The organism is Aquimarina litoralis, from assembly GCF_039523995.1.
Taxonomy (GTDB): Bacteria; Bacteroidota; Bacteroidia; order Flavobacteriales; family Flavobacteriaceae; genus Aquimarina; species Aquimarina litoralis.
The window spans coordinates 173,015-230,685 of sequence record NZ_BAAAGE010000005.1 but is presented as its reverse complement, the minus strand read 5'-3'; the positions used below and the strand labels follow the sequence as shown (position 1 = coordinate 230,685).

Genomic DNA, 57,671 nt, shown 5'->3' with positions numbered 1-57,671 from the left:
AACGTTTCATACTGTAATTCCATTTTTGGTTATCCCAGCTGATACCTGAGCATTGTCATAGTTTTTCGTTTCTATAGGAATTAGATTTACTCATAATTAATAAATAGTTTAACGATGAAACGAATACTAGTTCCTACCGATTTTTCGAACAATGCATATAATGCTCTTTTTTATGCTACTCGATTGCTTCAGAATCAACCTTGTCATTTTTATATACTCAATACTTTTGAGGTTAACACCCCAATATTAACTAGTCGTTTGGATACGAGTAAAGGAGATGCACTCTTTCAGAAATTGAGAAAAGAATCTGAAGAAAAGTTACTCGAAACAAAACATAGAATAACTCTTGATACCGAAGAGCTGCAACATCATTTTGAAACGATTTCTATTTCCAAAGAATTAATAGACACTATTAATAAGACTGTTAAAAGTAAAAAGATTGACTTGGTAGTTATGGGAACAAAAGGAGCTACTGGCGCTAAAGAAATCTTTATGGGAAGTAACACGGTGAAGGTGATCCAATCGATAAAATCCTGTCCTATCTTGATGATTCCAGATGCATTTGAGTTTGTAAAACCTATGGAAATTGCATTTCCTACTGATTTTAAAAGATTCTATTTAGAAGAGGAGTTGAAACCTCTTATAGATATGACCAAACTTTTTGATGCTAACATTAGGCTTTTTCATATTCACGAAGAAGAACAATTAGATGAACTTCAAGAGTATAATTTTACAGCTTTGAAAAAATACCTGAAGGACATAAATCCGACTGTACATTGGATTTCAAAATTCTCAAAAAAATCAAAATTGATCAATGATTTTATTGCAGATATGGATGTTGATATGCTGGCTATGGTGAATTATAAGCATAGTCTGATGGAAAATATCACTCATGAACCAGTAATAAAAAGTATAGGTTTCCATCCTGTAGTTCCCTTTTTAATTATTCCTGACGCAAGCTGATAATTATCATAGTTTACGATAAATAACAGAGGTACATTTACTACACTAATCTTAAAAATCAATACTGATGAAGAAGAAGATTTTATTACCAACAGATTTTTCTAAAAATGCATGGACAGCTATTTGTTATGCTATAGAATTGTATAAAAGTGATGAGTGCGAATTTTATTTGCTAAATACGTTTGATGTGTCTGGTTATGCGCTGGAAAGTATGATGGTTCCAGAACCAGGAGAGAAGCTATATGATGCAGCTAAAGAAAAATCAGAAAAAGGACTTGGAAAAACCTTGGAAAGATTAGCATTTAGAGATGAATATCCAGGACATACATTCTTTGCAATCTCGCAGATGAATAGTTTGTTAGAGGCCATTAAAGATATCGTGGATAAAAAAGATATCGAAATGATTATCATGGGAACCAAGGGAACTGGTAATCAGAGAGATGTCATATTTGGAAGCAACGCTATATCTGTTATGGAAAAGGTAAGAAACTGTCCTGTAATGATGGTTCCAGAAGAAACACTATACCGAAAACCAAGAGAAATAGTATTTCCAACGGATTATAAAACACATTTTAAGAGAAGAGAATTACAATATTTGGTAGAGATCGCTCAACGAAATAATGCAGCAATTCGTGTGCTATATATCACACAAGACGATACACTTTCTGAAGAACAAAAGAATAATCAGGATTTATTAAAAGAATATTTCGAAGAAGTCCCTTATACACTTCATACGCTGCATAATGTAGATGTAGCTGGAGGCTTGAGCTGTTTTGTAGAAAGTAGAGATAGTGATATGATCACTTTTGTAAATCATAAGCATAGCTTTTTTGGTAGTGTATTCTCTAGACCCTTAGTTAAAAACTTAGGACATCATGCTACAGTTCCTGTACTGGCACTTCACGATTTAAAAAACTAAAACCATATACAATGAAAAACATAGGCATCTGGATGGATAAAGAAAAGGCGTTTATTATTAACCCTAATAAAAACGAAAAAGAGATGATCACCATCCCATCTCAAATAGAAACATATCGCATTCATGGAGGTTCCGGAACCAGAGTAAAAGGAGGTCCACAAGATGTGGTACAAGACAGTAAATATTTGGAACGAGAGAAACATCAGTTCAAAGCTTATTTTAAAGAAATAGCTTCTCATGTAAAAGACGTTGATAAACTGGTTGTTTTTGGACCTGCAGAGGCTGGAGAAAAGTTCAAAAAAGAATTAGGATACTACTATAAAGATCTACATGACAAACTAGAAGGTGTTTTTAAAACTGATAGTATGACCGCAAATCAAACCAAAGCATTGGTAAGAGATTATTTTAATCTGTAAAAGAAGTATTGATAGTACTCTTAATATGAATCCTACTTTTTTTACGCATACTAGAAAAACGGTAATTATAAAATTTTGAAGAAATGAAAACAATACACGAAACAGAAACAAGGTTAAAAGATTTTCATTTTGAAATGTTAACATGGAAATCCTCACTTCAATTTATTGAAGGTGAAGTACAATTCATTAATCAACTCCTTAATTCCTATGTTTTTGAACCCAATACACCAAACCTTTTTGAAAGACTTCAGGAATTTAAAACACAAATAAAAACTGTACAGACAGAATTAGAGAATATTTATTTAGAGATAAGCAAGCAAGAAAGTGAATTAGGTGGAATGATGGAGTGCGATACCATGTCTTGCGATATTTTTTATAGTGATAAACATTTTTCATTAAAGGAGAAATTTGATCTGTTTTATAAAAACTATCAATTTTTCAAAACAAAGGTGTTTAGCTATGCTGGAGGAGTGCTTAAAAAGAAGAAGAAATAAATCTTAAAGCTGAGAAATATCATTTTTTTCCTCATTCAACTGATTTAATTTTATTACAGATAATAACTATAAAACCTAAATATTATGTCACTAATTAAATTTAAAAGAAACAGACTTCCTTGGATTAATGATAGTATTGGTAATTGGTTAGATACAGATAGTTTTTCTCTGATGATTTTTTCATCAGAGATAAGGATTTACCAGCCATGAATATTAAGGAAAATAAAGATGATTTTGAAGTAGAACTGGCAGTTCCAGGTTTTTCTAAAGAGGATATAGCTGTAACTATAGAAAATGATATGCTTCATATCTCTGCAGAAAATAGTAATAATGCTGTTCAGGAAGAAGAAAACTATACCCGAAAAGAATTTAGTTATAATTCTTTTCAAAGAAGACTACAGTTACCCAATAGTATTGACCAAAATAAGAAGGTCAAAGCGGCATACAAAGATGGTGTGTTAACCTTGAATTTACTCAAAAAAGAAGATTCCAAGGAACCGCCAAAAAGAGTAATAGAAATTGCTTAGAAAAAGAGGTAGGCAGAAAATGATGTGGGGTTAATTTTCTGCCTTTTCTATTTTAAAACTATCATCAATAAGAGCAGAAATATGAAAACCGATGAGCAACATATAAAATATGCTGAGTGGAAAAGCGCTGATGAATTACATGAAATTACCGTAGGCTGGATTTCTGAATTAAAATTTAGTAAAGATGAACAGTTATTTCTTCAAAATCTTATCAGGAACTATCCGATAACGCCAATTTCAGAAATTGAAGTAAAAGAAAGCAAAGAAACTGCGGATCGTCTTGCTAAATTATATGAACAAATAGATCCTCTGCTTAAGAAAATTACGAATCACAACAATGAACTTCTTGTATTAGTAGACAGTGAAGATCAATTGGAGGAGGAAAAGGAGTATAAGCAAACACATCGATTATTATCGGAAGAAGTAAATAGCTATTTAGAAACATATAAAGCTCACAAGAGAATAATTTTCGAACTAATTAAAAGCTTTATCAAAAAGGAAAAAGTAAAACGAATATCAAAATAATAGCATTGAAATTATTCAAGAACATATCAATAGTCATAGTTCTTTTGTTTATAGGATTTTGGATTTGGTATGAGTATACATATTCCATGGATACCGTAATACCATTTCAGGTAAATGATCCAAATCTAGAAACAAAAGTGCTTATCGCCTCTCAGGGAAGCAGGTTTAAAGATTCATTGGTACAAAGAGTATTAAAACATTATAAAGAGGATGCTATTTATTTTAAAGTAATTGATGTGTATACACTGTTTACAGTACCAATAGATAAATGGGATGCAATTGTGATTATCAATTCTTGGGAATACGGAAGCCCGCCATCTAATGTAAAGAGATATATCAAAAATCATCCTGAAGATCTTGATAGATTGATTATTCTTTCTACCGTTGGAAGCAGTCATATCACATTACAAGATGTAGATGTAATATCTGGCGAATCCATTGTTGAAAAACTGCCAGAATATACAAATGAGATAGTCCATAGACTAGATAAAATATTATCAAATACAAAAACTAACCATAATGAATAAAGTGTTTATATATAACTTACTGATCATAGGATTGCTTTGGAGTTGTTCTTCGAGTGAATTAGTAGAAAATTGGAAACATCCAGATATCGAAGTATTTGAATCTGAAAAGGTACTGGTGGTCGGAATTACTGCAGATAGTAAGAATCGAAAAAGTTTTGAAGAAAGGCTCTCTAAAACGTTACAAAAAAATGGAGTAAATGCTATTACTAGTCTCGACCTTTTTGAACAATTCTATGACGATTCGCCAAAAACTGAAGAAGAATTATATGAACTTGAGAAAGAATTGATTCAAGAAGGTTTTGATGCTATATTGCTCTCCAAAGTTCTTGGTGTAGAAGACAAGGTTACGGTAGTTTCTTCCATGAGAAACCTTGATCGCACTTTTAATAATTTTAGAGAAGATTATTACCAGAATCAGGAAATTTATCATGATCAGGATTATTATGAAGAGTATCAAATATTTCATGCTCAGTCCACACTGTATTGTATCTGTCCCGAAAAAGAAAAGGAAGTGATCTGGCAAGGATCTATCGACGTTACCATGCCTGATAATATAAAAAAGGCTATAAAAGATTATGTGAATATGTTAGTCTGGGCATTAAAAGAACAAAAACTATTAATTGTAAAGCATGAACTCTATTATGAAGGTGTTGATATATAGTGCAAAGGATTTTGAAATACCATTTTTGGAGCAGTCTAATAAAGATCAATTTCATATCAAATATAGTAAGGAACGTCTTACCGAAGATACAGCAGTTTTAGCTCTTGGATTTGACGTGGTTTCTATTTTTTCGGCTGATGATTGTTCCTCTTCGGTTTTAGAAAGGCTTAGAGATTTTGGGATACGTTATATTACTTTGCGTTCTTCTGGATATGATAATATAAATCTAAAAACAGCTAGCAGGTTGGGAATTCGAGTGGCCAATGCTGCGGGATATTCGCCACACGCTATTGCAGAACATGCCATTACATTATTATTATCACTAAATCGTAAAATAATAATGGCAAATCAACAGGTTCATAATTATAATTTTTTGCTGGATGATCTTATTGGTTTTGATCTTAATCAAAAAACTGTTGGGATAATTGGTACCGGAAGAATAGGGAAGGTAATTGCCAAAATCATGAATGGTTTTGGGTGCCAAATTATCGCTAATGATTTGATAGAAGATCCTGATTTAGTAGAAAATGATAAAGTAACATATTACAAATTAGAGGAACTATTACAACAATCAGATATCCTATTTTTAAGTACGCCTTTGACTTCAGAGACACATCACTTAATTCGTACAGAGACTATTGAGTATATGAAACGAAACCTAATTCTTATTAATGTAGCCAGAGGAGGTATCGTAAGAACTGAGGATATCATTAAAGCTTTGGAATTAAAAAAGATTGCAGCGTATGGCTCGGATGTTTACGAGTATGAAAATAGAGTTTTTTTCTATGATAGATCTCAAAATCATCCAAATGATCCACTTTTACAGGAACTAATAGATTTACCCAATTCTTTGATTACACCGCATCAGGCATTTGCGACTAAAGAAGCATTACATAATATTGCGAAAACTACTTTTGATAATATACAGAGTTGGCAAAATGGAGGAATACCGCAGAATGAGCTAACACCCGTATTAAAGGATATCGATGGTTAGGGTTTGACTAAAGAACTGGACTGAAAATTTTAGCGATGCCTTCTTTTATTTTGTGTGACCAGGGTCTTGTTACGAAAGTATCATACGCTAAAAGAGTACTCTTATGACAATCCTCTAAAAAATCTTCTCTAAGTTGAATTGCAAAATAATTATCATAAATTACAGCATTCACTTCATAATTTTGTTCGAAGCTCCTTATGTCTAAATTGGTAGTGCCTACTGATGATATTGTATCGTCCGAAACAATCGTTTTACTATGTAAAAAACCATCTTCAAAAAGATAAATCTTTACACCAGCTTGTAACAAATTTTCAAAATAAGAACGAACACACCACTTTACAATTAGGTTATCCGATTTTTGAGATAATAGTAGTCTTACATCCACTCCGCTCAATGCAGCAACCTTCAAAGCATCTAAAATCGATTCTCCCGGAATGATATAAGGATTAGCAATATATACGTAATCTTTTGCCTCATTAATGATAGAAAAATACATCTGTTTTGTAGCTGGAAAATTATCATCTGGACCACTATGAACTATCTGTACAGTAGAGTTTCCGTTAACAAGGTTTTTAGAAAAATAGGATGTGTTTAATATAGATTCGTCATTACTGACCAAATACCAATCAAGAGCAAATATTGCTTTTAAGTTATTTACAGAAGGACCTTTTAGTTGTAAATGTGTATCATACCAAATTCCTAAATTGGGATCTCCTTTTATATATTTATCCGCAGTATTAATTCCTCCTGTAAATCCTATTTCTCCATCGATCACTATGATTTTTCTGTGATTTCTATAATTGATAGAAGAAAGAAATTTGCCAAATTGGATCGGTAAGAATTTATGAATTTTTACTCCAATATTCTGTAATTTTTTGATGTATGCTTTACTCAGAGACAAGCTACCTATTCCATCATAAAGGATATAAATATCTACTCCATCATTAATTTTAGTATTGAATAGATTAAAAAGCTCTGTAGTAAGTCCTCCTTCTTCAAAAATATAATATTCGAGATAGATAAATTTGTTGGCATTCTTTATAGCTTCAAAAATGGCTTCAAACGTAGTTCTTCCATTTTTGAGTAGTTTTACTTCATTTCCTGTACTAGGTCTAAAAAGTGAGTTCTGAGTAATCATCGAAATTATTTTATGATGCTCATTAAATTCTTTTGCCGAAATAGGAGCGCATTCTGCTACGGCTCTTTCCATGAAAGCTGCAACCCTAGGTGTTTTTTTTAATCGAAAGAGTTTATTTTTTCTTCGATTTCTGCCCAACATAAAATACAGAAATATACCACCTATTGGAATTGTGAAAATAGCAAAAAGCCATCCTAATATTTTGGTAGGTCTCATACCATTAAGCAATAATCTAATGGTAATTATTGCACTAATGATTATGTATATAATAATACCTATTGTATAAATCACAAATTAAAGATAAACTTAATAATGCATTATCAATAAAGGAATTTGAGTTCCGTAACTAATTTTAGAAGTTTCAGATCCTTTAAAAAAGCGCTCTAAAAATGTTTCTCTTTTTACGAATATTGCAGTAAGATCTACTTCCATCACCTGCACAAAACTATGAATCGCTAAAGCAAATGGTATATTACTAATAGTATGAAAAGTATGGTTGTAGTCTTTAAAAAATGATTCTAGATTCTTTTTATCATCAAATTCTGCTACGGTTACCAATTCATCTTCTTTGGTTTTTAAAATTCTTAGAGAAGCATTGTGTTTTGATAAAATATCGGTGAGAGGATCAATTCCTTCTGTTGTAAAATGATCATCTATATTCAAAGCATATAACACTGTCTTTGGAACTCTGAATTTGATATTATTTGGTATTGCCAAAACTGGACAATCAATTTTACGGATAACTTTTAGTGTATTGCTTCCAAAAACTACCTCAGCAGCTCCAGTAGCTCCGTTTGTACCCATAACAATTAAATCAATTTCCTTAGTCACGACAGCTTGCCTAATGGCATCCGTGAAAATATCATAATCAGTTATTTTCTCAAAAGCATAGTTTTCATTAGAATATTTAATTTCTAGATCGTCGACAAGCTGATTTAATTTTGTTTTTGATTCATTAGTTATCGAATGATAAAGAGAAGTGTTTGTCGGAGCGCTCATCAAATCATCGGTGGTATAATGAGATGCTTTTTGTACATGTAAAATATAAAAAGTACATAGTTCTTTTTTAAAAAAATCCATAGCATAGTCAATAGCATTTAAAGAATTTTTTGAAAAATCTGTGGGTAAAAGAATATTCTTCATGATGTTTGAATTATACCATAAAATTACTTTTTAAACCTCAGATCAAATATGATCTTTATCATATAAAACAGGATTACTAGAGGGTAGATCACATTACTATATTTTGATGTATTAATACAGATTTGATTTTGGATATCCTCTTTGGATAATTTGGTTTTAAGATATTAATGTTTGAACAAGAATTATTCATAAAGTCTTCCTCTACATTTAGACCAAAACTTAGGGTTACATTCATCAAAAAATAAAAATTTTTAAATGTTGTGGGTAACATTTTAATCTAGTTGAACTCCTTCTATCAAATGGACATTTATTATCTGGTCTGATCAACCTAAATAATTTTTGCAAAGCAAAACGCGTAAGCCGAAAAGCGAAAGAGTAAGCATTTCTTTTAAAACTTAATACAATGAAGCTTAAAAATATTTTATCGCTATTTTTTATGATAGCAAGCATATATCTGGGGATAAGTCAAAACTTGGTATTAAACGGAGATTTCTCGCAATACGATGTTAACTGTAATGATTTTAGTTTTGGTTTTACTGGATCAGCAAATACCAATTGTGTAGATGATTGGAACTCCTATTCCGGAAGTCCTTCCCTACATGGAGTATCATCAAATCCACATGCTTGGATGTGGTCAGGAGGGACGAATGATCATTATGAAAGTATCCAAACTCCAGTAGCATTTGAACAAGGGAAGTGTTACACTGTTTCTTTTAAAGTAAAAACGAACGATAGAGGCAATCAGGATATCAGTGATCACGGTACCGTAAACTTAAGAGCTGTAAATTTTCAAAATGGAAGTATTGATACAGAACAAACGATATTTTCTAATACTATCGGAACCTATTTAGGGAATAACTGGCATACCGTAACAACTACGTTTACACCTAATGCTAATTATTCTAGATTATTAATAAATCCATTATACACAGGAGGTGTAAAACAGGCTGAGATGGCGATTGATGATATTGTGATTCAGGAAAGTCAAAACCTTAGTGTGGATTTTCATTTTGAAGATACAGCTGGTACTCATAAGAATACTTTTTGCGAGGGAGAGACTATTCTACTGAATGGAAGCGCTTCTAAAGGCGAGATTCATTATTTTATTGATGCCTGGAGAAGACCTAGCGGTAGTTTAGGAAGTTTTCAGTATGTATCTGGATTAGGATGGACAGCAGGACAATTACAAACGGTGAATTTAACCAATCTATTTGCTGGTAATAATGTGAATTTTGAAGCAGGATATGAATATGAAATCAAAGTAGCGTTAGGGAATGATTGTATAGGGTGGCTGCCTTTAACTAAGAGATTTACTGTATTACCTAATGCAGCCTTAGATCCTAATTTTACAATGAATGCTAGTTGCGCAGGTAATGGAACTATTACGATTCAGGCAACGGCTGCAACAACCAATGCTAATCAATGGTGGGGATTATTCGAAACAGCTACCTCAACTACTACAGGAGGTACACAAGTAGGACCAATTCAGGGAGGAACATCGGTTACTTTTAGTGGACTAAGCAGAACCAAAAATTATTACATAAAGCATGGTGTTTGGAAAGATTCTGATAAGAATTGCTATCCATGGCAAGAAGCCAGAAAAATTGTACCCAATTCTGTTAGTTGGGTAGGATATACTACAGATTTTACACTGAGCCTTAGTGCTAATGGAGGTTTGGTAAATGTAAATTTACAGGCGGATCCAAATCCCGTATCTGTTTATCATGGATGGCAAGTGTATGATGTAAATCATAATGTAATCAGTGGTTTTTGCTGTAACTCTGATATCGCTTCTTTTTCTGGACTTTCTATAAACACTTGGTATTATATAAAACATGGAATTTGGAATGATTGTAAAGAATGGCAGGAGACCAGAAGATATTTTAGAGTTCAGATACAGGAAAGTGAGAATAATATCGGAGGTTTTGTGTTAGAAACCAAAGAGTATCCTTTTGAACCAGATAGTGCCTACACAAAAGAGATCAATGAATTGATTAACTCTGGTGCAATCTTCGAACTTTTTGAAGAGTATGAGGGAAGCAGCTTTGTGGAGGATGATAAAGAAATTTCAAAAGTAGAAATGTACCCTAATCCAGTTCCAGCAGGAAGAGTACTTACCATTACCACCTCAACTACTACGGATATCCAGCATATTGAATTGGTAGCATTTACTGGGAAAAGCGTATCCGTATCCTTTAAAAAAGAAGAAGATTCTATCCTTTTAGATATAGATGCGAAAACACCTAAAGGGATGTATTTCGTAAGAATCATTAAAGGTTCTGGAGAAGTAATCACAAAACAATTAGCAATACAGTAATATTTATAATCAATTTAATATATAGAATAGATGAAGCATATTTTAAGAATGGCAATGTGTAGTTTACTATTTGTTGCCTGTACACAAGATGATATTACCATAGAAAATGAAGTTACGAATACAAATACGGAACAAAAAATAAATGAATCCATGCTCGTTTTTGAGTCGCAAGATCAACTCAAGGAATTTATAGCATACAGACTAGAATCAAAAACGGATCTTTTGGAGGAAGCACGAACTGATTTTGAAGAAAAAGAAAGGTTGTCATTACTAGTAGTATACAATAGTTTAGAAAAAGAAGAAGCCGAACAACTTAAACTTAATAGAGAGGAGATTGCAAAAGTGGATTCACCTGATAGCATGTTATTATATCTACTAAATGCAAATGGAGAGATACAGATAGAAGACAAGATTTTTAGAATAGATGGTGATTTTGTTTACACATACACACCTGGTTATGGTAAAAAGATAGATGAGTTTAAAGAAGCTTATATGAGAGGAGATATTAGGATAGAAGATGGGAAAACAATTTCTTATGGTGAAAATCTAACAGTGTATAAACATATGAATAGAAAGCAACAAGAAATAGCTGCGAAGTCTACTACAGAAGAAATTCATGAGTTTAATGGAAGAAGAGCAAGAATGATAGCTAGGCAATGGAATGGTCATTGGGCTTTCTATAGCTCCATTGGTTCTGTTACGAAGACTCAAGAATGGTCTCAGGTTTTATGGTGGAGTCAATGGAAAGATGTTAAAACAGATAATAGATTAGAGTTCACTGCATCGTGGTATGCAAAAGACTTTTTTGAAGTATCGCCTCGTATCAAATCAAAATCAAGTCATAACTATTGTAATTGTTATGAGGCAATAGATGTGTATGATTGGAGTGCTGGTTTAATTGCGGCAGAATTTACACCTAGATCTGGAGTGACAAAACATTGGTCGCATTGGTATCAAGCTACTCCAAATACCGTTGGGACCTGGATATACTACTAATTTTATTTTGGATAAATTAGTAGTAATTAAAAAGGAAGGCTATCTGTGTTTAATTCCATTTAGCCTTTCTGCTTTTTTAAAATAATAAAAACATATAACAGCTAGTATTAAAAGAACTAACAGTAAGAATCCATACAACTGAAAAGAGTAAGTTCTGTTAAAATCAATGACGTTGTTATTACCGATAAGTATCAAAGAACCCCAATAAAAAGGTGACAATTCACTTCCGTCATGAGAATTGATGTATTGTAATTTGGCGTTTCTTAAGGCAGAAGATTTAGAAAGTCCTTGATCAATGTTTTTATAAAAATTAATCATAAGTTCTTGATTAGCTTTATCATTTACAGACCATAATGAAGATACAACACTATTAGTTCCCGAATGAAAAAAACCTCTGGCTAAACTCATAACGCCTTCTCCTTTATTAAGCTCTCCCAAAGAAGTTTTACAAGCACTTAACACTACCATTTCCGATTGGTTCTTGGTAGCATAAATTTCTGGCAATGTAATTTTTTGATTCCTAAAGGCAATCCATGGACTTGTATGATGATCAATATCAGCATGTGTTGATAAATGTATGATACGATATTGGTGTATACTATCCAGTACATTGGTTTTTGTGCCTTGTTCCTCTAACAATACGTCACCAGATAATATGTCTGTGATTGTGGTTACTTCCTTTTTACTATGAACCAAAGACCCCAAGTTTTCTATCTTAAAATCTACTGGTGCTACTCCCAAGAAATCTAACGGAGCATTTCTTTCTTTTTGACCATTTTGGTCCAGATAACTCATAGAGTATGCATATCGTATCTCAACATCTTTAATTAAATAACTATGATCCTTATCAGAAGTAATAAGCGTTTCAAAAGAGAGTTGTTGTAACGCGTAATCCGGTATAATAGTAATATTTTTTCCTTTTATAGAAGAGTAAACAGGTGCAGGGATAAGTTGTTGAAAAATCTGATAGGCTGTTTTGTGATATGCTTTTAATTCCTCTTCATCCCTAAACCAGTTTGTAATTTGTCTGTTTAAAAGACCAATATCTTGTATTAATTCGTTTACACTTGGGATTTTAAAAAATAACTGTTGATCTCTGCTATGAAAAATTCCATACCCTTCATCTTCACTTAAAATATATTGTAGTACAACTTCCTGATCAGAAATGAATTGAGATGTAAACCTATTATATGGTAGTACTTTTATTTTCTGTTTGTTAATAGCATAATCAGGATACAGGAGATGAAGGGAATCTACAAATACTTCATAATTCTTTTTATGGTTATAAATTTCTTTTTTAGTCTTTTTCAGAGCATCTTCGGATGTATCGGTAAGAGTATTCAATCTATTTTCGGATAAATAGATGTTTTGTTTTAATAAAAACTCTCTATTGGCTAAGTCTTCAGGTAGTTTGGTGTTTTCTTTAGCTTGTTCGTTCGTAATATCTTCGAGCAGTAAGATTGCTTTATTTTTTTCCATAAAATAATAGGCGTCTTCATAATTATTGAGTAGAAAAGAAGCTGCTACAGCATTCAGATATAAAGCCGAAGCGCGTTCTCTCCAATATAATTTTGATTTGTACTCCGAACTTTCAAAACGAATAATATCTACCAATTGATCAGCTATTTTAAAAGTTTGAATAGCTTGGTATAAGTGATCTTCATTTTGATCGTGGTGATAAAATTGAATCCAACCATTGGCCTTTTGGATAAGATGACTTAAAGTATAGTACTTGTTAGATAATTTTGCTAAATCTTCGATTTCAATGCTATGCTTATAATTATATGTGTTGTTAGGATCAATATTATATTGAATTGCTTTTTGATAAGATTCTAAAGCTTTTTTAAACTCTTTTCTGGCGATGTGCAGATCTCCCATATTTTCCATCGCAGGAGTATAGTTAGATTTATATTGATTAGATAGTTTTAAGTGAAATTTGGAGCTGTCTAATTGTTTTAGTTTTAGAAATGCCAGTCCCAAACTATTATGTGTGGACGCTCTATTTATGGAGTCAGATAGGGTTAAATGATCCAAAGTTTGATAGAAATGAAGGGTTGCTTTATCATATTCTCTAATTTTTAAAAACAAATTTCCTTGGAGAAGGTTTTTCCTCATCTGGTAATTTTGCCGTCTGTTTTTCGGAAGCCCAATATTTTTCAATAGAAGATCAATCTCATGGATATCTCGTAAAATTTCTTTTGATTTTACTTTATAACCAATTTTAGAATTAATATCAGCTCTGGTTAAATACCCTTGAATTAATGCGTTTGTATTATTGTTATCTTTTTTAAGCAGTTGAATCATATGATCAATATGATCCAGTGCTTTATGAAAATCTCCTAGTTTCGGATATATATTTGCAAGCGCTCTAAACGAAGCTATCGTTTTTGTACTCACAGAAGGGATTGCTATTATTTCTTGGTAGTGTTCAATAGCAGAAGCAAAATCGTTATTCTTGCCATGAAAAAAACCCAAATTGTATAAAGTTTTTTTGAGTGATTTAGGGTTTAGGGTTTCAATCTTCCTTTTAAGATCGGCTGCTTTATTGGTATATATGATGGCACTTTTAATACCTTCTTTATTTTTTTGTTTTCGGTAAAACCAGGTGCCATAGGCATGATAACATTCTGCTAAATCTTCTTTTGATAAGCTTTCTTTGTTTTTTTGTAGAAAAGAATTTACATGCTTTTGAGTACTGTCAATAGCTATGTCTTGAGATAAAATGTCTTTGAATTTTGTAAACGATTGAGAGTAGATTCCAATGGATGCACAAAAATAAATGCACATAAAAATAAACGATCGGTATTTCATAAAATAAATATATGGATTACCGATCGTTTATTCCCGCAAAATATAAAAGTGTTATCTAATCACTATACATTGCTTATAAGAATTTAGCTATACTACATGTCAGCAGGTTGAGTTATTTTTTTATATGCTTTATTTTAATTGTGAACAGGTCCCGAGTTTTGCGAATTGATTAAGTTTCTTATGATTACTCTTCCTCCACCAATGACCCCATTAAGACTATACTGTTTAAAACCAGAGTCTAGAGTATTTCTTTTAAGAAGAAACGGATTTCCATGGAGATCACTTTGCAATTTTGCTGCTCTAGCAGTAACTTCCGCATTTGCGAAAGAGGTTCCTCTAACATCAACAGGGATGACTTCGCTAGGATTAGATGCATTTATTAATTTGAAACGATGTTCATCAAAAATAGCAAGTGCATCGATGGTAGAAACTCCATAATTAGAATTAGGTGCTTTTAATAAGCCACTTACATAAGGATTTCCATGTATAGGATACGTAAAATATTCTCCTTTGGTATATCCACCTACGGTTAAGATATTGGGGCTGTCATACCCGGATGGAAAATGTTCATTCCCAGGAATATCAGTATCAATTCCAAGATTACCTGCTGAAGAAATTAAAAGTAATCGATCACTAGCATCTTCAACAATGTCTTTAAAAATATCTTGATTGCTTAGTTTGTAAAACCCAAAACTCGTATTTACAATAAAAGGCTTGTTTTTAGCAGCAACATGATTCAGTCCACAAACATTTGCCCAATAGGATCCTCTCCCATTGTTGTCAAAGGTTTTTATAGCCATAATTGTGTAAGGTACTTGATAATGATCTAGTTGATCTGTAATGATTTTCGTAACGATAGTTCCATGACCATTATCATCTCTCGGATCGTTATCGCCGTTTACAAAATCCCATCCAGATATTTCATCTGTACAAGAACTGGAATCACTACTGTTATATAAGAATGGTTCTGGGAAAAAATCATAATCGATTCCTGTATCGATAATAGCAATGTTTATAGCATCTTCTGTAGTATTATGAACCACTTTTTCTTCAATTTTAGCATAATGACTTCCAAAAACTGGATCATTTTTTATTTGAAAGAAAAAGTTCAAATCTATTTCTACATCACCTTCGTCATCATTATGTTCCGCATTGGTTACTAAATTCTCAATCTTTAGGAAATCAGAATTACTCAGGTTTATCGTCCATAGTTCAATAGCATCATTGTCACAGTCACAAGTTTCTTTATGTTCGATATCAATTTTATATTTATTCTTGAAATTATTCCGGATGTTAAACTTTTCTTCTTCGGTAAGATTGTCCTGTTTGAATTTAACAACCAGTTGATTTGGTATAATTTCGGGATGCATACTTTCTACCCGAGAGTTCTTTGTAAATAACTCATTACTGTCCTTTAAAGGCTCTTCCATTCCATCCTCATCAACAGAACATCCCCATATTCCTAGTAATGAAAAACAGATTAATTTTAAGGTTACAATACTTTTTTTCATGATAATTGATTAGTTTTTTAGGTGAGCAGTACTAATAAAAATACCTGTAGCACTGCACTTTTGAATTGGTATTCATACATCCGATTCAAAAATCGTTGAAATGTTACCCAAAAAATTGAAAAAATTAAATTTTTATATCAAAATTTATTTTCTATTGTGATTTTGATATGATGGTTTTGTGTTTAATTATATGGTAATTAGCAGGTTGTTATTTTGTAATGATAAATTGTTCTTGGAGTGATAATTGAAACTGTATATGAAATCAAAAGAAGTTAACCCTAAAAAAAAATAGGTATATCCCCCTGATGAAGTTTTACGAATTATCTTATGTTTGTGATCTTCATAATCTGAAGTAATTAAATAGCACCTATAATTACGCAAGAAATCGCATGGCTAATCAGAAACAAGATGACTATTTATTGCAAAGCCTTATTGATGGTGATGACAAGGGTATAAAAGAGATCTACAAAAAAGTGTATCCTAAGGTTAGGAAATATATCCTCAGTCATGACGGATCAGAAGACGATGCTAAGGATATTATGCAAAAGTCATTACTGCAATTACTGGCCAGAGCGCAGGCTACAGATTTTAAAATTACATCGAGTTTTGATGGTTATTTTGTAACCATTGCCAAGAACTTATGGAGAAGGGCAGCAAAAATGGCGAAATCTAGGGTAACAAATGAAGGTGTTTTGGATCTTGTACATGAAGAACGAGAAATAGCTTTAGCAGCTTATGAACAAGAAAAATGGGAGCTATTTCAGGAAAAACTATCAGAAATATCACAGAACTGTAGAGAAGTTTTAACTTTTTTCTTTAATAAAGTGCCTTATGTCGATATTGCTAAGAAACTAGGGTATGCAACAGAGAATACAGTAAGACAGCGTATTTTTAAGTGTAAGTCAAAATTAAAAGAAGCGATATATTCTGATAAACGTTATAATGAATTAAAAGAGTTGTAAAAGATTATGGAACAGGATATAGAGAGATATCTTAATAATGAAATGACCCAAGAAGAGGTAGCTGCTTTTCTAAATAAAATAGATACGGATCCAGAGGCAAAAAAGTTGCTCAGTCTTTATAAAGAAATGAACGTTGTTTATGATCAGAATGATTGGGAGTTATTAGATAAAAAAACTACAAATCAAAAGGTTCAACAATACGAACAATTTTTAAGAAGTGATAAAGGAAAAGAAATAGCAAATAGTATTAAAGCAGCAGAACAATCATATTTTAATGAGAAACCTTTTAGACTAACAAAAATTTTAAAATATGTAGCGGTTGCAGCAATATTTATAGCGGGATTGTTTTTGGTTGTTGAATACAATCAAGGGACTAATACCGAACAATTATATGCGACTTATAAGAATTGGGATGAGCTGCCATCATTAACGCTAAGAGATCAAAATTCGGATTTAACGGAAATAGAACAGCAATTTAGAACAGAAAATTATGAAGAGTCATTGCTGTTACTAAATACTTATGTTTTGAATAATGATCAAAATGTAAATCCACAATTACTTATGTATAAGGGAATATCTCAATTAGAGTTACATAAAAATACAGCTGCAATTGATACTTTTACTGAATTATTAGAGAGTAAAACTTTAGATGCCGATAAAGCCCATTGGTATTTAGCACTCAGTTACCTGAAGAATCAAGATGTGGAAAAAGCAAAAACCGAGTTAGAACTTCTATTAGAGAAACCTACTAATTTTAAGAATAAAGAAGCAAAAGAATTATTGTCTTCGCTACATTGATATAGCTTTCATAAGTTCTGCTTTTCGTCGTTTTTATAAGCGTTTAAACGATGTTTTTTATCTGATTTAATGGGAAATTCATTTTTTTAGACATCGATCTTTAATTTTCTTTAAAATTAATTAGATCAATGAAAGGGATAGTCAATAGTGTGCTTCTTGTTAATAGTGATAAATCTCATAATTTTTTGAATCAGTACCGTTTACTGAAATATTGTGCGCTTGGAAATATCATTAAAGTTTCCAATGGCAATGAAGCAATTGATTATTTGACTAAAATTAAAAAAGACCCTTCCTTAAAACCAGATTTAATTATCCTGAATTGTGATTTGGCAATGATGAATAAATCAGAGTTTTTCTCACACTTTTCTAATTTAGGACCTAGGATTACAAGAGGAATTAAAATAATAATTCTACATGAGACGATACCTCAAGAAGACTTAAAGAATATATGTTTGCATAGGAATGTAGTAGGCGCCATTAAAAAACCCTTAAGTCCATCTAAAATCGATGAACTCTTTCATAAGTACTTTTTAATCGATATCAATAATCAAGATGAATCTTAATTTTTCTCCGCTACATCTAAAAAGATTATGATTGTTTTGATAGTGAATTATTCATAATGACGATATCGCCTAAAACGAATAATTTTTTGTCCTAAAAGGAATACTGTCTGTAAATCTTATAGATATTATCATTTTCAATCTAGATTTTTCCAAAATTGGATGAAGCAGTTATAAAAATTACATTTGTTATATATCTTAACTCATAAACTATGCAAACTGCAAAGACTATTTCCTTTATTAAAATTATTAAATGGACAGGATTCCATATACTTTGGTTACTTATTTTTTCTGGAGGAGTAGCAGCTTTGTATTATTTTAAGGTTATTGAAGTGAGTATGCCTTGGTTGCCTATTTCTGTAATTGGTACTGCGGTAGCTTTTTATGTAGGTTTTAAAAACAATCAATCATATGATCGAATGTGGGAAGCACGGAAGATTTGGGGCGGTATTGTAAATGATAGCAGAACTTGGGGGATGTACGTAGATGGTTTTGTTACCAATTTATTCTCTAATACAGAGGTATCCGAAAAGAAAATTCATCAGATTAAAAAACGCTTAATTTATAGGCATATAGCATGGTTATATGCACATAGGAGTCAATTATTAGTTCCTACACCTTGGGAACACGTTAGTCAAGGAGGTCCTGTTGCCCGAAAAGCAAGATATTACCAGAAAAAATTTGGAATAGGCTTAGTAGATGATGAATATACACGAACAGAGTTAAAGAACTTTTTGCCAGAAGACGAGCATGATCGATTAGTAGCCAATGTAAATACAGCTACACAAATTATTAATGAGCAGTCTCGAGATTTACAGGAGCTTAGAACGAAAGGATTGATCGAAGATTTTCGTCATATGAGGATGGCAGAGTTATTGAGAAGCTTTTATGCTTTACAAGGCAAGAATGAGCGTATTAAAAAATTTCCACTTCCCAGGCAGTATGCGAATATGAGTAGAATTTTTGTGTGGATTTTTATTTTCCTACTACCATTTAGTATGATACCAGAGTTAATGAAATTAGGAGAAACAGGATTTTGGCTATCTGTACCGATTACAACATTGATCGGATGGGTATATGTGATGATGGAGTTAGTGGGTGATTACTCTGAAAATCCTTTTCAGGGAATGGCGAATGATATTCCTATGTTATCGCTTTGTCGAGTAATAGAAATTGACCTAAGAGAAATGTTAGGAGAGAAAGATTTACCGCCTGGTGTTAAAATCAAGAACAATATTTTAATGTAACAAGAAGATAATCTATAAAAAAAAGCGATCTATTTTTAGATCGCTTTTTTTGTAATTACTGTCTGCTTATCTTATATCGGATAGCGGCAGGAAGGTTTGCTAACAATCTCTTCAATCTTTCTATAGGAATAAATTTGAAATTTTACTTCTTGGTATTTCAACAGCGTAACTCCCAGAGTAGAATGGACAAATAACACAATCATCAAAATAAAACTTTACTGTATTCTCATTGATTACAAAATTATTCTTGTACTGTTGAAAAGTATCTAGGTCTAATTGCCAGCATTCTTCATATTGTGGTTCTGATTTTTTATACTTGGTCAATGTTTTATTTACTGCATTTAACATGTCTATTTCAGACCCATTCTTGAAAATATTGTTGTAATTGATGAATTCTGCTTTTTTAGGATCAAAATTTAATGCTTTAAACATATAAGATGATTGGTTGTCATCGATATAATGATTAGCTTTATATAATAGAATACTAAAAATATTCTCCTGAGAATAAATTTTATAATTAATTAGTCTTTTGTGTCGTTCAGAAGGGGTATAACCAAGATTACATTGCAGCTTTGTTTCATTCAAAGTGTTTTTTACAGAAACATTAGTGGATAAATAATTATTGGATATAAAATCATTAAATTTTTTGAAAGATGGATTGGATGAAATGTCTAAATAAGGATACTTATAATCTATAATGTAATTTTTTTCTTTTTTGTAATAGGATTTTGTCATTATTATTTCTTCAGTAGTTTTTTTCTCCTTTTCTAAGCTTCCTAAAATACTTGCAGTATTGATTTGCTCATTTGTTTGATTACTTGTCAAGTCTTGTCCTGAGAAAGTAGATTTTTCCCTTTTGCAAGACCCTACAAAAAGTAACAATACTAATGATAATGATAAAGTAAAATAAGATCTTGTTGTCATAATATTAGCTTTAATAAAGTTTCTAAATGATAATTATTTAGCACAAAATTCTATATTATTTTACATTTACTATTATTTATATTAATTATAATACTCATAATTAAAAATTATGATTAATAGAACTCTTATTTGTTCATGTTTTTTTATTAACAATTTTCCATATATACAGTAAAGGTTTTCGGACTTAAGTATTTGTTTTTTAGATGGTTATTATTTTTTTAAAAGTTCTGTGAGTTTAACATTTTCAATAGGTACTTTGTTAAACAAAGCATAATGGAATTTTATATAAAAATTATTTATTAATTAGATAATAAATATAAATAATAATTAATGAATAAAAATTAATAATTTAGAGGGAAAATGGTTGGTTTATTAAAAGAAAGTAATATGAAAATTAGAGTTTTAATTTATGTCGGGCTTATAGTTTTTTTGTCTAATTGTGCAGTAATAAGACCCGGAGAAGCAGGTGTTAAACAAACACTTGGAAAATTGTCAAATAAGGTTTCTACTCAAGGAACGATGTTCTATAATCCTTTAGTTAGTAGAGTAATAAAGGAATCTACTCAAACAAATAATATCAAGTTGATTTTAAATCTCCCTAGTAAGGAAGGATTGAGTGTGAATTCTGAAATTTCTATTCTTTATAGGTTAGAGCAGAATAAAATACCGAGTGTTTTAGAAAATTTAGGAAGAGATTATGAATCTATTATAACTAGTGTGTTTAGATCAGCTTCTTCTGATGTGTGCGCAAAGTTTTTTGCTAAGGATATGCACTCCGGAATGCGAGCAAATATTGAGGAAGAGATCAAAGTGAAAATGAAAGAAAACTTAGAAAAGCAGGCGGATGGTATTGAGCTTATTGCAGTACTTATGAAAAGCATTCAGTTACCACGAGGTTTGGCAAATTCTATAGAAAGAAAATTACAAGCTGAGCAGGATGCAATGCGAATGAAATTTGTAATCGACCAAGCAAAACTAGAAGCTGATAGAAAAATCATTGATGCAAAAGGAGAAAGAGATGCTCAAAAAATACTAGCAGAAGGTCTTACAAAGGAAATTATACGTATCCGTAGTATTGAAGCTTTTAACAAACTTTCAGAATCTCCGAATAGCAAAGTGATTATCACAGATGGTAAAGCACCTTTTTTAATAGCAGGAGATGATTAATCAAGAGTTTAATTTAAAAACAAATGATCATGGAATTATTAAATAAAGCATCAGAATTTATAAAAAGAAGTATGGCTAATATGAGCACAAGTGATAGGGTAGTAGCATCCAGAGAAGCCAAGGCGATTGTATTATCAATTAATGAAGTGTATAAAAAAACAAAAGATCCAGAGTTAATGGATATTATGAAGTCGGTAACTAACAAAAAACGTAAAATCGATAGAAGATTACGAGGTATGTTAGGCTAGTTGTTTGATCAATTTATAGAATAGGAAACTTTAAAAGGAAAAAATATGGAAGTAATTTTTGAATATCATAACGCAAGAAGTAGTGGTTACTTGTCATCCATGGCAACTAAAAAACTTAAAAGATTAATTAAAAAATATCCTTTTGTGGTAAAAAGCTATGTGTTTTTTAAGGAAGAGCTTAGTCTTAAAGAAAAAGGACAAGGATATATATGTGGAATTCGTCTTAGTGGTCCTGGTCCATTATTATACGCTTCTTCGCATAATAGTGATCTCTTAAGTGCTTTGAATGATACGATAAAAAGTTTAAAAACTCAACTCAATAAGCGTAAAGCGCTCTTATATAATAATTAACGATAGTAATGTTGTTTTCATTGATTGTTTAGTTGTTGCCCATTCTAAAGGCTGTTCTTTTCCCGTATGAACAGCCTTTTTTACAAAAGATCTCTAAGAAGATACTAACAGATAGATTAGTAATCGGTGTATATAATGGAAAACAAAAAGGCGATCTATTTTTAGATCACCTTTTTAAACTAAATGTATAATATATTACTTGTCTAATGCCATTTCTGGTTCTTTCACAGTACTAGCTTCAAATTGATTACTAGTATTTTTAGCTCCTCCTGCTTTTAATGCATTGTCACCAGCAAAGAATGTTTTGTGATCATCACCAAGATCTGAACCTGCCATACGTTGGTGTTTTACACAAGAAACTCCTTTTCTGATTTCCTGACGCTGAACAGAACCTACATATGCTAACATTCCTTTATCACCAAAATAACCTTCTACTAAGTCATTCATGTGTAATGCAGTAGTATGATATGTTGGCAATGTGATCAAGTGGTGAAATACTCCTGCTTCTCTAGATGCATCTGCCTGGAAATTTCTGATCATTTCATCTGCCCTATTAGATAATTCTGTACCGTCATATTTAGCATCCATAAGCTCTTCACGATTGTATGCTGAGGTATCTTCTCCAGCTTCTACCATAAGATCATAAGCCTGCTGACGGAAATTGATTGTCCAGTTAAATGATGGAGAATTGTTATATACTAATTTAGCATTTGGTACTTGCTCTTTTACACGGTTTACCATATGAGCAATTTGTTTTACATTAGGCGTAGGTGTTTCGATCCATAATAAATCAGCACCATTTTCTAAACTAGTTACACAGTCTAATACAACACGATCGATATTAGATCCTTCTTTAAACTTGTATAATCCATTAGGTAATCTCACAGGTCTAACTAATTTTCCATCGCGTTTGAAAAGAACATCGTTTTCATTTACCTCATCAATACGAACTTCCTCAGCTTCTACAAAATCCATATACTGAGAAGCTAAATCACCTTCTTCTTTAGAAACGGGTAATTTTTGAGTTAAACCAGCACCTTCAGAATCTGTTCTTGCTACGATGATACCATCATCAACTCCTAATTCTAAGAATGCATACCTAAGAGCATTCAACTTTGCAATAAAATCTTCGTGTGGTACAGTTACTTTACCATCTTGATGTCCACATTGTTTTGCATCAGAAACCTGATTTTCTATCTGAAGCGCGCAAGCACCAGCTTCTATCATTCTTTTTGCTAAAAGATAAGTAGCTTCTTCGTTTCCAAAACCGGCATCAATATCAGCAATAATTGGTACTACATGTGTTTCGAAATTATCAATTTGATCTTGTACATCCTCACCAGCATCCAAACGACGGAAAAGATCATTAAGCTCTACCGCATCAGCCTGGCGTAAAAATGTATAAATCTCTTCGATTAGATTTGGTACAGCTGTTTTTTCATGCATTGACTGATCTGGTAAAGGTCCTAATTCAGAACGTAAAGCCGCAACCATCCAACCAGAAAGGTATAGGTACGTTTTGTCGGTAGTTCCTTTGTGCTTTTTTACAGCAATCATTTTTTGCTGTGCTACAAAACCATGCCAGCAACCTAGTGATTGAGTATAATTAACACTATTTGCATCGTATGCTGCCATATCCTTACGCATGATGGAAGCCGTATATTTTGCAATGTCTAATCCAGTTTTAAATCTATTTTGTACCGCAATTCTCGCAGCATTTTCTGGTTTAATGGTTGCCCAAGTGTTTCCGTATTTTGCTTTTAATGCTCGTACTGTATCAAGTGCCGAATTATAAGTAGTCATAATTTTGTATTTAAATTTTATTTCAAGGATTTACTTTTTATGCTTTAGTGGTTTTTTCTGAATTGTAATCAATCGTATTGTTGACCGCCCAGTTAGTGACCAGAGTCTTAGTTTTTGCTTTTGATTTCATCTTTATAATCTTTAATGTTCATTAATAATCCGAATTCCAATTGCTACTTACAGGCCTCAACCAGATTCATTTTGCTGTAATATTATTTTCTAAGTGTTTTAGTAAATTAATTACAGGACAATATTAGAAAAAAGTTTTTGATTAAAAAAGCGAACGTTCGCTAAAATGATTAAAAAGTGTAAAAATAAAATTTTCGCAAATTGGTTTGCGTATAAATTTAAAGTCTAAGTGTTAGTACTGTTTTTTGTTATTAAGTGTCTGATAATTAAATATTTGAAATATGATCAACTGCTCTTGGAGTAGTGCGGAAAGTTCGTTATTAGTAACTGAATTATTTTTAGAAAAAAATAAATTAAAATAGAATTATTTTTCTGTTTCGAGTAGTTTTGAACTGTTTTTGGAAAATGAAAACACCTAAAAAAGTGAATTATACATCTCTATAAGTGGTGGAATTTGGTCAAAAGTAGAGCGTAAAAGGAGGAAATGGTAACAGTTTTTCGATTGGATTTGGTTATAATTTAAGAAAGTTTTAAAATAAAGTAGTCGAAAATTATATGGACTTTATGTAATCTTCTAGATTTTCATGCTCCTGAAGTTGTATTCTTTTTCTTAGGCGACTTCTCGATTTTTTTACAGCCTCTGTAGACGTAAATCGCAGACGCGCAATTTCTTTTCTTCCTAACGACATCCTTAAATAAGAACATATTTCTAAATCTGTTTTGGTAAGATTTGGATGTTTTGCACTTAATCTTTCGAAGAATTCATAATTAATTTCTTCCAAATTATTTTTTATGATCGTTATTTTAGAATCCTCCAGAACTTCAGATTTAAGATCCGCAATGATGCTTTGAAGAGAGACCTCATTAGTATTTGAGGCTATTTTTTTGAGATCACCAACTAACTTTTCTTTGGATTGTAAATGCTGAATTGATTTAGTCATCAGCGTTGTTATTTCTTCTTTTTTTGATTTGATTTCATTTTCAAGAACTTCAATTTCAGCACGAACTTGTTTCATCCGTTGTTCGTTTTTCTGAGTTGACAAGGTGAGTAACTGATCTAATTCTTCTTGGGCTAGTCTAGCCTTTTTCCAGCGTGTTTTAAAATATCGTATTCCATAATATCCTATGATACTGGATACAACGAGTGTTATGATCAATAGAACGAGATACAATTTCTTTTTTACGGATTGTGTTTCTGCTTGAGCTAAAATGACTTTCTTTTCTTGCACAAATTGAATACTATCTTTTAATTGTTGTTGGCTAAATTCGTATTGTAATTCAATTTGTCTTAGCTCTTTTGCTTTAGCCAAATTAAAAACACTGTCGTTAGCTTTTGCATATTTTCTATAGTAATCTAAAGCAGGTTCAAATTCTTTCATCATATAATAAGAGCGACTTTTTCTTTTATATGCTGCAGCCAATAGCTGACCCATTTGTTCTTCTTTAACTATTTGTATGCATGAATCTACATGAGATAATGCCTTAGAAAATTGTTCTAAATTATTGTATGTACCTGCAATATTAAAATGGATATTTCCGATACTAGCTTTCTTGGTATTTTTTTTACAGTAGTCTAAATATTCTAATTGTAGGGAAAGTGCTTGTGAGTATTTTTTTTGTTTCCTCAGAAGTATTGCTTTGGTTGATTTTAAGCGATATATTCCTTCTATGTAACCTGCCTGTTCAAATTTTTTGTTTGCTTTACTATAATAATATGAAGTAGAATCTATGAGACCTAATCTTTGATAGGATAATCCAATTCCTTCATAATTATCTCCAATTTTTTTAGGAATATCTAGCTGTTCATTAATTTCAATTGCCTTAATAAAATTTTCTACGGATTTTCTATATTCCTTTTGATATCTAAATACGGTAGCGATATTGTGATAATTAGAGGAGAGATTGAGTGAATCATTTAATGCTAAGAATATTGTCTGAGCGTCTAAATAATACTGTAATGCTTTAGAGTAGTTTCCTCGTTTGCGATTAATGATTCCTAATTGTTGAAAAACTTCAGCTCTATGTTGCCTTATATCATAAGAAACTTTGGGTGCATTCAGAATTGAAGTAACTTCATCCATATAGGATGCTACTTCATTAAAATCTCTGCGAAGCTGATACACTCCTAGTTGTAATAAAGCGTGGACTTTTAGAGAATCGGTAGTGGCTTTGGCTACTTCTTGTTGTAGCGCCACTAGTGTAGTGTCTTTTTCCTGAGCAAAGGAAATACATGTGCTAAAAGTTATAATAATAAAAAAGTATCTGTGCAAAGTCACTCTTATATTGGTTTTAAGATAAAGATATTGGTTTTTCAAGGAATATATAAAGATTTACTTTTGAATTCTATGATAGATAGAGTTCTTTCAATAGACATAAAATATAAATTATAAAAACTGCCTAACATCCAAGATGTAGGCAGTTTTTGATTACCAATATTGCTAATTTAAGTATAACAAAGCCCCTTATCTTTATACAAATTATTAGCAACCTTAAGTTATCTAACTACGCAGAAGATAACGCTACAATGGTATAAAACATAGTAGAGTAAAACAGTATTAAAATAATAGATAGTCTATGTTTTATTATAAATTCCTTTAACCGCATATATTAATTTTTAACTATTCTTTTTATAATACTTCCTTGCTCAGAAGTAATATTTACAAGATAAACTCCCGACTCTAGATGTGAGATATCTATCTTATTACTTGTAGAAACCATTACTTTTTGACCGATAGTATTGTAGAATACTACTTCATCAATATCCATCGTAATAAACAACTTATCTGAAGTTGGATTTGGGTAAATCTCTATCAGCTCAATATTGTTATCTTCTATACCTAAAGAAGGAATCACATTTACTGTTCTGGTAACTTCAACTGCATTGTTTCCTGAAGCATCACTTACATTATAGGTTACCGTATATGTTCCTTGTACAGAAGTGTCCACAGGATTGGTTACGGTAATATTTGCACTAATATCGCCGTCTAAGGAGTCTGAAGCTGTGGCGCCAGCATCTATATAAGTTTCTCCTTGCGCAATTTCAACTGGATTGTCTCCTAACAGGTTAATGACTGGAATTGTTGTATCAGAGACTGTAACTTGTCTGGTAACTTCTAAGGCATTATTTCCTGCTGTATCACTTACATTATATGTAATAGTATATATTCCAGCTACAGCCATATCCACTGGGTTTACGGTAACAATATTTGCGGTAATATCACTACCTGAAGAGTCAGTAGCAGTAGCTCCAGCATCCGTATAGGTAGTTCCAGCTTCTACAGTTACAGTTGCAGAACCGATTAATGTGATTACTGGAAGGGTTGTATCCAACACGGTCACTTGTCTTGTAACTTCTAATGCGTCGTTTCCTGATGCATCACTTACATTATAGGTAATCGTGTATACTCCAGCTACATTGATGTTCACTGGATTTACAACAACAATATCTGAGGTAATATCACCATCAAATGAATCAGCAGCAGTGGCTCCAGAATCTGTATAGGTAGTTCCTATTTCTACGGTTACTGTTGGAGAACCGATTAATGTGATTACAGGTATGGTAGTATCTGAAACTGTTACTTCTCTAGTTACTTCTATCGCATTATTTCCATTAGCATCACTTACATTATAGGTAATCGTATATACTCCAGGAACATTAGTGTTTACTGGATTTACGACAACCATTTCTGCAGTAATATCTCCATCTAATGAATCAGTAGCAGTGGCTCCAGCATCAGAATAAGTTGTTCCAGCTTCTACAATTACAGTATTAGAACCTAACAATGTAATTACAGGTATGGTAGTATCGGAAACTGTTACTTCTCTAGTTACTTCTGTAGCATTATTTCCAGCAGCATCGCTTACATTATAGGTAATCGTGTATACTCCTGGAACATTTGTATTAACTGGGTTTACAACAACCATTTCTGCGGTAATATCACCATCTAATGAATCAGAAACAGTGGCTCCAGCATCTGTATAAGTGGTTCCTGCTTCTACAGTTACCGATGCAGTACCTAATAATGTAATTACAGGTACGGTAGTATCAGAAACTGTTACTTCTCTAGTTACTTCCGTAGCATTATTTCCAGCAGCATCACTTACATTATAGGTAATCGTGTATACTCCCGGAACATTTGTGTTTACTGGATTTACAGTAACAATATCAGCGGTAATATCACCATCTAATGAATCAGAAGCAGTAGCTCCAGCATCAGAATAGGTTGTTCCAGCTTCTATGGTTGTAGTTGCAGCTCCTATTAATGTAATTACAGGAATTGTTGTATCGGAGACAGTAACTTCTCTGGTAACTTCTGTAGCATCATTTCCAGCAGCATCACTTACATTATAGGTGATCGTATATACTCCAGGGACATTAATATTTACTGGGTTTACAGTAACAATATCTGTGGTAATATCACCATCTAATGAATCAGAAGCAGTTGCTCCAGCATCAGAATAAGTTGTTCCAGCTTCTATGGTTGTAGTTGCAGCTCCTATTAATGTAATTACAGGAATTGTTGTATCGGAGACAGTAACTTCTCTGGTCACTTCTGTAGCATCATTTCCAGCAGCATCACTTACATTATAAGTAATGGTGTATATTCCAGGAATATTAGTGTTTACTGGGTTTACAGTAACAATGTTGGTGGTAATATCTCCATCAAACGAATCAGAAGCAGTAGCTCCAGCATCTGTATAGGTTGTTCCTGCCTCTACGGTTACGGTTGCATTGCCTGCTAATGAAATTACAGGTGCTGTTGTATCCGAAACAGTTACTTCTCTAGTAACTTCTACGGCCTTATTACCCGAAGAATCACTAACATTATAAGTAATTGTATACATTCCTGGTATAGAGGTGTCTACTGGATTTACAGTAACGATATTTGCAGTGATATCTCCATCGAAGTTATCCATGGCAGTAGCTCCTGCATCTGTGTATGTAGTTCCTGCTTCTACAGTTAATGTTGCGCTGCCATTTAGAGTAATTACAGGTGCAATAGTTTCGCAATTTACTTCATTAAAGGAAGCAGTTACATCAATATTCGTCCAATTCGTGGAACTATAGGCTGCATCATCCACTAAAATACATGTAAGATTGTCATTATTAGTTGCGTTAAAATTGGTGATACTCGTATTATTTCCATTTTGAACATTTAAACTAGTAAGCTGATTATTGTCTGCTAAAAAGGTTGTTAGCGCTGTAAGACTGCTTACGTCAAGAGCAGTAAGTTCGTTGCGTCCTGCATCCAGAGTTTTCAATTGTGTATTGTTACCAAATGTCAGTGTTGCCAGATTACAATTTTCAACATCAAGAGTTTCCAAAGCTATGTTATTAGAGACATCCAATGATATAAGGTCGTTTGAATCAATTTGTAAAGTCTCCAATGCCGTGTTATTAGATAGATCTATAGTTGTTAAGCTCATTTGCTGCACATTCATGTATTCCAGTAATGGATTATTAGTTACATCTAATGCAGATACATTATTATTGCCTCTCATATGCAAGTTTACCAACAACGGATTGTTTGATATATCAAGAGCAGTAAGTTGGTTATTAAAGATATTTAAGGTAACCAGTTTTGAGAGTGCACTGACATCTATGGATGTAATGGTGGTATACTGAACTTCTAGTGTTTCTAAGTTGATGTTTTGGCTTACATCTATGGACCCTAAGGTATTTCCTTGGCAATTAAAGGTAGTCAAATTAACCAAGGCAGAAATGTCTATGGATGTTAGGTCGTTATCTCTAAGGTTTAGAATCTGTAAATTGGTATTGTTTGATAAATCTACAGACGATAATGAATTAAGACGTGCCTGTAGTTCGGTAAGTGCTATGAAGTCTTCTATACCAGAAAGATCTGCAACATCTTTGCCTTGTATGCTAAGGTAAGTAATTCCTTCGATCAAGGCAGTAGGCACTCTTCCATCAGTAGTAGTATCATCGTAACCCAAAGCTTCTAACGCTGCTTCAAAGTTAGTATCGGGTATATCAGTATATCTACAATACGTATCACTAAAACTTGTGGTGTTATCGATTCTTGTCCAATTCGTGTTACTATACGTTACATCATCAACGAGAATACAAGTAAGATTTGGATTATCTCTTGCGTAAAAATCGCTTCCACCTAGATTCGTATTGTTTCCGTTTTGAACATTTAGATATGTTAACCCGGTTTCTTCGATTTCTAAATAAGTTAGATTTTCATTTTTAGACAGATCAAGATTTGTAAGGGAAGGAGCTGTAGCAAATTCTAATTCTTCCAACGCGATATTATTACTAAAGTCTACATTCCCTAAATCAACATTCTCACCACACTCAATACCTGTTAATTTCGTGTTGTTAGAAACATCAAAGCTAGTCATAGCGTTATCCCTTACGGTGATATATTCTAAGTTAGTATTGGTTGATATATCTATACTAGTTAGTTGATTTTCATTAAGCTGTAATCTTGTTAATGAAGTTAACCCAGATACGTTGATGGTGATGAGATTACAGTTGTTAAAACGTACTTCTTCTAATTGTGAATTATTACTAAGGTCTATAGTAGTCATTAAATTCCATCCCGCTTCCAAATTGGTAAGACTTGTAAAATCTTCTATTCCTGTAAAGTCACTAATATCTTCCTGGTCTACATCTAATGCAGTAACAACATCGATAAATGAAGTTGGCACTTGTCCGTCATTTTGGATATTATCTAAACCAAGACTAAACAATGCAGCTTCGAAATTGGTGTCGGGAATGCTAGTATATTCAAATGCTCGTACCAAAACAGAGGAAGAATTAGTACTATCTCCACAAGGATTTGTTAGTACTACTCTTAAAGATAATCCAGTAGTATCTTCGGTATCAATGATAACGGATAGGTCAGCCGTAGTTACTCCAGAAAAAGTGGCACTTTCAGTAGCATCGGACCAGTTCATACCGCCATCCGTAGAAAACTGCCATGTATAGCTATCTACATTATTGGCTGTGATGGATAGGTTTGCAGTTCCTCCAACTTCAATATCAGCTCCAGTAGGTTGTTCCGTAATACTTATGGCATCACAACAATTTATTTGTGTGCTCATGGGTTCAATTCCGCATCCAACCGTTTCTGTAAATAATCCCATGGTGTACACAGCCCCATTGATATCTCTTTGATCTAAAGCATATCTAGAATCACCAGCTCCAATATTATAGTGCATGATCAGGTTATCATCGATTACATGTCCTAATTGATGTGCATGACCTAATTCGTGTAAGGCTACACTTTTAAAGTCATACTGAGTAGCACTCGGTGTACCACTTCCATAAAACCAATTAGTTCCATCATTCCAGGTAACATCTAATTCCTTTACAATAGCTCTATTTGTAGTTGGGCAAGTTCCAAGATAACGGCTTGTTACTCTTCCTAGTACCCCAGTGGGAAGTTCTGATCCATTATCAAAGCGTACAATATTAATTCCATCATCTACAGATTCATCTGTAGTCGTAGTTCCGCCGAATACAAAATTAATATCTGATTCACAGTTCCAAAGCTCGAAAGCAGCTTCGAAGTCTGCTTTTGCAGAACTTGAATCAAAATCTGTGTGATATACAAATGTGTAAGCTCCGTTGCCGTCGTTATCTTGTAAGGTTGAAGGGAAAGCATCGTCGCCAGAAGTAGCATTAATATGGCTAAAATTCACGGTAAGACTACCACTACTGGTGCCTGTTTCTGAAGTACTATTAGTAACCTGAATAGTACCTGTACCAGCTAACCAAGGTACTTGAACTTGGATTTCTGTATCTGACCAACTAATGATTTCGGAGCTTAAAGCATCGGTATAGGAAACACCACCCGCATTTGCATTTGGAAAACTTACTGTTCCAGTAGTATTTCCAAAATTACTTCCGTTTATAGTTAATACCGTTTGTGTACCTGCGCTGGCTGATGTAGGAGAGAAACTGGAAATAACTGGAGTAGCTAGTAATGCTTTTGAGTTAAATTTTGATGTAGCTGCAACCGTAGGACGTTTTAATAATGTTCTAAATGTTTTAGAAGTAACCCTTTGAATTTTTGGATACAACTCTTTTGTAATCGAATTGTATTTGTGGAATACATCAGAAGCTTCTTCGTTAAATTTGTTATATTTTATAACACCTTGAGCAGCACCTACAAGTTCATATAACGTGTTTTTGGTATTAAGCTTTACAGCACTTTCTTTCAAGAAAAAAGTAGCAGTATTTCCTAATTCTAGTGATGCTGCACTTGAAGTAACTTGCATGGCTTCACCTACTTGTCCGCCCATTGTTGCAAATTGTACAGTTGCCGTGCTGTTACCAAGCATATCATTGTAAACTTGTATGGTATGTAAAGTGTAAATATTATGTTTAGGAGTATCCCAATAACTCTGACTACTCGTAATAATACCTTCGACAATTATAGTAGATTCTTGTATTCGATCTTTTATGGATAACGGGATCATCATTCCACCGCAAGATTGACCGAAAGACCAAAAGGTAAGTAAATGGATGATAATAAGGTTTAGTAATTTTGATTTCATAAATAGGGATAGTTTTAAAGTTCTGTTTCTGTTTTCATGTTTTATTCTAAAATCTCTTTAGGTTTAGGACAAATAGTCCCAGGATCATCCTTTTTATAAGGAGATCTAATTGATTTTGATTCTTGATTAATGGGGATTAATTCAGCGTGTAAATAAGTTGGTAAGAAGCTTCGGAATTTAGTTTATGAAGTGAAGTTTCTTGTCATTTCTTTCTAGGGGTATGGATTTTTATTATTCATAGTTTTAGGGTTTTAAAGTTTCGATATAATATCGAATATGGCTATTAGATTTGGATATGTCTTACTATTTATTTTATACAGGTCAAAATTAATGTTGGTTTTGTTTAAAATAAATTAATACGGGAGACTTATGGGAGACAATAGTTCGTTATTAATTGTTAGACTTCTATAGTATATATAAACTGGCGCAATGACGATGCGGGATCTAATCCTAGTTTTTTACGCAATCGCTGAATCGCTTTTTTAACACCGGATATCGATATTCCCATAAAGAATGAGATTTCGGTATTGTTAAATCCCATTTTTAATAGAGCTGCTAGTTTAAGATCATTGTTTGATAAGCTAGATTCTTTTAATAATAATTTTTTGTAAAATTGAGGATGTACTTCTTCAAAATGCGCTTTAAATAACTCATAATGGTTTCCATTTTTTAAGTTTTGAATAATATTATTATTTATCTTGATTAGTTCAGTTTTAACTTCGCTGTTGGATATTGGATATATGGCTTCTATCTGATTTTTTGATTTTTCAAGGCACTCGGTCTTGGCATCCAATGATAGATAGTTGGTAGATAAAATTCTATTTAATTGATTGGTTTTGATCAACGATTCATTGAGTTTCCTCCAATATTTTACTGTTCCAAAAATCGCCCTAATGATACTAATTGTTTCATTACGATGAAGTAACAAAAACTCTTTATCCTTAAGAGACAGAACATCTTCTAAGCTTACTTCTTTTTCATTGAGTACAATCACAGGGATTTCTTTATAGATACTCTCTTCTTTTATTTTATTAATCTGCTGTTCCCATTGACTGTATGAGATGCTATCTATAACAATGGTGTCTGGTGTTATTCCCCACGATTCTATCGTGTTGGGTATAACATTCATGATATTTACTGTTGTCTTATATTGATGCAAAAGTTGTATGAACTCTTGTGTAGAATCCCTTGTAATTACTGTGATTATTGTTCTTTCGAAATTACTTACTGTTGTCATGTTCATATCTATAGCTGAGTCACATAGTCTAAAGCGGCATCTTTACTACTAAAAATTTTTACGGGACTCCCTGAGTAACGTATGTAAATTTTAAGCATTATTGTTTTAAACCCAACAGTACCTATGATAGCTGATGATTTAATTCCGCGTTGAGCTTTTCTACCAATATCCTTGCAAAATCGAATTGCATCTAAACTTGGGTTGATATCTGTTATATCCGTAAATATCCTGACACTTTTATCTGGTCTTTGTAAAATCATATCACAAGCTTCCGCGTAATGTTTGATCATTAAATCTTCCGAGATAAACTGTGCAAGATTAATTTCTATATATTCGACACCTTTATGATGCTTCCATAGTGGCTTTTTATAGGCCTCTTTTGAAACTTCATTTACCATCTTAATTGTATCGTTTCGCTTTATTATTTATAAATCCTTAGTCACTGATTAAATACCTAATGGCTGCGTCTTTGTCGGTAAAGAATTTTATTTTACTACCGGTATAACTGATATATATTTTCATTAATAGAGATACAATACCTACTGAGCCTACAAGTGCTGATTTTTTGAGCTTAGGTTGTACCATTTTACCTAGTTTTTTTATAGATCTGATAGCGTTTGGGCTGGTAGTAGAATCTTTTAAATAGACCAATGCTCTTACTGATTTATCTTCTCGCTGTAATCCCATTTCTACCGCATCTGCTACACATTGAATGATATCCTCATCTTTGCGTAATCCAGTGAAATTAATTTCGATATACTCTATGTTCATATAATGTTTCCAAGTAGGAGGTGTATATATGGGGGTAGTATGATCTGGCATCGTATATACATTTAAAGAACTCATTTCTTATCATTTTTTTTTATTGATCTTAACTCGTCTTCTAAATCTTTTAGGCGGTTTAGAGTTGCTTGCAGTTCCTTTTTTTTCATTTCCATATCTTGAATTTTCTCGAACTGCGAATTTGATTTTTTAACGGTAAACATCTTTCGTATAAAAGGTATCATAGCTAATTGTTAAGCACACTGCTAAATAACTAACAAAATCTCATTTATCTAAAAAAGGTGGGGGTACACATGGGGGTACATGTTTTTAAACACCTGATAATAAGAGTTTTATTTAAGCGGAGAGAATTGAGGTAATCTAGTTTTAGATAGACTTTATATATTCTTCTAAGTTGATTTCCGAAGATAGTTCCATTTTTTTTCGTAGTCTACTTCTTGATTTTTTTACAGCTTCTAGAGACGTAAAACGCAGTCTGGCAATTTCCTTTCTTCCCAGAGACATGCGTAAATAGGCGCATATTTCTAGGTCGGTTTTGGTGAGCGTTGGATGTACCTTTTTGATCCGTTTTGCAAATTCATAATTATAAGCTTCTAAATCATCTTTGATGAGCTTCAATTGAGAGTCTTCTAACAGTTCTGACTTTAGATCAGCAATTAAGTTTTGGATGGAGATAGTTGCGTCATTTGAGGCAACTTTTTTAAGGTTTTCAACAAGTTTTTCTTTGGATTTTAATTGTTGAAAGGTCTCGGTACGTAAATCAGTAATCTCTTCTTCTTTTTCTAGAATTCGATTAGATAATTCAGTCACGTCCGTTGATAGTTTGATCAGTTGTTTTTCGGATTGTAGTTGTATTCTGTTATTCAAAATAATCTGAAACCCAACATAAAATAAAAAGCCATAGGTAATAATGTATGTAGTTTGGATGATAAGAACAGCATTTAAGAGGTCATTGATAAGCATAACTGAAACAATACTCATACTAACAAGCATTCCTCTAGCATAAGGTTTTTTATCTCTTACGGCATTTATCATTTGGTAAAAACCTAATGAGATGGTGAATAAACCAAATAACTGAAAAAATGGAGCACTATAGGTAGTATAGAATACTGGGGTAATCATTACATATAAAACACCTAAAACCGTAATGAACGCACAAATACGAGCAAACTTTTTAGAGTAATAGCCAGGGAAAAGATAAAAGTGATACATAATTACAGAACCCAACCCTCCATAGTATCCTATGTATCGCATTTTTTGAACAATATCGAATGGTATGTCTGGAATGAAGTAATAGATCAGTGCTTCTCCAACAAATAATTGTCTAGAGACACCTAAAAGGCAAAACAATCCAAAATAAAGAAAGTAAGGGTATCTAGAGAAACTAAAAAAATGAAATACCTGGTATGCGCCAAAAAGAAGTATTAAGAAGGTTATGATTCCTTCGATTAAGGGTTTTGTTTTGTTTTTATTAGTAAAGTGAGTTTTTTCAGTGAGACTATTTTTCAGAGCAAACCCTCCTCCAAGCCGATGTTTATAATTAGAAATTAGTAACATGATATCCAAATCATGTTCTTGCGGTAATTCGAAGCGAAGAGGACGACCGTCTATCTCCTCTTCATCAGCCGTTTTGGATATTTTTCCATGAGAAGCTAATTTTTTTCCATTCACCCATACTTCTGTAGCTGCCAAACATCTAGGCATATCTACTATAATGTGATTACTCAGATCTTTTCTTTTGACAAAAAATCTAAATGTACCAAAGCCTCTATTTTGATCAATTTTTTGAGTCCATAATCCTGTTGGCCATGAGATGGTTTCAGGGTTTTTTAATAATGAATCATCATAAGAATTACTAGTATCTAAAGGCCATTGTTTCCAATAAAAATAACTATCTCCTTGTAATAAGAATTCTGGATTTTTTTCAAAATTCCAGTCAGCAATTTTTATGGTTCCATTTTCTATTTTTGGAGGTGTTGGCTGGTTTGTATTACAGCTCATTAGAAAAAGAAATAGAAATGCCAAACCACAAACTTTGGGTATGTTCATCATATAAAATAGAGATGAAATTATGGTTTTTTCTATGTTCTTTGGATTCGTCATATTATCAAAGATACTTCAAAAATCTGGTAAGATTTTAGTAGCTTTCTTTGCTTTTCTCTTTAATGTCAAAACTGATGATGTCAATCAAATATTGTACTCCTTATATTTTTGGTAACTATATTTATATGTATAGTTTTGCGATCCTAATGACTAATGTTTTTAGATTGAATAAACTAAGCAATATTTTTAGTTTTAGGAATTGTATTGGGTCAAATATGTAATTAATGTTCAAAAGGTATTTACTTTTTATTTTTAGTTGTGTTTGTATAACTGCTAGTGCTCAGATCGTTAATGTGGAGTCATTAAGAAAAGTGTCGGATACTTCTCGTTGGTATGGGTTTGTAAGTTTGGATGTAGCATTGATAAAAAACAAGCGTGATATATTTAAGATCGCTAATAGAACTCATATTCAATATAAAACAGATAAGAATTTAGTGCTTTTTATTAATGATCTTAATCTACAGCAATTGGACTCCGAAAGATTTGTAAACAGAGGTATTCAGCACCTTCGGTATAATTATAGATTTCATCCTAGGGTAACTTGGGAAGCCTTTGTGCAAACTCAATATGACCCTGTTTCTAATATAAAGTTTAGAGGGTTGTTAGGTTCTGGACCAAGATTTAAAATATTACCTTCCGAAAAACATAAGTTTTATATCGGTACTTTGGTAATGTATGAATATGAAGAAACAGAAGAGTTAGATCAGATAATTACTAATTCGGATGTTAGAGGAAGTACTTATATTTCTGTAAACCTCTATCCATCCAATCAGGTTTCGATCATAAGTACTACCTATTACCAGCCCAAAATAGATCTGCTAAAAGATTACCGTATTTCTACTGAGACTTCATTGGTGTTTAGTATTTTTAAAAATTTCGCTTTTAAATCCACTTTTACCTTGTTGTTTGATTCTTTCCCAGCAATGGGTATACCAGATACACAATATGAATGGACCAATGGCTTAGCCTATTCTTTTTAAATAAAAATTATTTTGATTTCCTATTTTTATCGGTGCATTCTATCTAATATTTCCATTACTTCTACTTTTTTTCGAACAGAAACTGGAACGTTTTCTCCATTTTTTAGCATCAGGTAACCTCCGTCAGCTTTTATAAAAGCGCTAATGCATTGTAGGTTGATCAAATGACTTTGATGAACGCGTAAGAATTGATAATTCTTAAGCATATCAGCAAAATATTTTAGTGTTTTGGTTACAAAAACTTTCTGACCATCTTGTAGATAGAAAATAGTGTTATTACTATCAGATTCACAACGCACAATATCATCTAGACTGACAATGATAATCTTGTCTAAAGTATGAAGAGATATTTTATCAGGTTTTTGTTCTGGAGCGGATAAAGTGTCCTTCAGTATATTTAGACGTTCTTTATTAGGCTGAATCTGTTGTTTAGCTTTGCTAATAGCTTGGGCAAGTTCTTCATTAGAATATGGCTTTAATACGTAATCTATAGCGGCAAACTTGAAAGCTCGTATTGCATATTCATCGCTAGCAGTAACAAAGATGATTTTGGATTTTAATTCAGGAAATATTTCCAGTACGTCAAAACCAGTACCATCACCAAGCATAATATCTAAGAATAAAATATCGGGTTCCTGAGTTCTTAATGCCTTTGCGGCTTCTACTACACTTCTAGCAGTATCAATAATTTTTATTTCGGGGTGGTTAGTTTCCAGGTCACTTTTTAATAATTGAAGTGCGTCTGGCATATCTTCTACAATAATTGCTGTAAGCATAGTTAACTTAATAATCAGTTAGTAATGGTATTTTAAACGAAATTTCAGTTCCTTCAATGGAAGAGTCTTCGTGTATAATTTCTTTTATCTGTAAGGCATCTTTTCCCGAAATAGATTCTAATCTTTCTCTGGTAACCGTCAATGCCATGGATTGATGATCCGTTTTTGCCTTCGCTTTTTGGGATTGAAAAATACCCATCCCATTGTCTAATATTTTACAATGTAAGAATTCTTCATTAGTATCAAAAAAGACTTTTAATTTTCCATCTTTATTTCCTTTTAGGATTCCATGTCGTATGGCATTTTCTACAAAAGGTTGTATTAGCATGGGTGGAATAAGTACTTCTTCTGGATCAAATTCTGAATCAATAGAAATAGTATAGTCAAATGGTTTTGTGGCCATTAATTTTTCTACTTCTATATAATGTTTCAAGGTTTTCATTTCCTGATCCAAGGTAATATGATCCTTTCTAGAATTGTATAAAGTTTCTCTTAATAACGTAGCAAAAGTATTAATGGTACTATTCATTTTTGATGGATTACTAGTTCCCATCGCTTTAATCCCATTTAATACATTAAAGATAAAATGAGGATTCATTTGAAGACGTAAAGCCTTTTGTTCTAAAGAAAGTAGGTGGTTTTGCATCTGCAGCTTTTCCCGTTCTTCATTGTTTTTAAGTTTTACTTTTCTAATGTAGAATAACGCAATAAGGGTCACTATTAAAAGAAGAATACCTAACATGGTCAGTTGAAACCAAAGTTTTTCATAAATAGGGCTATCTATAAAGATGTTGAAGGTTATGGGTTGACTTTCTTCCCATCTATAATTTCTAGATTGTGCGGAAAAAGAATGTGCGCCATATGCCAATCCAGCTAAGTTTTGTTTTTTTTCTGATGACCAAGGGCTCCAGGCAGTACTGTTTAACCGATATCGATATTCTATATCATTTGGATGGTCTAAATCTACTGTTTTATAACTAAAAGATAACTCTGTTTGTTCTGGAGTTAATTGTAAAACATAATTGTTTTTAGCCCAATCATCTGGATTAATAGAATCTAGCGTTTGGTAAGCGATTTCAATATTTTCGAAATGAATTTCGGGTTTTATGGGTTCTTTATCTGTTTCTCCCGGTTCATATTTTGTTAGGCCATAGATGGCTCCAAACCATAAATTCCCATCATTGTCTTTGGTAATCGCATTAAGACAAGTTTCGATCCCTAAAAAACCATCATTACGACCATAGTGAAAAATATCTTGGATTTGATTGAGTAAATTAATTTCTACCCGATCCACACCACGCTCGGTCCCAATCCATAAGTTTTCTTCATTATCAAATATCATTTGATAGATATTGTTGGAGTAAAGATTTTTTTCGCCTTTTAATTTTTTAAAAGAAAGCTCTTTTTCACTCAGATCAGCCCACCAAATTCCTTGTCCAGCAGTACCTAAATACATTTTCTTATCTTTAAAAACAAAGCTGTTAATGGCTACTTTTTGATTTAAGACATTGCCAAGGTGAGTGACTTTGTTTCTTTTTATAAATCCAAGACTTCCATTTTCTGTAGCATACCAAATCTTGCCTTTTTTATCTGCGGACATATACTTAATTTCTAAGTCCTTTATTCCTCTTCTTTTAGCAAATTTCCGAACAGATTTTACCTTATGCCTTCTATAATCGTAAATAAATCTGGTAATACCCGAAGAGTAGGTGGCAGCCCAAACAGTATCATTACTAATATGTATGGATCTTACCCAGTTAGAGGAAAGTCCTCTTTTTTTATTAATTACATAGTTTTTAATAACTTCTTTTGTAATGGTATCTTTCTTAGCCCTTTTAGATCTTCTTTTGGTAGTAAAAATGCTGTCTTTAAGTTTTATCTCTTTAAGAATAATACCTTTTCCTTCAGTACCAGCCCATATGTTTCCACGGCTATCACTAGTTAATGTTTTAATTTTTAACTCAGATAATTTTTTGTCTTGTTTTATTTGATGAATTCCAGCGCTATCAATTTTTATGAGTCCAGCTTCTGAGTTAGAAGCCCAAATTTCATCATCCTTATGATGGACAGCGTATACGCGATTCCCTTTTAAACCAGTATCTTGATTATAATGCGCAAAGTTATTTTGAGAATATTTATAAAACCCTCCTCCAGAAGTAGCGATCCAAATATTCGACTGGCGATCGGTAATGCTCTTTCTAATAGTAGATACAGCTAGTCCGTTTTTACGATTTATTTTTTTCTTTAATCTATAATTAGAAGCATCTAAAATGGTAACCCCATCATTGCTGGTAGAAAACCATAGTTCATTGTTAATTATGGAAATGTCATTAACATTTAGTGTTTCCTGTATCCATTTATTTCCATAGCTTTTGGCATTGGTGTTTAAAACTAGAGTTCCTTGGTTTAAAGCGGATGCAAATACTTTGGTTTTATGGTAAAGAGCTGCGCTAAAATTGTATGCACTATGTCGAACCATAATAGTCGCATCTTTATGAATTTTATTTAGCTTCCAAAGCCCCTTATTCGTGGCAATCCAAAATAGTTTTCCGTCAAATACAATATCATTTACAATACTTGTATTGATTCTAGGATCTAATTGTACTTTTTTCAAGCCATTGCGAGCTGTGTATATGTAAATTCCAACATTTGATGCTAGATAGGTTTTATTATGAATTCTAAAAATCTTATTGATCTGAAGTCCTTCAAAATTGTGGAATTGTTTTTTTGTTTTTATCGAAAGTCCTAATCGTGTACCTACGAATAAACTGTCATTAACGAAAAGTAATGAATGAATATAATTCGATAAAAGCCCATCATCCTCAGTCCAGGTTTCAAACTCCTCTCCATTAAATCTACTAAGTCCACCGCCGCGGGTTCCTAACCACAGATATCCAATATCATCTTGTATAATATCATGAACTTGTGATTGAGGTAGTCCATCTTCTAGGGTGTAGGCTCTTAAGCCATTGTTCTGGGCTGTGATTTTATTGAAGCTTCCAATTCCGATATATAATAATAAAAGGAATAGTAGGTATGAAAAGCGATTGGGGCTCATAACTTTTGGTTTGATAACAAATATAATCAAACTTGATTTCTTGTTAAGGGTACCCATAAAATACTTACGATAAAAAGGAAAATAAAGTAAAACCGTATACAAGCAGGCAGTTTTTTTGGGAAAAAACAAATTGGAAATAATTGGACGCGCCTGCCGTATACAATGGTTTTAATATGTTGTTATAACATCTTAAAGCTCAAAAGAACCATAAAAACAAATAAAATAGCGCAATAAAACAATATGATTGAATAATAAAAATTGGATGAATTTATATTCAATAAATTAATTACTGGTAATCGCTGTATTCTTTGGAGTAGTAACTTTGTTGTCATTCCAAGTAAAACTTTGTTTTAAATTAACGTATTTTATTTCAGATGTCTCTTTGTATAATGTTTCTGTCTCTAATATATTTCCATCAATACCGTATTCTTGGCTAGGAAAAGTATATTGAGAATCGGTGTTTGAATTATCACAATAAACATTAGTTAGGTGTGGTAACTTAATTAGTTCATTTTTATCATTCACCATAAAATAATAGGAATCTACCTCAGCACAACAGGCTAAATATTCCACTTCCATCTTAATCACCTCAGAGATCCCTTCCAGACCTGGGTTCTCCAAGGTGGTGATAAAGATGTCCTCAAAAAGCTCACTGTCTTTAACTTCGAAAGTGAAAACGTTTTCTGAAATTCCCCCCAAACGAATCAGATTAACAATGCAAGTCAGTTGTTCTGCCCCATTCTCTTTAATTTCAGTAACTGCTTTATACCTTCCTGTTTTCTGAAAACTTTGCGCTTTCATAAACTGAAATCCTAAAATTAGGATGAAAAAAACAATGATCTTTTTCATAACAGTATTATTTTGAGGTTGATTATTTGATACAAATGTATGGGCGTTACAGCGTTCAAATTTGCTGGTTTTAGAATTCGTTAGAATCAATTTAGAATTCGTATCACTAATTACGGTTTTAACATAATGAAGGAATATTCCTTATTGAGAATTCGTTATATTATGATTCATATCTTATGGTTATTTTTGTGCTATGATAAATAATTTCGAGAATGAGTTCTTTGGAATAGGAATCCAAAATGGTAAAACGCCAGAGAACTTAGGAGTATTATGGAGGACCGCGCAAAACATGGGTGCCAGTTATATTTTCACCATTGGTAATCGTTATGCCAAGCAAGCTTGTGATACACATAATGCGGTAAAATCTATGCCATATTTTCACTATAATACTTTCGAAGATTTTTATAGCCACTTACCAAAAGGCGCTATGCTTGTAGGAGTAGAATTAACGGAAGAAGCAGTTCCATTAGAAACTTTTCGTCATCCAAAAAGGTGTGTGTATCTATTAGGAGCAGAAGATCACGGTTTATCTAAACTAGCAATCGAAAAGTCACATTTTTTAGTAAAATTTTCATCGGAGCTTAGTGTTAATGTTGCGGTAGCAGGAAGCATTGTTATGTATGATAGAGGTATGGGTAAACCAAGGTTTATTAGAGCATCTTCATAAAAGTCCTTGAAGCGCATCCGAATCGAAATATATCTTTATACCTTAATTTACAACAGTTGAAGAGAACTACTTTTTTTATAGTACATTTATAACTTATTTAGTTCTATGTTCGAAATAGTTGAGAAATCTATAGCCCAATTCAGCTCATGGATTTGGGATTGGCCTTTGTTAGTTCTTTTAATTGGAGGAGGAGTTTTTTTTCTTTTATATTCTCGATTTACTCCTTTTTTATATTTCGGACATGCTATTCAAATATTACGAGGTAAGTATGATAATGAAGAGGCTCCCGGACAATTAAGCCATTTTCAGGCATTATCATCCGCAATAGCCGCTACAGTTGGTATGGGGAATATTAGTGGAGTGGCAGTAGCCTTGGTTATGGGAGGGCCTGGAGCAATTTTCTGGATGTGGATAAGTGCTGTAATTGGAATGGCTACTAAATTTTATACCTGTACACTGGCGATTATGTATCGATCGGAAAGTAAAGAAGGTACAACCCTTAGTGGTCCGATGTATGTAATTGTCGAAGGATTAGGGAAAGGTTGGAAACCACTAGCGGTTTTCTTTGCTATTGCTGGATTAATAGGGACATTGCCCGCTTTTACCGTTAATCAATTAACACAAACACTCGTTGATGTTCTGGATTGGAGTGATGGAACTAAGCTGTATATAGGAATTGTTTTGGCGGTAATAGCCTCATTTGTTATTCTTGGAGGAATTAAAAGAATAGGTCTGGTTGCAAGTAAATTAGTGCCTTTTATGGTGGTATTATACTTTATTACTGTGTTTACCATATTAATATTACAAATCGATAAGGTACCGGAAATGTTTATGTTGATTTTTTCTGATGCTTTTTCTGGAGAAGCAGCAGCTGGTGGTGCCTTAGGATATCTAATAAAAACGGGGGTGAAAAGAGCTGCTTTTTCTAATGAGGCTGGAATTGGAACTGCTCCAATGATGCATGGAACTGCTAAAACGAACGAGCCCATAAGAGAAGGTTTGGTAGCTATGATTGGTCCCGCAATAGATACTCTTTTAGTTTGTACCTTAACAGCCTTAGCCATTTTGTCTACAGGTGTGTGGCGGCACTCTGATGATAATGGGATTTCACTTACATTAGCGGCTTTTAATTCTGTATTACCCTATGGAATAGGGGATATTGTGGTAATCACCATGGTGCTAGTTTTTGCTTTTTCAACCTTATTTTCATTTTCGTATTACGGAGTTACTTGTTTAGGTTTTTTAACCAAACCAAAATTTGGGAAGTATTATAATTATATCTATATACTTTCTATTGTTGTTGCTGCAGTGGTAAAAATAGATTTTGCTATTAACCTAATAGATAGCGCATTTGCCTTAATGGCTATTCCAACGGTAATTTCTGGGTTGTTGTTATCTAAAAAGGTAAATGATAAGGCCAAAACGTACTTTGAAAAAATCACTTCCAAATAATCTGTAAAGCTACTTTTTAAACTAGTATTATTTGATAGGAGAAACTCCAGAAAACCAAGGTCTCCTATTTTTCGTATATATTTGCTCTAACCCAAATTTTTGAAAATATGAACAAGTTTATCTATTTATCATCTGTAATATTGATGCTTTTTTTTGTTTCCTGTGAAGAATTGGAAAGACTAACAGTATTTGAGATTGACTACGATTCTGAATTTACAGTGGCTTCAACAACAATTATTGATGTGCCAATAAGTATAGAAACACCTCCGATACCAACTAATTCTGAATCCGAATTTGAAAGTAATAATACGAGTAGTTCACTAATAGAGAGTATTCAATTAAAAAGACTTAGACTTATCATAGAAAGTCCGGAAAGTGGAGATTTTAACTTTCTTCAAGAGGTTAGGTTATTTATTGATGCAGATGGATTAGAAGAAACTGAAATTGCATTTGCCGAAGATTTAGAAAATGAAAACCTAAAGGTGATCGAGTTGGAAACGACCCGAGCAGAGTTAAAAGAGTTCTTAAAAAAAGACTCGTTTACTCTGAGAGCTTCCACCACTACCGATGAAACTATAAATGAAGATCATAAGATAAAAGTCGATTGTGTATTTCGCGTAGATGCAAATATTCTAGGGCTTTAATTATTAAGATAAACACGAGGAATATCATTTTTAATTTCTCGTGTTTGTATTATAATTTAAGATGCATTTTCAAGCAAACAGTAGTTTTATTCTCTTACAATAAATTCACTTCTTCTATTTTCTTGATGCTCTTCTTCTGTACAAGGAACACCATTAGCACATTTGTTTTTAAGTCTTCTTTCTCCATATGCTTTACCTCTAATTCTACGCCAGTGTATACCGCCATTTCTGATTATGTATCGTACCGTCGCTCGCATACGTTTTACACTAAGTCTTTTGTTGTACCAATAGCTTGATCTACTATCAGTATGTGAACGTACTTCAATTTTTAAATTAGGATTTTGTTGCATAACGGCAATTACTTTTTGTAAGTCAGCAATTGCATCAGGTCTTATTTCATCGTTATCTAGGTCAAAGAAAATCGTATTTAATTGTAAAGGGTCTACAATATCGTCGCCAATAGAAACAGGTTCGGATGATGTAGACAGTAGTTTTTCTTTTGTGAAATTGATAGGCACATTGTTAAGAGTTTCATAGGTGTTGTCTGATCTAAAAATAATATCATTAGGATTAAGACCATCGATTGCTACTCTTATAATATATTGCTTATCACATTCTACTTCAAAGTTGTAACTACCGTTATAATCAGATTTGATCTCATTAATCACATTTCCATCTGTATCCAATAAGATAACATCAGCATTTACAATTGTTTCACCTGTTTTTTCGTCAGTAATAATTCCAGTTAAATACTCTTTGCAGGAAGTGATAAGTTCTTCGGTTTGTTTAAAGCTATAAATGTCATCATTTCCTTTCCCCCCTTTTCTGTTACTGGCAAAATAACCTGTTCTGTTTTCTTCATCAATAACAAAAGAAAAATCATCTTTTGGACTGTTAATAGGTTTTCCTACATTGAAGACTTCATAAGTATCTTCTTCTTTTGGGATAGCAATAAAAACATCTAAACCTCCAAGTCCTACATGACCATCACTGGCAAAATATAATTGTCCACTGTTACTTACATATGGAAATGTCTCTCTTCCTTCAGTATTTATAGAATCACCAAGATTTCTTGGTTTTCCATAGCCTCCTCCTGGAAGTATATCTACTACAAACAAATCAGATTTGCCTCTGGTTCCTCTCATGTCACTTGCAAAATATAACTGCTTGTCATCAGGGCTCAGTGCTGGATGCGAAATGGAATAATTATCACTGTTAAAAGGCAGCTCTTCAATATTAGACCACTTTTCATTAATGAATGTTGCTTTATACAATTTTAGTAACACAACACCTTTTCTACTTTTTCCTAGTTTGTTATTGGTGAAATTATTTCTGGTAAAATACATAGTATTCCCATCCTTGGTAAAACTAGTTGAAGATTCATGGTATTTAGAATTTATTCTACCCTTTAGCTTTTTAGATTCATTCGTTGATATATTATCGTCATTTATTTTTGAGGAGAACAAATCTAAGAAAGGCATTTTGTTCCATTCATGTAGTTTTGAGTTTTTACTTCTTGAAGAGGCAAAAACAATATTTCCTCTATGATCAAAACTTGGAGCATAATCCGAAAATTCTGAATTGATATCTAGTGTATAAGTGTCGTATTTGCCAGATTGCATTTCGATAAAATTTAAGTAATCTCTTTTGTCAATAAAAGATCTAGCTCGCTTATCATTACCAGTTATTGAATTAAATCTTTCCATAACGGTATCCGCTTCATTATAACGTTCAGCACTTTTTAGACTTTGTGCATACCGGAACAAATATTCGGGTTTGATTTGATCAGAAAAATTGGAGATCAATTTTTCATACCACTCGATAGATGCTTCGGGTTCGCCTGTAAAATAAAAGGAATCTGCTAATTTTCTGTATAAGTCTGGTGATGAATATCCTTTTTTTGCAACATCGAGATAGATGTCTCTGGCATTAATGTAGGCTAATGCTTCAAAATTTTGATCCGCCTTGGAAAGTAACTTTTCTGTACTTTGAGAAAAACAATTTATTGATATCAAAAATAACATCATGACAGCATAAATAGATACCGTATGAAACGTTTTGAAATTAATAAAAAATGATTTAGAACAATTTTCCAAAATGATCCCAGTATTTTAATGTCAATAATTTATTTTCAGGGGGTTTTGAAAATATACTGGAATTAAATTTACAAAAAATTAACAAGAGTACGTTTATATTACATTTCTAGATTAGATTTTTCAGTGTTTTATGTGTATAAATTTTAATCAATCAAAAAAGATAATAGTTTTTAGGAGTGCGTAGTTTTGTGAAATAATCGACTAACTTTGCATTAAAATTATAAGTATGAGTCATAAAGCTGGTTTTGTAAATATTATAGGAAATCCTAATGTAGGGAAATCAACTTTAATGAATGCATTTGTTGGAGAACGATTATCTATCATTACTTCAAAAGCGCAAACAACACGGCATAGAATTTTAGGAATCGTAAATGGTGATGATTTTCAGGTGATTTTGTCGGATACTCCAGGGATTATAAAGCCTGCTTACGAATTACAGGAGTCTATGATGGGATTTGTAAAATCTGCTTTTGAAGATGCAGATGTTCTTATATATATGGTCGAAATTGGTGAGAAAGAACTTAAGGACGAAGCGTTTTTTAAGAAAATTACAAATGCTAAGATTCCAGTGTTTTTATTGTTAAATAAAATCGATCAATCCAACCAGGAACAATTAGAAGAACAAGTAAAGTTTTGGTCAGAAAAAGTTCCAAATGCAGAGTTATATCCAATTTCTGCGTTAGAAAATTTTAACGTACGAGAAGTTTTTGAAAGGATTGTAGAATTACTGCCAGCCTCACCACCTTTTTATCCTAAAGATCAGCTTACTGATAAACCAGAACGTTTCTTTGTAAATGAAGCTATTCGAGAAAAAATCCTATTGCATTATAAAAAGGAAATTCCTTATGCCGTAGAAGTAGAGACAGAGGATTTTTTTGAAGACGAAAAAATCATTAGGATTAGATCTGTTATTATGGTAGAAAGAGATTCTCAAAAAGGAATTATTATTGGACACAAAGGCTCCGCACTTAAAAGAGTTGGAGTAGAAGCTAGAAAAGAATTAGAGAAATTTTTTGGAAAACAGATACACATAGAGTTATATGTAAAAGTGAATAAAAATTGGAGAAATAATCAGCGTCAATTAAAACGCTTTGGTTATAATCAATAATTATAGTACTTCTAAATTCCTCTAAAACTTTGTTTGTAAGATTTTTATAAGTTATTCAACTTAACTGTTTACGGTAAAACTGTATTTGAAAGATAAAACCTGACATTTAAACGTTTTTATAGGTTTTTCTATGATTTTTTAATGCGAATCTTCTAATTTTGTTACATAACTAATATCTAAAGCCCTAAAATATGATATGAAACTTACTTTAACTTCACTCGTTTTTTAATAACGTTTTACTTTTAAAATTTAATAAACAATAGACAATATAGTTCATGTTATAATGAATTTATTGACTCTTTTTGTCTTGTAATTGTTTATAAAATAACCCAAAATAATTAACCATATTGAATCTTTGAATTCAAAAGAAAAAACTACACAATGTCAATATTTACTAAAAAGCTTAACTCTTTAAGCCAAAAGATAAGCGCAACAAATGTTGGAGCGATTATCTTTAGCCTAACCATGATCGTCATTTTTATGATGACAACAGGATTTAATTCTGTATTGGATAAAAATAATAGTGCTTCTGCTACTGTATGTAGCAATCCCTTAGGAGAAGCATTAGGGTATAACGCGTTTGTTCGATATAATGCAACGCTTAAAGGTGGTGATACCGAAGGACCTATAGCATTAGGTGGAAATTTAACAATGGATGGTATCATTACAGTAGCAGCGCAAACTGCTGGCACGAATTTTTTTAATGGTGATGATCAAGCTTCATCATTAGTAGTAAATGGAAGAATAATTTATACTTCTGGAGAAGGGATTCATTTAAATCAAGGATATGTAAAAGTTGGGGACCTTAATGGGTCTTCTGTATTTGATTTAGATAGAAACAACGCATCGGTAAACACAAGAGTAACTTCTGGGGATTATGATGCAAAACCTAGAGTACAAGTACAAAGAAAACAAGTTGAGAACTCAGTTAATAATGGAGATTTAATAGATTTCGAAGCCGCCTTCAGAGCTTTTGAAACGAGATCATTAGATTATAGCCTATTAATACCAAATCTTACTGTTAGTAATGTTAATAAAATTTCATTAGTTCCAAATACCGTTAATGTGTTAAACCTTACGGGAGCTCAGCTGCAAAGTCTTCCGTACTTAACTTTTGAGAATGCTCCTAATCAGGATACTCCTTTAATTATTAATGTAGATGCCCCAGGTGATTTTGAATGGAATATTTTGAATATTGCTGGAATAGGAGATCCGCAAGGATCATTTATTATCTGGAATTTTTATAATAATGATAGTATTACACTAAAGGGAGGTTCAACAATAATCGGAAGTTTGTTTGCTCCAAAATCAGATGTAACAAAAGATTCTTCTGGAAATATTAATGGTCAGGTAATTGCTGCTAATTATTATCATATCCAAGGAGAATTACATCAGCATGTTTTTGATGCATGTGAGGACAGTGATGTCTGTCAACTTACTGTAGATGCTGGTGAAGATTCTGAATTTTGTGGAGAAGGAGAGGTAACGCTTACGGCTAGAGTTAATGGAGCTTCAGAATGTGTAGATTGCACTGGGACTTATGGAGTGTCTAACACAAATAGTTGTAGAAGAGATCAAGACTATGTAATGTGGTTAACAGATGGTAATAATCCAAGATGGTTTTCTAATATAGATCTAGAATGGAATGAACTTGCAGACGGAACTGCAACCCTTACAGGTACTATTTTTGATCATACCCTTACACAAACTACATATGAAGTAAATGCGATATTCTCTGGAAGAACTAGCATAACTCCAGAAAATAGTCCAAAAGGTCATGTATGTTACGATGAAAATGAAAATGGATGGATTTATTACACAGGATTAACAGGGACAGTTACGAGTACCGATGGATCATGGTCTGTTGATTTATCAAGAAGAGGGCCTGCTTTCCAGTTGGGTAATGGTGCTAATCAAACAGAGGAACAAGAAGGGAAATATGGAGCTTGTGGTTGGTTCGACACCACAGATGGTCAGTATAACAAAGGAGATTTTAACTTTAACTTAGGTGATTGTATTACTACAACAAATACAGAAGTAAGTTACTTATGGTCAACAGGAGAAACAACACCTTCTATTACAGTTAACCAAGGAGGAACATATACCGTTACAGTTAAAGATTGTGAAAATTGTGAAGCTTCTGATTCTGTAGAGGTAATCATTAATGAAGCTCCAACTGTAAATGCAGGAGATGATCAAGAGATATGTCTTGGAGATGAGTTAATTTTAACTGCTGTTACCGATAATAATGAGAGTTGCGAAAGTTGTATAGAGTATGGAGTTCTAGATACGGATCATTGTCGTCGAGATCAGAATTATGTGTTGTGGTTAGATGGGAACAGATATTTTTCTAATGTGGATTTAGAGTGGAATGAACTCGCTGATGGTACTGCAACATTAAAAGGGACTGTTTTTGATTATACAGTTACACAATCTAATTATGAAGTAGATGTGATATTTACTGGAAAAACTTCTACTGCACCAGCGAATAGTCCTAAGTCGCATGTTTGTAATGACGAAAATGAATCAGCTTGGGAATATTATACCGAATTTACTGGAACAATTACGAGCGAAGATGGATCTTGGTCAACTAGCTTAACTAGAAGAGGACCAGCTTTCCAGATGGGTAATGGAGCAAATCAAACAGAAGCTGAATTAGGAAAATTTGGAGCTTGTGGTTGGTTTGATACAGATGATAATGAATATCCTGTAGGGGATTTTAATTTTAATTTTGGAGATTGTATTTCCTCAGAAACAAGTAATACTACTTTCTTATGGTCTACTGGTGAAACAACAGCTTCAATTACTGTTTCTCCAGAAGAAGATACTACCTATTCTGTTACTGTTACTAATTGCAATGGTTGTACCGCAACTGATGAAGTAGTGGTAACTGTGAAGTCTGCTGTTGTAGATGCAGGAGATGATCAAAATGTATGTTTAGGCGAAGAAGTAACACTAACAGCTACTGGAGAAGGTACATTCGTATGGTCTACAGGAGAGACAACAGAAAGTATTACAGTATCTCCTACCGAAACAACTACATATACTGTTACAGCTACTAGTGGAAGTTGTGAGGCTACGGATTCGGTTACCGTTGTTGTTAATGATCCAGTGATCGTTGATGCAGGTGAAGATCAAGAGATTTGTTTAGGAGAAGAAGTTACTTTAACTGCACAAGCTACAGGTATTGATAATTGTGGTGATTGTATCGAGTATGGTATTAAAGATACTGACTATTGCAGAGGACGACATCATCAGTTTGTTGTTTTCATAAATGATAACGGAACTAGATTATGGTTTAGAAATGTTGATCTTGTTTGGAGTGAAAATGCTGTTGATGGAACTGCAACGTTAAAAGGAGAAGTATTTGAATACAATTCAACTAATACTGCTTTTATGGTAGATGCTACCTTTACCGGATTTACAGATACGCCGCCAGCAGGAAGTCCTAAAGCAAGTTCTTGTCAAACAGAAGATGCAACAGGTTGGGTATATTATACTGGAATCAGCGGAACGGTTACCCAAATTGGAGGTGATTTAAGTTATGATATCTCCAGAAGAGGTGAAGCTTTCCAGGTAGGAAATGGTGCTAATGTGTTCGAGTATACTCCAGCTGTTTACGGAGGATCTGGATGGTTTAACTTAGAAGGAAACCCAGATTCGTTTGGAGATTTTAATATAAACTTAGGAGATTGCATTTCTCAAGGACAAGGACAAGTACAGTATTTATGGTCTACAGGAGAAACTACGCAAAGTATTACCGTTTCACCTGAAGAAGATACTACATATTCTGTTACAGTAACTGGATGTACTGAGTGTGTTGGAGAAGATGAGGTAACTGTTATCGTTGATAACGCTACTGCAGATGCTGGTGATGATCAGGATATTTGCGTTGGAGAAACAGCTACACTAGCAGTTGTTGGAGAAGGAGCTGTTCTTTGGTCTACAGGAGAAACTACAGCAAGTATAGAGGTTTCACCAAACGCTACTACTACCTATACGGTTACGGTAACTAATGGTGAGTGTTCTGCTACAGATGAAGTAGTAGTAACGGTAGGTTCGGCTACTGCCGATGCTGGAGATGATCAAGATATTTGTATTGGAGAAACAGCTACACTAGCAGTTGTTGGAGAAGGAGCTGTTCTTTGGTCTACAGGAGAGACTACAACAAGCATCGAGGTTTCACCAGATACTACAACAGAATATACAGTTACAGTAACTAATGGTGAGTGTTCTGCTACAGATGAAGTAGTGGTAACAGTAGGTTCTGCTACAGCCGATGCTGGTGATGATCAAGTGATCTGCGTTGGAGAAACAGCTACGCTAACAGTTGTTGGAGAAGGAACTGTTCTTTGGTCTACAGGAGAAACTACAGCAAGTATTGAGGTTTCGCCAGATACTACTACAGAATATTCAGTTATAGTAACAAATGGAAATTGTTCTGCCACAGATGAAGTAATCGTTACAGTAAACTCTGCTACTGTAGATGCAGGAGAAGATCAAACAATTACAGTAGGAGAAACAGTTATACTAACAGCAGTTGGAGATGGAACTATTCTTTGGTCTACCGGAGAAACTACGGCAGGTATCGAAGTTTCACCAGAAGAGACTACAACATACACTGTTACCGTAACTAATAATGGATGTACAGCAACCGATGAAGTTACTGTTTTTGTAGAAGGTTGTTCATTAGTAGCCGATGCTGGTGAAGATCAAGAGGTTTGTTTAGGAGAGGAAGTTGTATTGTCGGTAGAAGGCGAAGGAGATATCTTATGGTCTACTGGAGAAACAACTAGAACTATAACAGTTTCACCAACAAATACAACTACTTATTCTGTAATTGTTACCGATGGAGCTTGTGAATCTATGGATGAAGTTGTAGTAGGAGTAACTATACTAGAGGTAAGTGCAGGAAGAGATAGATTTCTATGTGAAGATTTCGGTGAAGAAGCAACCCTAACAGCTTCTATTGGGGATAGTTATTTGTGGTCTAATGGAGCAACAACTAGAACTATTGTTGTTTCACCACCAGTAACTACAAATTATACAGTTACCGTAACTGTAGGTGACTGTAGTGATTCTGATGAGGTAACTGTATTTGTAAGTAATTGCGATGAGAGTATTATAGAAACAAAACTATACCCAACAGTTTTACATTCTGGAGAAGATATGACCATAGATATAATGTCTAAGAAAGAACAAAATGTAAGAGTAACTTTCTACAGTATGAATGGTTCTAGAATGACTCCTGCAAAAGAATCAGTAATTACGAATGGTAAAAATTCATTAGTGTTTAACATGACACAATCAATGGAATCAGGAGTGTATGTAGTGAAGATACACAAAGAAGAAGGTGTTGAATATAAGAAGTTTATTATAAAATAATATTTTCTTCGATATAGCTTTAAATTTGAAAGCGTTCTGAAAAGTCACACTTTTTAGAACGCTTTTTTTATCTAACAATTTCTTAACCCTAAGAATTCGTAAAATAGACGTAATTTATTGTTATGGTAACATTAAGGATATATGCATTATTGAATTTAGCTAGCTAACGCAAATCAAATTAATAATGAAAATCTTTAACAAATCAAGTCTATTTGTAATTGGGGCTTTAGGATTATTTTATTCTTGTAACCTTGATGATTATCAAGGAGGAGGCGGTAATACAGACGACCTTACGTTTAACAAAATTGGAGGTTTTATAAATGGAACTGGAGATGAAGGCTTTGCAGAAATTTCTGCCTTTGATCCAGAAACAGCAAAACTGTTTGTAGTAAATCCTAATGATGTTGAACTTTCTGTATGGGACCTATCTACTCCATCTAATCCAGTAGCCGGAGCAGATATTGCTTTAAACGGAATTCCAAATAGTGTAGCAGTACATGATGGATTGGTTGCTGTAGCATTAGAAAATGCAGCAGATAAGCAGGCAAATGGTACAGTAGCGACGTATGATGCAGAATCACAAACTTTATTAACTACATATCCAGCAGGAGCATTACCAGATATGGTAACATTTAGCCCAAATGGTAAATACATTATAGCCGCTAATGAAGGGGAACCAAATGATGAATATACAGTTGATCCAGAAGGTTCGGTAACGATCATAGAAGTAGCAACTGGTCAAGTACACCAAGTAACGTTTACAAGATTTAATGGAGTTTCTATTGGCAATGACTTTAGAGTTTTTGGTCCAAACGCAACATTTGCTCAGGATATAGAACCAGAATATATAGCTGTTTCTGATGATTCTAGAACGGCGTATATAGCATTACAAGAAAATAATGGGATTGCCGCAATAGATTTAAGAACTAAAACGGTACGTTATATCACTGGTTTGGGAGTCAAGGATTATTCATTACCAGAAAACCAGATCGATGCGAGTGATCGAGATGATATCGTTGGAAACTTTCAGAATTGGCCAGTATTAGGATATTATCATCCAGATGCTATGACATTTGCTAAAATACGAGGAGCAAGATTTTTAATTACTGCAAATGAAGGTGATGCCAGAGATTATGATGGATATTCTGAAGAAGAAAGGGTAAAGGATTTAACACTAGATCCTACTGCATATCCAGATGCTGAGACACTACAACTAGACGAAAATCTTGGACGTTTAAAAACTACTACTGCGAATGGTGATATAGATGGCGATGGAGATATAGATCAAATCTATGCTTATGGAGGAAGATCTTTTACCATTTGGACAACAACAGGAGCAAAAGTATACGATAGTGGTGATCAGATTGCAAGAACTGTGTTTGAGTTTGATCCTAGTTCCTTTAATAGTAATGAAGGAGATGGAGTCGATAATAGATCTGATGATAAAGGAGCAGAGCCAGAAGCTGTAGAAATCTTAAAAGTTGATGGAAGCACACTATTGTTCGTAGGTTTAGAAAGAACAGGAGGAGTAATGGTGTATGATATTTCTAATCCGGTAAATCCGAGGTTTATCGATTGGTTGCGTGATACCGCTGATATCTCTCCAGAAGGATTGATTACTGTTAGCGCAGAGGATAGTCCAACTGGTAATGCTTTGGTGATTGTTACACACGAAGTATCTAATTCTGTGGCAATCTACGAAGTGAAATAAAAGCATCCATAAAAATTTTGATGTTTTACAGTAACCAACTTATATAGATTTGTTTATATCTTTGAAATAAGTAATTATTTCACTGACTGACTATCAATTATGAAAAAGTTCAATAGGTCGATGCGCTGACCGTTGAGCTTTTTCGTTTTTATACCCGCTTCCTTATATTTTATTTACCTCATCTTACAGGATCAATAGTTTAGCAAGAATAAAAAGACTAATTTTGCACAAATTTTAGAATTCGAGATAATGAGTAATATAGTGGCAATTGTAGGGAGACCTAATGTAGGGAAATCTACTTTTTTTAATAGACTGATCCAGAGAAGAGAAGCTATCGTAGATGCAGTGAGTGGAGTAACTCGTGATCGTCACTATGGTAAGAGTGATTGGAACGGTAAAGAATTCTCATTAATCGATACAGGTGGTTATGTTGTTGGAAGTGATGATATTTTCGAAGCAGAAATCGATAAGCAGGTAGAACTTGCTATAGATGAAGCTGATGCAATTATCTTCATGGTAGATGTAGAATCTGGTATTACTGGTATGGATGAAGAAGTGGCAAATCTGTTGCGCAAAGTAGATAAGCCAATTTTTGTAGCGGTAAATAAGGTTGATAATGCAAAAAGAGCTGCCGATGCTGTTGAGTTCTATAATCTAGGGTTAGGAGAATATTATACTATTGCTAGTATTAACGGAAGCGGAACAGGAGAATTATTAGATGCTTTGGTAGATGCTCTGCCAGAACAAGAAGAAGAAGAAGTTTCTGAGCTACCACGTTTCGCTGTGGTAGGAAGACCTAATGCTGGAAAATCCTCTTTTATCAATGCTCTTATTGGAGAAGACCGATATATAGTTACGGATATTGCCGGAACCACAAGAGATGCTATTGATACCAAATACAATCGTTTTGGTTTTGAGTTTAATCTCGTAGATACTGCAGGAATCCGACGTAAATCCAAGGTAAAAGAAGATCTAGAATTTTATTCCGTAATGCGATCGGTAAGAGCTATAGAACATAGTGATGTATGTTTATTATTAGTAGATGCTACGCGAGGATTTGATTCGCAGGTACAGAATATATTTTGGTTAGCAGAACGCAACCGAAAAGGAATTGTAATTCTAGTTAATAAATGGGATCTAATAGAAAATAAGGAAAGCAATACCCTTAAAGATTTCGAAAAGTATATTCGTAAGCAAATAGAACCATTTACAGACGTGCCTATTGTGTTTATCTCTGCGCTAACCAAGCAACGTATATTTAAAGCCATTGAAACAGCTGTAGAAGTGTATAAAAATCGTTCTAAAAAGATCAAAACAAGTGTTATGAACGATACCATGCTTCCTATTATAGAGCATAATCCACCACCAGCTTACAAAGGAAAGTATGTAAAGATTAAATACTGTATGCAATTGCCTACACCTCAACCACAGTTTGCATTTTTTTGTAATCTACCACAATATATAAGAGATCCGTACAAACGCTTTATTGAAAATCAATTGCGCAAACAATTTGATTTTCATGGTGTACCTGTTGCAGTATATTTTAGGAAAAAGTAATTTTGGAAGTGAAGAAGTCTACATTGGTTATATTAGTTCTTGTTGTTATGCTAATTTCTGGTGTAGCATGGTTTCTAAAAAAGGCTTCTCAAGAGGTGTTGACTGCTTTTGGTACAATGAATAGTAGATTGCAAACTCATTCCACTTCTGTAGCAAAAGATAACGATTCTTTATTAACTCTTATAAGAGATGAAGAACATGTAGTAAAAGCTGAAGAAATAGAAGTGTTAGTTGATGATTTTGGAAAGTATTTAGAATCTATCAAAGAAGAGATGTTAGGAATTAAAGATCCAACGAATTATGAAAAAATGGATCAGGCTAACAATATGTTTTTTACAGAAAATGGTCTTTCTGAAAAAGGATTAGAATTCCTAAATACGATCAATCAGTTTAGAGAAGAAATACTTAGTAGGGTTGATGATAATGGATTAAAAACCACTATCTCTGAAAAGCTAAGCACGAATGATGTCGTTGATAGATCAGGAAAAAAACACAATTGGCTAATCTATAATTTTAAAGACTTTCCATTAGTAGCGAGCATTACCAAACTTACCCAAATGCAATCAGATGTTTCCAGTATCAAATCAGATATCTATAGAGCGTAT

Annotated in this window: 45 protein-coding genes (2 of these 45 running past the window's edge); 29 read left to right on the top strand and 16 right to left on the bottom strand. The window is 33.1% G+C overall.

Translation table 11 applies throughout. The annotated features are described in order from the left end of the window. The 11 genes from ABD077_RS21975 to ABD077_RS21925 all read left to right on the top strand — a co-directional run. Positions 1-49, top strand: partial view of a universal stress protein gene (locus ABD077_RS21975; protein ID WP_343914358.1) — the end only. The gene continues 800 nt to the left of window position 1, outside the view; 49 of the gene's 849 nt are visible here — the last part of the coding sequence; its start codon lies beyond the left edge, outside the window; its stop codon occupies positions 47-49. Between the two features lie 65 nt (positions 50-114). Beyond that, complete coding sequence (locus ABD077_RS21970) at positions 115-963, top strand: universal stress protein (protein WP_343914357.1); 849 nt, start codon at positions 115-117, stop codon at positions 961-963. A gap of 67 nt (positions 964-1,030) precedes the next feature. Then, complete coding sequence (locus ABD077_RS21965; protein WP_343914356.1) at positions 1,031-1,882, top strand: universal stress protein; 852 nt, start codon at positions 1,031-1,033, stop codon at positions 1,880-1,882. An 11-nt stretch (positions 1,883-1,893) separates the two neighbouring features. Further along, entirely contained in the window at positions 1,894-2,298 is a 405-nt protein-coding gene (locus ABD077_RS21960) for a hypothetical protein (protein WP_299605974.1), read from the top strand. Positions 2,299-2,381: 83 nt separating this feature from the next. After that, on the top strand, positions 2,382-2,792 hold the full coding sequence (locus ABD077_RS21955; protein WP_299898409.1) for a hypothetical protein: 411 nt from the start codon (positions 2,382-2,384) through the stop codon (positions 2,790-2,792). A gap of 84 nt (positions 2,793-2,876) precedes the next feature. Further along, positions 2,877-3,002 (top strand): hypothetical protein, encoded by a 126-nt coding sequence (locus ABD077_RS21950; RefSeq protein ID WP_343914355.1) that lies wholly within the window; start codon positions 2,877-2,879, stop codon positions 3,000-3,002. Next, a complete protein-coding gene (locus tag ABD077_RS21945) occupies positions 2,999-3,319 on the top strand; it encodes an Hsp20/alpha crystallin family protein (RefSeq protein ID WP_343914354.1) in 321 nt (106 codons plus the stop codon). The genes ABD077_RS21950 and ABD077_RS21945 overlap by 4 nt, the downstream gene beginning before the upstream one ends. A gap of 81 nt (positions 3,320-3,400) precedes the next feature. After that, positions 3,401-3,844, top strand: coding sequence for a hypothetical protein (locus ABD077_RS21940; protein ID WP_343914353.1), 444 nt, complete (start codon positions 3,401-3,403; stop codon positions 3,842-3,844). Between the two features lie 5 nt (positions 3,845-3,849). Continuing rightward, positions 3,850-4,371 carry a hypothetical protein gene (locus ABD077_RS21935; protein WP_343914352.1) on the top strand — a complete coding sequence of 174 codons (522 nt, stop codon included), beginning with the start codon at positions 3,850-3,852 and terminating at the stop codon, positions 4,369-4,371. Further along, positions 4,364-5,032, top strand: a complete 669-nt coding sequence (locus tag ABD077_RS21930; protein ID WP_343914351.1) for a hypothetical protein — start codon at positions 4,364-4,366, stop codon at positions 5,030-5,032. Before ABD077_RS21935 ends, ABD077_RS21930 begins: the two co-directional genes overlap by 8 nt. After that, positions 5,001-6,026: a 2-hydroxyacid dehydrogenase gene (locus ABD077_RS21925; protein WP_343914350.1), complete on the top strand. Its 1,026-nt coding sequence runs from the start codon at positions 5,001-5,003 to the stop codon at positions 6,024-6,026. Before ABD077_RS21930 ends, ABD077_RS21925 begins: the two co-directional genes overlap by 32 nt. Positions 6,027-6,033: 7 nt before the next feature. Here ABD077_RS21925 and cls read toward each other — a convergent pair whose 3' ends face one another. Beyond that, positions 6,034-7,455 (bottom strand): cardiolipin synthase, encoded by a 1,422-nt coding sequence (gene cls, locus ABD077_RS21920; RefSeq protein ID WP_343914349.1) that lies wholly within the window; start codon positions 7,453-7,455, stop codon positions 6,034-6,036. A 15-nt stretch (positions 7,456-7,470) separates the two neighbouring features. Then, entirely contained in the window at positions 7,471-8,307 is an 837-nt protein-coding gene (locus ABD077_RS21915; protein WP_343914348.1) for a universal stress protein, read from the bottom strand. A gap of 403 nt (positions 8,308-8,710) precedes the next feature. Between ABD077_RS21915 and ABD077_RS21910 the strand changes: the two genes are divergently transcribed. Continuing rightward, on the top strand, positions 8,711-10,624 hold the full coding sequence (locus ABD077_RS21910; protein WP_343914347.1) for a T9SS type A sorting domain-containing protein: 1,914 nt from the start codon (positions 8,711-8,713) through the stop codon (positions 10,622-10,624). Positions 10,625-10,654: 30 nt separating this feature from the next. Continuing rightward, positions 10,655-11,620, top strand: a complete 966-nt coding sequence (locus tag ABD077_RS21905; RefSeq protein ID WP_343914346.1) for a hypothetical protein — start codon at positions 10,655-10,657, stop codon at positions 11,618-11,620. Positions 11,621-11,659: 39 nt separating this feature from the next. On the opposite strand, the gene ABD077_RS21900 is transcribed toward ABD077_RS21905, so the two are convergent. Together ABD077_RS21900 and ABD077_RS21895 are read right to left on the bottom strand one after the other, a co-directional pair. Next, positions 11,660-14,431: a CHAT domain-containing protein gene (locus ABD077_RS21900; protein WP_343914345.1), complete on the bottom strand. Its 2,772-nt coding sequence runs from the start codon at positions 14,429-14,431 to the stop codon at positions 11,660-11,662. 134 nt (positions 14,432-14,565) lie between these two features. Further along, the gene (locus ABD077_RS21895; RefSeq protein WP_343914344.1) at positions 14,566-15,942 is read right to left on the bottom strand and encodes a S8 family peptidase; all 1,377 of its coding nucleotides are present in this window, start codon (positions 15,940-15,942) and stop codon (positions 14,566-14,568) included. Between the two features lie 389 nt (positions 15,943-16,331). Between ABD077_RS21895 and ABD077_RS21890 the strand changes: the two genes are divergently transcribed. The 4 genes from ABD077_RS21890 (at position 16,332) to ABD077_RS21875 (ending at position 19,509) form a co-directional block, all read left to right on the top strand. Further along, positions 16,332-16,904 (top strand): RNA polymerase sigma factor, encoded by a 573-nt coding sequence (locus ABD077_RS21890; protein WP_343914343.1) that lies wholly within the window; start codon positions 16,332-16,334, stop codon positions 16,902-16,904. 6 nt (positions 16,905-16,910) lie between these two features. Next, positions 16,911-17,702 carry a tetratricopeptide repeat protein gene (locus tag ABD077_RS21885; protein WP_343914342.1) on the top strand — a complete coding sequence of 264 codons (792 nt, stop codon included), beginning with the start codon at positions 16,911-16,913 and terminating at the stop codon, positions 17,700-17,702. A 128-nt stretch (positions 17,703-17,830) separates the two neighbouring features. Continuing rightward, positions 17,831-18,265, top strand: a complete 435-nt coding sequence (locus ABD077_RS21880) for a response regulator (RefSeq protein ID WP_343914341.1) — start codon at positions 17,831-17,833, stop codon at positions 18,263-18,265. A 209-nt stretch (positions 18,266-18,474) separates the two neighbouring features. Continuing rightward, positions 18,475-19,509, top strand: coding sequence for a bestrophin family protein (locus tag ABD077_RS21875; protein ID WP_343914340.1), 1,035 nt, complete (start codon positions 18,475-18,477; stop codon positions 19,507-19,509). A 120-nt stretch (positions 19,510-19,629) separates the two neighbouring features. On the opposite strand, the gene ABD077_RS21870 is transcribed toward ABD077_RS21875, so the two are convergent. Next, on the bottom strand, positions 19,630-20,433 hold the full coding sequence (locus ABD077_RS21870; protein WP_343914339.1) for an RsiV family protein: 804 nt from the start codon (positions 20,431-20,433) through the stop codon (positions 19,630-19,632). 387 nt (positions 20,434-20,820) lie between these two features. Between ABD077_RS21870 and ABD077_RS21865 the strand changes: the two genes are divergently transcribed. The 3 genes from ABD077_RS21865 to ABD077_RS21855 are packed head-to-tail and all read left to right on the top strand — an operon-like array spanning position 20,821 to position 22,199. Beyond that, positions 20,821-21,600, top strand: a complete 780-nt coding sequence (locus ABD077_RS21865) for a prohibitin family protein (protein ID WP_343914338.1) — start codon at positions 20,821-20,823, stop codon at positions 21,598-21,600. Between the two features lie 29 nt (positions 21,601-21,629). Further along, complete coding sequence (locus ABD077_RS21860; RefSeq protein WP_299606022.1) at positions 21,630-21,848, top strand: hypothetical protein; 219 nt, start codon at positions 21,630-21,632, stop codon at positions 21,846-21,848. A 45-nt stretch (positions 21,849-21,893) separates the two neighbouring features. Then, positions 21,894-22,199, top strand: a complete 306-nt coding sequence (locus ABD077_RS21855; protein ID WP_343914337.1) for an HPF/RaiA family ribosome-associated protein — start codon at positions 21,894-21,896, stop codon at positions 22,197-22,199. A gap of 195 nt (positions 22,200-22,394) precedes the next feature. On the opposite strand, the gene ABD077_RS21850 is transcribed toward ABD077_RS21855, so the two are convergent. The 7 genes from ABD077_RS21850 to ABD077_RS21820 all read right to left on the bottom strand — a co-directional run bounded on the left by ABD077_RS21850 (position 22,395) and on the right by ABD077_RS21820 (position 36,681). Continuing rightward, complete coding sequence (locus tag ABD077_RS21850) at positions 22,395-24,002, bottom strand: isocitrate lyase (RefSeq protein WP_343914336.1); 1,608 nt, start codon at positions 24,000-24,002, stop codon at positions 22,395-22,397. A gap of 680 nt (positions 24,003-24,682) precedes the next feature. Next, the gene (locus ABD077_RS21845) at positions 24,683-26,407 is read right to left on the bottom strand and encodes a tetratricopeptide repeat protein (protein WP_343914335.1); all 1,725 of its coding nucleotides are present in this window, start codon (positions 26,405-26,407) and stop codon (positions 24,683-24,685) included. A gap of 331 nt (positions 26,408-26,738) precedes the next feature. Next, positions 26,739-32,660, bottom strand: a complete 5,922-nt coding sequence (locus ABD077_RS21840; protein ID WP_343914334.1) for an immunoglobulin-like domain-containing protein — start codon at positions 32,658-32,660, stop codon at positions 26,739-26,741. Between the two features lie 397 nt (positions 32,661-33,057). Further along, complete coding sequence (locus tag ABD077_RS21835) at positions 33,058-33,903, bottom strand: helix-turn-helix transcriptional regulator (RefSeq protein WP_343914333.1); 846 nt, start codon at positions 33,901-33,903, stop codon at positions 33,058-33,060. 2 nt (positions 33,904-33,905) lie between these two features. Continuing rightward, positions 33,906-34,295, bottom strand: a complete 390-nt coding sequence (locus ABD077_RS21830) for a hypothetical protein (RefSeq protein WP_343914332.1) — start codon at positions 34,293-34,295, stop codon at positions 33,906-33,908. A gap of 37 nt (positions 34,296-34,332) precedes the next feature. Further along, entirely contained in the window at positions 34,333-34,743 is a 411-nt protein-coding gene (locus tag ABD077_RS21825; protein WP_343914331.1) for a SpoIIAA family protein, read from the bottom strand. Positions 34,744-35,046: 303 nt separating this feature from the next. Then, complete coding sequence (locus tag ABD077_RS21820) at positions 35,047-36,681, bottom strand: 7TM diverse intracellular signaling domain-containing protein (protein WP_343914330.1); 1,635 nt, start codon at positions 36,679-36,681, stop codon at positions 35,047-35,049. A 326-nt stretch (positions 36,682-37,007) separates the two neighbouring features. Between ABD077_RS21820 and ABD077_RS21815 the strand changes: the two genes are divergently transcribed. Then, positions 37,008-37,763: a DUF481 domain-containing protein gene (locus ABD077_RS21815; RefSeq protein ID WP_343914329.1), complete on the top strand. Its 756-nt coding sequence runs from the start codon at positions 37,008-37,010 to the stop codon at positions 37,761-37,763. 26 nt (positions 37,764-37,789) lie between these two features. Here ABD077_RS21815 and ABD077_RS21810 read toward each other — a convergent pair whose 3' ends face one another. The 3 genes from ABD077_RS21810 to ABD077_RS21800 all read right to left on the bottom strand — a co-directional run bounded on the left by ABD077_RS21810 (position 37,790) and on the right by ABD077_RS21800 (position 42,446). Beyond that, a complete protein-coding gene (locus tag ABD077_RS21810) occupies positions 37,790-38,539 on the bottom strand; it encodes a LytR/AlgR family response regulator transcription factor (RefSeq protein WP_299606047.1) in 750 nt (249 codons plus the stop codon). Positions 38,540-38,546: 7 nt separating this feature from the next. Beyond that, positions 38,547-41,597 (bottom strand): sensor histidine kinase, encoded by a 3,051-nt coding sequence (locus ABD077_RS21805; protein ID WP_343914328.1) that lies wholly within the window; start codon positions 41,595-41,597, stop codon positions 38,547-38,549. A 282-nt stretch (positions 41,598-41,879) separates the two neighbouring features. After that, the gene (locus ABD077_RS21800; RefSeq protein WP_343914327.1) at positions 41,880-42,446 is read right to left on the bottom strand and encodes a hypothetical protein; all 567 of its coding nucleotides are present in this window, start codon (positions 42,444-42,446) and stop codon (positions 41,880-41,882) included. 193 nt (positions 42,447-42,639) lie between these two features. Here ABD077_RS21800 and ABD077_RS21795 point away from each other — a divergent pair, with 193 nt between their 5' ends. From ABD077_RS21795 to ABD077_RS21785, 3 genes are all read left to right on the top strand, one after another. Continuing rightward, the gene (locus ABD077_RS21795; protein ID WP_343914326.1) at positions 42,640-43,113 is read left to right on the top strand and encodes an RNA methyltransferase; all 474 of its coding nucleotides are present in this window, start codon (positions 42,640-42,642) and stop codon (positions 43,111-43,113) included. A gap of 105 nt (positions 43,114-43,218) precedes the next feature. After that, positions 43,219-44,565 (top strand): alanine/glycine:cation symporter family protein, encoded by a 1,347-nt coding sequence (locus tag ABD077_RS21790; RefSeq protein ID WP_343914325.1) that lies wholly within the window; start codon positions 43,219-43,221, stop codon positions 44,563-44,565. Positions 44,566-44,672: 107 nt separating this feature from the next. Further along, positions 44,673-45,209 (top strand): hypothetical protein, encoded by a 537-nt coding sequence (locus tag ABD077_RS21785; RefSeq protein ID WP_343914324.1) that lies wholly within the window; start codon positions 44,673-44,675, stop codon positions 45,207-45,209. Positions 45,210-45,295: 86 nt separating this feature from the next. Here ABD077_RS21785 and ABD077_RS21780 read toward each other — a convergent pair whose 3' ends face one another. Then, positions 45,296-47,236: an OmpA family protein gene (locus ABD077_RS21780; protein ID WP_343914323.1), complete on the bottom strand. Its 1,941-nt coding sequence runs from the start codon at positions 47,234-47,236 to the stop codon at positions 45,296-45,298. Positions 47,237-47,531: 295 nt separating this feature from the next. Between ABD077_RS21780 and era the strand changes: the two genes are divergently transcribed. The 5 genes from era to ABD077_RS21755 all read left to right on the top strand — a co-directional run. Beyond that, positions 47,532-48,413, top strand: a complete 882-nt coding sequence (gene era / locus ABD077_RS21775; protein ID WP_343914322.1) for a GTPase Era — start codon at positions 47,532-47,534, stop codon at positions 48,411-48,413. A gap of 381 nt (positions 48,414-48,794) precedes the next feature. Next, on the top strand, positions 48,795-53,798 hold the full coding sequence (locus ABD077_RS21770) for a collagen-binding domain-containing protein (protein ID WP_343914321.1): 5,004 nt from the start codon (positions 48,795-48,797) through the stop codon (positions 53,796-53,798). Between the two features lie 184 nt (positions 53,799-53,982). After that, positions 53,983-55,509: a choice-of-anchor I family protein gene (locus tag ABD077_RS21765; RefSeq protein WP_343914320.1), complete on the top strand. Its 1,527-nt coding sequence runs from the start codon at positions 53,983-53,985 to the stop codon at positions 55,507-55,509. Between the two features lie 249 nt (positions 55,510-55,758). Continuing rightward, positions 55,759-57,066, top strand: coding sequence for a ribosome biogenesis GTPase Der (der, locus tag ABD077_RS21760; protein ID WP_299606071.1), 1,308 nt, complete (start codon positions 55,759-55,761; stop codon positions 57,064-57,066). Between the two features lie 8 nt (positions 57,067-57,074). Next, positions 57,075-57,671: the 5' portion of a hypothetical protein gene (locus ABD077_RS21755; protein WP_343914319.1), read on the top strand. The gene runs 18 nt beyond the window's last position; 597 of the gene's 615 nt are visible here — the first part of the coding sequence; the start codon lies at positions 57,075-57,077; its stop codon lies off the right edge, out of view.

Coding starts and splice junctions, on each gene's coding strand:
- ABD077_RS21970 (WP_343914357.1), top strand. CDS start 115: ATGAAACGAATACTAGTTCCTACCGATTTTTCGAACAATGCATATAAT.
- ABD077_RS21965 (WP_343914356.1), top strand. CDS start 1,031: ATGAAGAAGAAGATTTTATTACCAACAGATTTTTCTAAAAATGCATGG.
- ABD077_RS21960 (WP_299605974.1), top strand. CDS start 1,894: ATGAAAAACATAGGCATCTGGATGGATAAAGAAAAGGCGTTTATTATT.
- ABD077_RS21955 (WP_299898409.1), top strand. CDS start 2,382: ATGAAAACAATACACGAAACAGAAACAAGGTTAAAAGATTTTCATTTT.
- ABD077_RS21950 (WP_343914355.1), top strand. CDS start 2,877: ATGTCACTAATTAAATTTAAAAGAAACAGACTTCCTTGGATTAATGAT.
- ABD077_RS21945 (WP_343914354.1), top strand. CDS start 2,999: ATGAATATTAAGGAAAATAAAGATGATTTTGAAGTAGAACTGGCAGTT.
- ABD077_RS21940 (WP_343914353.1), top strand. CDS start 3,401: ATGAAAACCGATGAGCAACATATAAAATATGCTGAGTGGAAAAGCGCT.
- ABD077_RS21930 (WP_343914351.1), top strand. CDS start 4,364: ATGAATAAAGTGTTTATATATAACTTACTGATCATAGGATTGCTTTGG.
- ABD077_RS21925 (WP_343914350.1), top strand. CDS start 5,001: ATGAACTCTATTATGAAGGTGTTGATATATAGTGCAAAGGATTTTGAA.
- ABD077_RS21915 (WP_343914348.1), bottom strand. CDS start 8,307: ATGAAGAATATTCTTTTACCCACAGATTTTTCAAAAAATTCTTTAAAT.
- ABD077_RS21910 (WP_343914347.1), top strand. CDS start 8,711: ATGAAGCTTAAAAATATTTTATCGCTATTTTTTATGATAGCAAGCATA.
- ABD077_RS21905 (WP_343914346.1), top strand. CDS start 10,655: ATGAAGCATATTTTAAGAATGGCAATGTGTAGTTTACTATTTGTTGCC.
- ABD077_RS21900 (WP_343914345.1), bottom strand. CDS start 14,431: ATGAAATACCGATCGTTTATTTTTATGTGCATTTATTTTTGTGCATCC.
- ABD077_RS21895 (WP_343914344.1), bottom strand. CDS start 15,942: ATGAAAAAAAGTATTGTAACCTTAAAATTAATCTGTTTTTCATTACTA.
- ABD077_RS21890 (WP_343914343.1), top strand. CDS start 16,332: ATGGCTAATCAGAAACAAGATGACTATTTATTGCAAAGCCTTATTGAT.
- ABD077_RS21885 (WP_343914342.1), top strand. CDS start 16,911: ATGGAACAGGATATAGAGAGATATCTTAATAATGAAATGACCCAAGAA.
- ABD077_RS21880 (WP_343914341.1), top strand. CDS start 17,831: ATGAAAGGGATAGTCAATAGTGTGCTTCTTGTTAATAGTGATAAATCT.
- ABD077_RS21875 (WP_343914340.1), top strand. CDS start 18,475: ATGCAAACTGCAAAGACTATTTCCTTTATTAAAATTATTAAATGGACA.
- ABD077_RS21870 (WP_343914339.1), bottom strand. CDS start 20,433: ATGACAACAAGATCTTATTTTACTTTATCATTATCATTAGTATTGTTA.
- ABD077_RS21865 (WP_343914338.1), top strand. CDS start 20,821: ATGAAAATTAGAGTTTTAATTTATGTCGGGCTTATAGTTTTTTTGTCT.
- ABD077_RS21860 (WP_299606022.1), top strand. CDS start 21,630: ATGGAATTATTAAATAAAGCATCAGAATTTATAAAAAGAAGTATGGCT.
- ABD077_RS21855 (WP_343914337.1), top strand. CDS start 21,894: ATGGAAGTAATTTTTGAATATCATAACGCAAGAAGTAGTGGTTACTTG.
- ABD077_RS21850 (WP_343914336.1), bottom strand. CDS start 24,002: ATGACTACTTATAATTCGGCACTTGATACAGTACGAGCATTAAAAGCA.
- ABD077_RS21840 (WP_343914334.1), bottom strand. CDS start 32,660: ATGAAATCAAAATTACTAAACCTTATTATCATCCATTTACTTACCTTT.
- ABD077_RS21835 (WP_343914333.1), bottom strand. CDS start 33,903: ATGAACATGACAACAGTAAGTAATTTCGAAAGAACAATAATCACAGTA.
- ABD077_RS21830 (WP_343914332.1), bottom strand. CDS start 34,295: ATGGTAAATGAAGTTTCAAAAGAGGCCTATAAAAAGCCACTATGGAAG.
- ABD077_RS21825 (WP_343914331.1), bottom strand. CDS start 34,743: ATGAGTTCTTTAAATGTATATACGATGCCAGATCATACTACCCCCATA.
- ABD077_RS21820 (WP_343914330.1), bottom strand. CDS start 36,681: ATGAGCTGTAATACAAACCAGCCAACACCTCCAAAAATAGAAAATGGA.
- ABD077_RS21815 (WP_343914329.1), top strand. CDS start 37,008: ATGTTCAAAAGGTATTTACTTTTTATTTTTAGTTGTGTTTGTATAACT.
- ABD077_RS21810 (WP_299606047.1), bottom strand. CDS start 38,539: ATGCTTACAGCAATTATTGTAGAAGATATGCCAGACGCACTTCAATTA.
- ABD077_RS21805 (WP_343914328.1), bottom strand. CDS start 41,597: ATGAGCCCCAATCGCTTTTCATACCTACTATTCCTTTTATTATTATAT.
- ABD077_RS21800 (WP_343914327.1), bottom strand. CDS start 42,446: ATGAAAAAGATCATTGTTTTTTTCATCCTAATTTTAGGATTTCAGTTT.
- ABD077_RS21795 (WP_343914326.1), top strand. CDS start 42,640: ATGATAAATAATTTCGAGAATGAGTTCTTTGGAATAGGAATCCAAAAT.
- ABD077_RS21790 (WP_343914325.1), top strand. CDS start 43,219: ATGTTCGAAATAGTTGAGAAATCTATAGCCCAATTCAGCTCATGGATT.
- ABD077_RS21785 (WP_343914324.1), top strand. CDS start 44,673: ATGAACAAGTTTATCTATTTATCATCTGTAATATTGATGCTTTTTTTT.
- ABD077_RS21780 (WP_343914323.1), bottom strand. CDS start 47,236: ATGATGTTATTTTTGATATCAATAAATTGTTTTTCTCAAAGTACAGAA.
- era (WP_343914322.1), top strand. CDS start 47,532: ATGAGTCATAAAGCTGGTTTTGTAAATATTATAGGAAATCCTAATGTA.
- ABD077_RS21770 (WP_343914321.1), top strand. CDS start 48,795: ATGTCAATATTTACTAAAAAGCTTAACTCTTTAAGCCAAAAGATAAGC.
- ABD077_RS21765 (WP_343914320.1), top strand. CDS start 53,983: ATGAAAATCTTTAACAAATCAAGTCTATTTGTAATTGGGGCTTTAGGA.
- der (WP_299606071.1), top strand. CDS start 55,759: ATGAGTAATATAGTGGCAATTGTAGGGAGACCTAATGTAGGGAAATCT.